This is a genomic window from Bordetella sp. (assembly GCF_057362025.1).
Map to the genome: position 1 here is coordinate 55,691 of NZ_JBMQQZ010000020.1, position 41,458 is coordinate 97,148.

General features: G+C 65.9%; 35 protein-coding genes (1 of these 35 only partly in view). 26 read left to right on the forward strand and 9 right to left on the reverse strand.

Annotation, left to right across the window (positions count from 1 at the left end; genetic code table 11):
- The 13 genes from ACO1P8_RS06215 to ACO1P8_RS06275 form a co-directional block, all read left to right on the forward strand.
- Window positions 1-868: the 3' portion of a tripartite tricarboxylate transporter substrate binding protein gene (locus tag ACO1P8_RS06215; protein ID WP_486295042.1), read on the forward strand. Its footprint begins 116 nt before the window's first position; 868 of the gene's 984 nt are visible here — the last part of the coding sequence; its start codon lies off the left edge, out of view; the stop codon is at window positions 866-868.
- A 202-nt stretch (window positions 869-1,070) separates the two neighbouring features.
- A complete protein-coding gene (locus tag ACO1P8_RS06220; protein WP_486295043.1) occupies window positions 1,071-1,787 on the forward strand; it encodes an SDR family oxidoreductase in 717 nt (238 codons plus the stop codon).
- 49 nt (window positions 1,788-1,836) lie between these two features.
- Window positions 1,837-3,207, forward strand: coding sequence for a DNA repair protein RadA (gene radA / locus ACO1P8_RS06225; protein WP_486295044.1), 1,371 nt, complete (start codon window positions 1,837-1,839; stop codon window positions 3,205-3,207).
- A gap of 267 nt (window positions 3,208-3,474) precedes the next feature.
- Window positions 3,475-3,669 (forward strand): hypothetical protein, encoded by a 195-nt coding sequence (locus ACO1P8_RS06230; RefSeq protein ID WP_486295045.1) that lies wholly within the window; start codon window positions 3,475-3,477, stop codon window positions 3,667-3,669.
- Window positions 3,670-3,784: 115 nt separating this feature from the next.
- The gene (locus ACO1P8_RS06235; protein WP_486295046.1) at window positions 3,785-6,337 is read left to right on the forward strand and encodes an ABC transporter permease; all 2,553 of its coding nucleotides are present in this window, start codon (window positions 3,785-3,787) and stop codon (window positions 6,335-6,337) included.
- Complete coding sequence (locus tag ACO1P8_RS06240) at window positions 6,334-6,762, forward strand: group II truncated hemoglobin (RefSeq protein WP_486295047.1); 429 nt, start codon at window positions 6,334-6,336, stop codon at window positions 6,760-6,762. The genes ACO1P8_RS06235 and ACO1P8_RS06240 overlap by 4 nt, the downstream gene beginning before the upstream one ends.
- A complete protein-coding gene (locus ACO1P8_RS06245) occupies window positions 6,752-7,471 on the forward strand; it encodes a 3-deoxy-D-manno-octulosonic acid kinase (protein WP_486295048.1) in 720 nt (239 codons plus the stop codon). The genes ACO1P8_RS06240 and ACO1P8_RS06245 overlap by 11 nt, the downstream gene beginning before the upstream one ends.
- An 84-nt stretch (window positions 7,472-7,555) precedes the next feature.
- Window positions 7,556-8,659: a polyamine ABC transporter substrate-binding protein gene (locus tag ACO1P8_RS06250; protein ID WP_486295049.1), complete on the forward strand. Its 1,104-nt coding sequence runs from the start codon at window positions 7,556-7,558 to the stop codon at window positions 8,657-8,659.
- Between the two features lie 5 nt (window positions 8,660-8,664).
- On the forward strand, window positions 8,665-9,792 hold the full coding sequence (locus ACO1P8_RS06255; protein WP_486295050.1) for an ABC transporter ATP-binding protein: 1,128 nt from the start codon (window positions 8,665-8,667) through the stop codon (window positions 9,790-9,792).
- Complete coding sequence (locus ACO1P8_RS06260) at window positions 9,789-10,709, forward strand: ABC transporter permease subunit (protein WP_486295051.1); 921 nt, start codon at window positions 9,789-9,791, stop codon at window positions 10,707-10,709. Before ACO1P8_RS06255 ends, ACO1P8_RS06260 begins: the two co-directional genes overlap by 4 nt.
- A complete protein-coding gene (locus tag ACO1P8_RS06265; protein WP_486295052.1) occupies window positions 10,706-11,509 on the forward strand; it encodes an ABC transporter permease subunit in 804 nt (267 codons plus the stop codon). The genes ACO1P8_RS06260 and ACO1P8_RS06265 overlap by 4 nt, the downstream gene beginning before the upstream one ends.
- A gap of 2 nt (window positions 11,510-11,511) precedes the next feature.
- Window positions 11,512-11,868, forward strand: a complete 357-nt coding sequence (locus tag ACO1P8_RS06270) for an arsenate reductase (protein WP_094842793.1) — start codon at window positions 11,512-11,514, stop codon at window positions 11,866-11,868.
- Between the two features lie 13 nt (window positions 11,869-11,881).
- Complete coding sequence (locus ACO1P8_RS06275) at window positions 11,882-12,574, forward strand: DNA-3-methyladenine glycosylase (protein WP_486295053.1); 693 nt, start codon at window positions 11,882-11,884, stop codon at window positions 12,572-12,574.
- 46 nt (window positions 12,575-12,620) lie between these two features.
- Here ACO1P8_RS06275 and ACO1P8_RS06280 read toward each other — a convergent pair whose 3' ends face one another.
- Window positions 12,621-13,379: a YrbL family protein gene (locus ACO1P8_RS06280; protein ID WP_486295054.1), complete on the reverse strand. Its 759-nt coding sequence runs from the start codon at window positions 13,377-13,379 to the stop codon at window positions 12,621-12,623.
- Window positions 13,380-13,551: 172 nt separating this feature from the next.
- Between ACO1P8_RS06280 and ACO1P8_RS06285 the strand changes: the two genes are divergently transcribed.
- The 3 genes from ACO1P8_RS06285 (at window position 13,552) to phoU (ending at window position 16,578) form a co-directional block, all read left to right on the forward strand.
- Window positions 13,552-14,946 (forward strand): DNA recombination protein RmuC, encoded by a 1,395-nt coding sequence (locus ACO1P8_RS06285; protein WP_486295055.1) that lies wholly within the window; start codon window positions 13,552-13,554, stop codon window positions 14,944-14,946.
- Window positions 14,947-15,033: 87 nt separating this feature from the next.
- On the forward strand, window positions 15,034-15,711 hold the full coding sequence (rpiA, locus tag ACO1P8_RS06290; RefSeq protein ID WP_486295056.1) for a ribose-5-phosphate isomerase RpiA: 678 nt from the start codon (window positions 15,034-15,036) through the stop codon (window positions 15,709-15,711).
- Between the two features lie 141 nt (window positions 15,712-15,852).
- Window positions 15,853-16,578, forward strand: a complete 726-nt coding sequence (gene phoU, locus ACO1P8_RS06295) for a phosphate signaling complex protein PhoU (protein ID WP_094842788.1) — start codon at window positions 15,853-15,855, stop codon at window positions 16,576-16,578.
- A gap of 72 nt (window positions 16,579-16,650) precedes the next feature.
- Here phoU and ACO1P8_RS06300 read toward each other — a convergent pair whose 3' ends face one another.
- From ACO1P8_RS06300 to ACO1P8_RS06310, 3 genes are all read right to left on the reverse strand, one after another.
- The gene (locus tag ACO1P8_RS06300; protein ID WP_066638192.1) at window positions 16,651-16,923 is read right to left on the reverse strand and encodes an oxidative damage protection protein; all 273 of its coding nucleotides are present in this window, start codon (window positions 16,921-16,923) and stop codon (window positions 16,651-16,653) included.
- Between the two features lie 66 nt (window positions 16,924-16,989).
- Window positions 16,990-18,345 carry an amino-acid N-acetyltransferase gene (gene argA, locus ACO1P8_RS06305; RefSeq protein ID WP_486295057.1) on the reverse strand — a complete coding sequence of 452 codons (1,356 nt, stop codon included), beginning with the start codon at window positions 18,343-18,345 and terminating at the stop codon, window positions 16,990-16,992.
- An 86-nt stretch (window positions 18,346-18,431) separates the two neighbouring features.
- The gene (locus ACO1P8_RS06310) at window positions 18,432-19,211 is read right to left on the reverse strand and encodes an SDR family oxidoreductase (protein WP_486295058.1); all 780 of its coding nucleotides are present in this window, start codon (window positions 19,209-19,211) and stop codon (window positions 18,432-18,434) included.
- 283 nt (window positions 19,212-19,494) lie between these two features.
- Between ACO1P8_RS06310 and ACO1P8_RS06315 the strand changes: the two genes are divergently transcribed.
- Window positions 19,495-21,282 carry a DUF342 domain-containing protein gene (locus ACO1P8_RS06315; protein ID WP_486295059.1) on the forward strand — a complete coding sequence of 596 codons (1,788 nt, stop codon included), beginning with the start codon at window positions 19,495-19,497 and terminating at the stop codon, window positions 21,280-21,282.
- 49 nt (window positions 21,283-21,331) lie between these two features.
- A complete protein-coding gene (gene hrpA, locus ACO1P8_RS06320) occupies window positions 21,332-25,261 on the forward strand; it encodes an ATP-dependent RNA helicase HrpA (protein ID WP_486295060.1) in 3,930 nt (1,309 codons plus the stop codon).
- A 342-nt stretch (window positions 25,262-25,603) separates the two neighbouring features.
- On the opposite strand, the gene lpxO is transcribed toward hrpA, so the two are convergent.
- On the reverse strand, window positions 25,604-26,503 hold the full coding sequence (gene lpxO / locus ACO1P8_RS06325) for a lipid A hydroxylase LpxO (protein ID WP_486295061.1): 900 nt from the start codon (window positions 26,501-26,503) through the stop codon (window positions 25,604-25,606).
- A gap of 119 nt (window positions 26,504-26,622) precedes the next feature.
- On the opposite strand from lpxO, the gene dnaE reads away from it, so the two are divergent.
- The 6 genes from dnaE to ACO1P8_RS06355 all read left to right on the forward strand — a co-directional run bounded on the left by dnaE (window position 26,623) and on the right by ACO1P8_RS06355 (window position 34,778).
- A complete protein-coding gene (gene dnaE, locus ACO1P8_RS06330; RefSeq protein WP_486295062.1) occupies window positions 26,623-30,120 on the forward strand; it encodes a DNA polymerase III subunit alpha in 3,498 nt (1,165 codons plus the stop codon).
- Window positions 30,117-31,217: a glycosyltransferase family 4 protein gene (locus ACO1P8_RS06335; RefSeq protein WP_486295063.1), complete on the forward strand. Its 1,101-nt coding sequence runs from the start codon at window positions 30,117-30,119 to the stop codon at window positions 31,215-31,217. The genes dnaE and ACO1P8_RS06335 overlap by 4 nt, the downstream gene beginning before the upstream one ends.
- Window positions 31,214-32,062 carry a polysaccharide deacetylase family protein gene (locus ACO1P8_RS06340; RefSeq protein ID WP_486295064.1) on the forward strand — a complete coding sequence of 283 codons (849 nt, stop codon included), beginning with the start codon at window positions 31,214-31,216 and terminating at the stop codon, window positions 32,060-32,062. The genes ACO1P8_RS06335 and ACO1P8_RS06340 overlap by 4 nt, the downstream gene beginning before the upstream one ends.
- Window positions 32,059-32,835: a glycosyltransferase family 2 protein gene (locus ACO1P8_RS06345; RefSeq protein ID WP_486295065.1), complete on the forward strand. Its 777-nt coding sequence runs from the start codon at window positions 32,059-32,061 to the stop codon at window positions 32,833-32,835. Before ACO1P8_RS06340 ends, ACO1P8_RS06345 begins: the two co-directional genes overlap by 4 nt.
- On the forward strand, window positions 32,832-33,944 hold the full coding sequence (locus tag ACO1P8_RS06350; RefSeq protein WP_486295066.1) for a glycosyltransferase family 4 protein: 1,113 nt from the start codon (window positions 32,832-32,834) through the stop codon (window positions 33,942-33,944). Before ACO1P8_RS06345 ends, ACO1P8_RS06350 begins: the two co-directional genes overlap by 4 nt.
- A gap of 105 nt (window positions 33,945-34,049) precedes the next feature.
- Entirely contained in the window at window positions 34,050-34,778 is a 729-nt protein-coding gene (locus tag ACO1P8_RS06355) for a polysaccharide deacetylase family protein (RefSeq protein WP_486295067.1), read from the forward strand.
- Window positions 34,779-34,826: 48 nt separating this feature from the next.
- On the opposite strand, the gene ACO1P8_RS06360 is transcribed toward ACO1P8_RS06355, so the two are convergent.
- From ACO1P8_RS06360 to ACO1P8_RS06370, 3 genes are read right to left on the reverse strand one after another with little or no spacing between them, the layout of a single operon-like run.
- Window positions 34,827-35,123 (reverse strand): YkgJ family cysteine cluster protein, encoded by a 297-nt coding sequence (locus ACO1P8_RS06360; protein WP_486295068.1) that lies wholly within the window; start codon window positions 35,121-35,123, stop codon window positions 34,827-34,829.
- Window positions 35,123-35,887 carry a YdcF family protein gene (locus ACO1P8_RS06365; protein ID WP_486295069.1) on the reverse strand — a complete coding sequence of 255 codons (765 nt, stop codon included), beginning with the start codon at window positions 35,885-35,887 and terminating at the stop codon, window positions 35,123-35,125. Before ACO1P8_RS06365 ends, ACO1P8_RS06360 begins: the two co-directional genes overlap by 1 nt.
- A gap of 14 nt (window positions 35,888-35,901) precedes the next feature.
- Complete coding sequence (locus ACO1P8_RS06370; protein ID WP_486295070.1) at window positions 35,902-36,909, reverse strand: glycosyltransferase family 9 protein; 1,008 nt, start codon at window positions 36,907-36,909, stop codon at window positions 35,902-35,904.
- A gap of 130 nt (window positions 36,910-37,039) precedes the next feature.
- On the opposite strand from ACO1P8_RS06370, the gene msbA reads away from it, so the two are divergent.
- Window positions 37,040-38,818 carry a lipid A export permease/ATP-binding protein MsbA gene (msbA, locus tag ACO1P8_RS06375; RefSeq protein WP_486295071.1) on the forward strand — a complete coding sequence of 593 codons (1,779 nt, stop codon included), beginning with the start codon at window positions 37,040-37,042 and terminating at the stop codon, window positions 38,816-38,818.
- A 32-nt stretch (window positions 38,819-38,850) separates the two neighbouring features.
- Window positions 38,851-39,411 carry a DUF924 family protein gene (locus ACO1P8_RS06380; protein WP_486295072.1) on the forward strand — a complete coding sequence of 187 codons (561 nt, stop codon included), beginning with the start codon at window positions 38,851-38,853 and terminating at the stop codon, window positions 39,409-39,411.
- 201 nt (window positions 39,412-39,612) lie between these two features.
- On the opposite strand, the gene rng is transcribed toward ACO1P8_RS06380, so the two are convergent.
- Window positions 39,613-41,097, reverse strand: coding sequence for a ribonuclease G (rng, locus tag ACO1P8_RS06385; protein ID WP_486295073.1), 1,485 nt, complete (start codon window positions 41,095-41,097; stop codon window positions 39,613-39,615).
- Window positions 41,098-41,458: the final 361 nt, after the last annotated feature.

Genomic DNA, 41,458 nt, shown 5'->3' on the forward strand with positions numbered 1-41,458 from the left:
CGTGGGCTACGCGCCGGGCGGCGGCAACGACGTCGCGGCGCGGCTGCTTGCCAAGGAACTCGCGCCCATCCTGCACGGTTCCATCGTCGTGGAAAACCGGCCGGGTGCCGGGACGAACATCGCGGCCTCGTATGTGGCCCGGTCGGCGCCGGACGGCTATACCCTGTCGCTGTCGTCGACCGCGCTCGCCGTCAACGTTACCTTGTACAAGAAGCTGGACTATGACGCGGTCAAGGATTTCGAGTCGGTCGCCATTTTCGCGGAAGCACCCAACCTGCTGCTGGTCAATCCCAAGCTGCCGGTCAATTCCGTCGCCGATCTGGTCGCCTACGGCAAGAAGCATCCCGGCAAACTGAATTTTTCGTCGGCGGGCAGCGGCAGTACCCAGCATCTTGCAGGGGAGCTCTTCAAGCAGAAGGGGGGCTTCGAGGCCACGCACATTCCCTATAAGGGTTCCGCTCCGGCCTTGACGGCCGTCATCAGTGGCGAGGCCGACTTCACCTTCATCAATATCCCCAGCAGCAAGCAACTGATCGAAAGCGGGCAGCTCAAGGCACTGGCCATTGCAAGCGCGAAGCGTTTTCCCGCGGTGCCCAACATCCCGACCATGGCCGAGCAGGGGATGAACGGCATGAACGTCGCGACCTGGTATTCCATCGTGGCGCCCGCCGGCACGCCGCAGGCCATCGTCGACAAGCTGAACAAGGCGGTCAACCAGGCCATGGAGCAACCGGAGCTGCGCAAGCGGTTCGAGGATCTGGGAATGGCGCCGATGGCGGAATCGCCGGCGTTCTTCAAGAAATTCCTGGCCGACGAAATCGCCCGCTGGCGGGTGATCGTCCAGCAGTCGCACGCGTCGGTGGACTGAGTTCCCGCGCCGGCGCCTACGGCACCCGGCCGGGGCGCCCAATGGGGCGTACGATGCGGCGCCGATCCGGACACCCGGATCGGCGCCGGCCTATCGGCCCCAAATGCCCAAGTCACCTGTCACGAAAAAGGGCAAGACAGCGCGGCCGGGTTGGTGGTCTACTCGGGACTTTGCGGTAAGCAGGACGTTGTCGAGGTAGATCATGAAAGATAAATGCGTGCTCGTTACGGGCGCCACCAAGGGAATAGGCTGGGCGTTGACACGTCGCCTGGCGGACATGGGATGCCACGTGGTCGGCATCGCGCGCAACACCGGCGATGTGGACTTCCCGGGCTATCTCTATGCCTGCGATCTGGCGGATGCCGGCAAGACCGAGGAAACGCTGCGCGAGATCCGCGACAAGTTTCCGGTGGATGCGGTCGTCAACAACGTTGGCCTGGTATTGCCCCAGCCGCTCGGGTCCATCGAACTGGCCGCGCTGTACAACGTGCTGGACCTGAACGTCCGTGTGGCCGTCCAGGTCGCCCAGGCCTTCGTCGAATCGATGAAAGTCCGGCGCGCCGGCCGTATCGTCAATGTGGTCAGTCGCGCCATCCACGGCGGCTACGAACGCACCAGTTATTCCGCCGCCAAGAACGCCCTGGTGGGCTGTACCCGCACATGGGCGCTGGAACTGGCCGAATACGGCATCACCGTGAACGCCGTATCGCCTGGTCCGATCGAAACCGAACTGTTCCGCGCCAGCCGGCCGGTCGGCAGCGACGCCGAAAAGCGCATCATGTCCTCCATCCCCATGAAGCGCATCGGCTCGCCGGCCGATGTCGCCGCGGCCATCGCTTTCCTGCTGTCCGACGACGCCGGCTATATCACCGGCCAGGTGCTGGCGGTGGACGGCGGCGGAAGCGTCGCAGGCCGCTAGGATCCGCCCGAGGCAGGGCGTGGCCCTGCCTTGCCGGTAAACTGCCGGCATGGCCAAATCCCGAACCGTCTACGTCTGCGCCGAATGTGGCGGCACCAGCCCGAAGTGGCAGGGCAAATGCCCCCATTGCTCGGCCTGGAATACCCTGGAAGAAACCCTGGAGACCGCCGCGCCCGCGGCGCCCGCCACGCATCGCTACGCCCCGTTGGCCGCCTCCAGTCCGGTGCGCAGCCTCGCCGAAATCGAGGCACGCGAAGTGCCGCGCCAGCCCACCGGTCTGGACGAATTCGATCGGGTACTCGGTGGCGGCCTGGTGGCCGGAGCCGTCGTGCTTATCGGCGGCGACCCCGGCATCGGCAAGTCCACGCTGCTGCTGCAGGCGCTGGCGTCGCTGTCGGAAAGCACCAGCGTGCTGTACGTGACGGGCGAGGAATCCGCCGAGCAGGTAGCCTTGCGCGCGCGGCGCCTGGGCTTGAGCACCGGGAATGTCAACCTGCTGGCCGAAATCCGCCTGGAAGCCATCCAGGCCGCCGTGACCGAGCAAAAGCCGGCCGTGGCGGTGATCGATTCCATCCAGACGCTGTACAGCGGCGAACTGACCGCCGCGCCGGGGTCGGTATCGCAGGTACGCGAATGCGCCGCGCAACTGACCCGGCTGGCCAAGCAGACGGGCATCGCCATCGTCATGATCGGCCACGTCACCAAGGATGGCGCGCTGGCCGGACCGCGTGTGCTTGAACACATCGTCGACACCGTGCTGTATTTCGAAGGGGATACGCATTCGTCCTTCCGCCTGGTTCGCGCTTTCAAGAACCGCTTCGGCGCCGTCAACGAACTGGGTGTGTTCGCCATGACCGACCGCGGCTTGCGCGGCGTGGCCAATCCCTCGGCCCTGTTCCTCTCGCAGCATGATCGGCAGGTCGCCGGTTCCTGCGTGATGGCGACCCAGGAAGGCACGCGGCCGTTGCTGGTGGAAATCCAGGCGCTGGTCGATGGCGTGCAGGGCGCCAATGCGCGTCGCCTGACCGTCGGCCTGGAAAGCAACCGCCTGGCCATGCTGCTGGCGGTGCTGCATCGGCATGCCGGTGTGGTGACGTCGGACCAGGACGTTTTTGTCAACGCCGTGGGCGGTGTACGCATCACCGAGCCGGCGGCCGATCTGCCGGTGCTGCTGTCCATCATGTCGTCCCTGCGCGACCGTCCACTGCCGCGCGGCCTGGTCGCCTTCGGCGAGGTGGGCCTGGCCGGCGAAATACGACCGGCGCCGCGAGGGCAGGAACGCCTGCGCGAGGCGGCCAAGCTGGGCTTCAGCGTGGCCTTGATACCCAAGGCCAACGCGCCGCGGCAGCCGATCGAAGGGCTGGAGGTATGGGCGGTCGATCGCCTCGAGAACGCTCTGGATAGATTGAAGAACGCCTGATTCCGCGCCGCATGCGGGCCGCAGTGCGCTGGCGTGCCGGTACCGCGCCGAAGGCGCCGGCGACCGGCAGCCGAAGCTGAAAAAAAGTTGAATGAAATGTGGGCTGCATCCGGCTCGACTATTTCCAAATCGCAGATCATGCAAATTTTTTTACGCGGCATGAAACCTTCGTGAACGGGGCCGCTCCAAGGCAGTACGGAATCACGGCGCGTCGCCGTGTCTCCGTGGGATGAGGCCACGTGGCCTTGCTTAATCTGGAGTTTTTAAATGACCACTCGCTCCCGTATTGCTGCGTTTTTGTCCGCGTCCACTCTGTGCCTGGGGCTGACCGCCGCGCCGGCTGTTTTCGCTGCCGAGGCCGGTACGACCGCCAAGCCGGCGAAGTCGACCACCCACAAGCACAAGGCCAAGTCTCACATGAAGGCGAAGAAATCGGCGACTCCCGCCACGCCCGCCAAGTAAGCCGGGACTTGTTCCCTGCAGGCGAAGCTTCCGCGAGGGAGCTTCGTTTTTTTTTGCCCCGGGAAGGCAAGCCCGTTCCGCGGCGGCAAGCCTACTGTCAGGTTACGATACGCCCATGCAAGATACCTCCGCCGCCCGCCTCGGTGCCGCCGTCCCGGCGGCCGCATCCGCCGGCCTGCTTCCCGGTGTCCGCCTGGGGGCGCGCACGCTGCTGCGCGATTGGCGCGCGGGCGAGCTTCGCCTCCTGCTGATCGCGCTGATCGTCGCCGTGGCGGCGGTGACCAGCGTCGGATTCCTCGCCGACCGCGTCGGCCGTGGCCTGGAACGGGACGCCGCGCAGATGCTGGGCGGCGACATCGTGCTGGACGCCGATGAACCGATTCCGCCGGCCTTCGAGCGCCAGGCCGTGGACCAGGGCTTGCAATTGGTCCACACCTTCCAGTTCCCCTCCATGGCATCGGCGGGTCAGGCCGCGCAGCTTGTGTCGCTCAAGGCCGTGGAGTCCGGCTATCCCTTGCGTGGCAGCCTGCGCACGGCGCCGGCGCCCGCGGCCCCGGAAAGCGCCACGCGCGGCATCCCGGAACCGGGCACGGTATGGGTCGATCCGCAGTTGCTGGCCTCGCTGGGCCTGCGGATGGGCGACACGCTCGCGCTGGGCGAGAGCCGGTTTCGCATCGCGCGCGTGGTGACGTACGAACCCGATCGCGGCCTGTCGTTCGTCAACCTGTCGCCTCGGGTATTGATGCGTGCCGACGAACTGCCGCGCACCGGCTTGCTCGCGCCGGGCAGCCGGGTCGATTACGGCTTGCTGGCGGCGGGCGACCCGCAAGCCGTTGCCGCCTATAAGGAATGGCTGAGCCAACGGCTGCAGCGGGGCCAGAAACTGTCCACGGTGCAATCGGGGCGCCCGGAAATCCGCCGCGTACTGGATCGCGCCCAACGCTTCCTCTCCCTGGTCGCGCTGCTCGCTGTGCTGATTTCCGCGGTGGCCGTCGCCCTGGCCGCGACCCGGTTCATGCTGCGCCATCGTGACGGCATCGCCGTCATGCGCTGCCTGGGCGCCACGCAGGGGCTGATCACGCGGATGCTATCCGCCGAGTTCATCCTGGTCGGGCTTGCCGGTTCCGTCCTGGGGGGACTCGCGGGCTACGTCGCGCATCTGGGCCTGATTGCCATGCTCGGGCGGATGGTGGGCACGGACCTGCCGGCACCGTCGTTCGTGCCCGGCGTCCAGGGGCTGGCTACCGGCATGTGGCTGCTGCTCGGTTTCGCCTTGCCGGCGCTGGCGCAATTGCGCCACGTCCCTCCCGCGCGCGTCCTGCGCCGCGACCCTGGGGGCGTGCGCATGGGCAGCGCGTTGGAGTATGCGGTAGGCGCCGCGGGCTTCGCGCTGCTTATCTGGTGGTTTGCCGGCGACGTCCAACTGGGGGCCGTGGTCGCCGGCGGATTCCTCGGCGCCTTCGCGGCGTTTGCACTGGTGACTTGGCTCTGCGTGCAGGCCCTGGGCCGGCTGCGCCGCACGGCCGGCGGCATGCCTGCGTTGCGCTTCGCGCTGGCGGGCGTCGTGCGGCGCCGCGCCGCGACGATTACGCAGGTGTGCGCGCTGGCGATCGGCCTGATGGCGCTGCTGCTGCTGGGCATGACGCGCACCGACCTGATCGCCGGCTGGCAGCGCACGCTGCCGCCGGACGCGCCCAATCGCTTCCTGATCAATATCCAGCCCGACCAGCGCCAGCCCGTCGCGGCCACGCTGACCGATGCCGGCGTCCCCGACGTGGTGCTGTTCCCGATGATCCGCGGCCGCCTCGTGGCGGTGAACGGCCGGGCCGTATCGTCGGCCGACTACACGGACGATCGGGCCCGGCGACTGGTGGACCGCGAGTTCAATCTTTCCTATAGCGACCGCATGCCGTCGTACAACACGCTGGAGGCCGGCCAGTGGATGAAGCCGGACTCCCGCGAGGTGTCGATGGAGGCCGGCATTTCGCGCACGCTGGGCCTGCATATGGGCGACAAGCTTACCTTCGACATCGCGGGCCAGACGGTGGATGTCACGGTGACCAGCCTGCGCGGCGTGGACTGGGATACCATGCGGGCGAACTTCTTCGCCATGCTGTCGCCCTCGGTGCTGGCCGATGCGCCGCAAAGCTGGATCACCTCCTTCCGGCTGCCGCCGGGGCAGTCCGAGCTGCTGCCGCGCCTGGTGCAGCGGTTTCCCAACCTGACGGTATTCGACGTCGATGCCATCCTGCGACAACTGCAGGACGTCCTTGACCAGGTTGCGCAGGCAGTGCAGTTGTTGTTCGGGTTTACCCTGGCCGCCGGCGTCCTGGTCCTGACCGCGGCGCTCGCCTCCACGCGCGACGAACGGGTGCGGGAGGCGGCCGTGCTGCGGGCGCTGGGCGCCACGCGCCGGCAACTGGCGCGCGCGCAGCGTATCGAATTACTGGCCGTAGGCGGGCTGGCAGGCGCACTGGGCGCGGCGGGCGCGGGGGCGGTGGCCTGGGCGCTTTCCCAGCGGGTTTTCGATTTCGACATCACTTTCAGTCTGTGGCCCTGGGTGGCCGGCATTGCCACGGGCATGCTGGGGGCATGGGCGGGCGGCGCATGGGCGCTGCGCGGCGTGTTGCGCACGCCGCCACTGGTCACCCTGAGAGAAGCAATATGACTACCACCACCCGGGTCGAGCCCATCTTCGAACCCCTGGATCACAGCCGTACGATATTCGAACAACTGGGCGGGGAAGAGGCGGTGCGCGCCCTGGTCAACCGCTTCTATGACCTGATGGACATGGAAGAAGACCTGGCGGCCTTGCGGGCGGCGCATGGGCCGAGCCTGGAGTCGGCACGCGAAAAGCTGTTCCTGTTTCTGTGCGGCTATTTCGGCGGGCCGGACTATTACGTACAGCGCCACGGGCATCCGCGTTTGCGGGCACGCCATCTGCCGTTTTCCATCGGCGAAGCCGAACGCGACCAATGGGTCGCGTGCATGGGCCGCGCCATGCAGGATATGAATGTGCCGCAGCCGTTGATGGACCGGCTGCTGCACGCCTTCTACGGCACGGCTGACTGGATGCGCAACCGTGCCGGCTGACATGCGTCGACTTGCCTGGGAAGGCGCTCTGCCGGGAGCGATGTGCTATGACGCGCGCAGCGTGCCGGTGCCCGGCCCCGAACTCTTCGATCCCGCCCACTATGGCGCCGCCGCGGCGCCGGTCCAGGCCGGCGGCCGCCAGGCCGCCTGGTTCGTGGACGGGGGCTTCGGCCATGGCGTACTGCGCCATTACCGGCGCGGCGGCGTGGTCGCTCGCCTCAGCCGCCAGCGCTATATCTGGCTGGGCGAGTCGCGCACCCGTTGTTTCATGGAGTTCCAGCTGCTGGAGTCCCTGTCGTCGCAGGGCCTTCCCGTGCCTGCGCCGCTGGCCGCGGCCTACTGGCGCGTCGCACCGATGTGCTATGAAGCCGCCATCCTGGTGGCGCGCCTGCCCGACGTGCGCCCGCTGGCCCAGGTGCTGGACCAGCCGGTGTGGGACGTGGCTGCCGACGCGATCGCCCGCATGCACCAGGCCGGTGTCTGGCACGCCGACCTCAATGCTTACAACATTCTGGTGGATGCACGCGGCAAGGCCTGGATCATCGATTTCGATCGCGGCAGGCAAGGAGGCGTCTCCGGTCGCGGTAAACAACGGAACATCGAACGCCTGCGCCGTTCCCTGGAAAAAGTGGCGGGCCGGGCAGGACTGGATTTCTACGAAAAACTGGCCCGCGCCTACCGCGACCGCATGGCACGGGCGCCGGCCTGACTGGCGAGGCAAAACCCATTATTATTTTGCCTTTGCGCGCGGGAAGCCTCCCGCGAATTTTTTCTCGGCAAGGGGCTTGGGATCATGGGGATCAACGCGGGTGTGCGCTTTGCGGCCGGGGCTATGGTGGCGCTCGCGGCGCTGTCGGCGGCCAGGGCGCAGGGAAACGTCGTCAATGTCTACAACTGGGCCGAGTACACCGCGCCCGATACGCTGCCGGGTTTCACGCGCGAAACCGGCATCCAGGTGCGCTACGACACCTATGACAACAACGATACGCTGCAGGCCAAGCTGCTGACCGGGAAGTCCGGCTACGACGTCGTCGTTCCCTCCACGCATTACGCGTCGCGCCAGCTGCAGGGCGGGCTGTTCCAGCCGCTGGACAAGTCCAGGATGCCCAATCTCCAATACCTGGATCCCGAGGTCATGGCGCTGGTCGCCCAGGTCGACCCGGGCAACAAGTATTTCGTGCCGTGGGGCTACGGTACCAACGGGCTGGGCTACAACGTCACCAAGGTCCGGCAGATCATGGGCAAGGATGCGCCGCTGGACAGCTGGGACATGCTGTTCAAGCCGGAAAACGCCGCCAAGCTGAAGGAGTGCGGCATTTCCATGCTGGACGAGGCCGCCCAGGTTTTCCCCGCCGTATTGCATTACATCGGCAAGGATCCGAACAGCAGCAACCCGGACGACTACAAGGCTGCCTTCGAAGTCTTGAAGAAAATCCGGCCGTATATCCGCCAGTTCAGTTCCTCGGGCTACATCGACGAAATGGCCTCGGGCGATCTGTGCATGGTGTACGGCTTTTCCGGCGACGTCATGATCGCGCGCGATCGTGCCCAGCAGAACAAGCAGCCCTTCGAAATCAACTACTTCATTCCCCACGGCGGGGCGCCCGCCTGGTTCGACGTGATGGCCGTGCCCAAGGATGCTCCGCATCCGGAAAACGCGATGAAATTCATCAATTACATCGAAACGCCGCAGGTCCATGCCGCGATCACGAACAAGATGTTCTACCCGAACGCCAATAAGGAAGCGCGCAAATACGTCGTCAAGGCGGTCGCGGACAACCCCATGATCTATCCGCCGCCGGATGTGTCCAAGACGCTGTATGTCATCAAGGCGCAGCCCTTCGATATCCTGCGCCTGCAAACGCGCATGTGGGCCGAACTGAAGTCCGGGCGATAAGCATCATGAACGACAGCCGTTACGCGGCCCCGCACGCGGCGGATGCCGACGAGTTCGTTCGCGTCTCCGATCTCGTGAAGATCTTCGGCGATACGGTCGCCGTGCGCTCGGTAAGCCTGTCGGTGCGCCGCAACGAAATCTTCGCCTTGCTCGGCAGCTCCGGCTGCGGAAAATCGACCCTGCTGCGTATGCTGGCCGGTTTCGAGCAAACCACTTCCGGGCAGGTGCTGCTGGACGGGGAGGACATCACCGACGTGCCGCCGTACCGGCGGCCCGTCAACATGATGTTCCAGTCCTATGCCTTGTTCCCGCATATGTCGGTGGAAGCAAATGTCGCTTTCGGGCTCCGGCAGGAAGGCGTGGACCGGGCGGAAATCCATGACCGCGTGTTCGAGGCCCTGAACCTGGTCCAGATGGCAGGATATTCGCGGCGCAAGCCGCATCAGCTGTCCGGAGGGCAGCAACAGCGCGTGGCGCTGGCCCGCAGCCTCGTCAAGCGCCCCAAGCTGCTGCTGCTCGACGAACCCATGTCGGCGCTGGACAAGCAGATCCGCCAGGCCACCCAGATCGAACTGGTGCGCATCCTGGAGCAGGTCGGCGTCACCTGCATCATGGTTACCCATGACCAGGAAGAAGCCATGACCATGGCGCATCGCCTGGCGGTCATGACCGAAGGGCAGATCGTGCAGATCGGCACGCCCCAGGACGTCTACGAATTTCCCAGTTCGCGCTTCGTCGCCGGCTTCATCGGCAGCACCAATCTGTTCCCCGGCATCATCGTCGTCGACGAGCCCGACCACGTCGCCATCGAATCCGACCAGTTATCGCGCCAACTTTACGTCAGTCATGGCGTCAGCGAACCGCTGGGTATGCAGGTCTATGTTTCGATACGGCCGGAACGCATCGTAGTATCCCGAGAGCAGCCGGAAAGCATCTACAACTGGGCGCACGGCGCGGTCGTGCACATGGCCTGGATGGGCAGCTATGCGCTGTATCACATCCGCCTCGATTCCGGCATGACGGTAGAGGCGACCGTGCCGCGCCGCGTCTTCGCCCAGGACGCGGCGCCCGCGGTTCACGAGGAAGTCTACGTGAGCTGGGATGCCGACAGCGCGACGGTGCTGCCGTCATGAACATCGCGCCGCTGCGCCGCCTGCTGCCGTCGTCGCGCACGCTGGCCATCGTGCTGCCGTTCGCCTGGCTGGCGCTGTTCCTGCTGGTGCCTTTCCTGCTGGTGCTGAAGATCAGCCTCGCGGACCTGCGATTCGGCGTGCCGCCCTACACGCCGCTGGTCCAGCTGAAGGACGAAGCGCTGAATCTCAGCCTGCACCTGCGCGGCTATGCGCTGCTGTTCACCGACAGCCTGTACCTGGCCACGTACCTCAGCTCCGTCAAGATCGCTGCCATCAGTACCGTCTGTTGCATCCTGATCGGCTACCCCATGGCGTACTACATCGCGTGCTCGGCGCCGGCCACGCGCAACCTGTTGCTGCTGGGCGTGATCCTGCCGTTCTGGACGTCCCTGCTGTTGCGCGTGTATGCCTGGGTCGGCATCCTGCGCAACGATGGCCTGCTCAACAAGCTGCTGCTGGCGCTGGGCATCATCTCGCAGCCGCTGGAAATCTACCGTACCGCTCTGGCCGTCTATATCGGCATGGTGTATTCGTACCTGCCGTTTTTCATCCTGCCGCTCTACGCCAACCTGGTCAAAATGGACCTGCGCCTGCTGGAGGCCGCCTACGACCTGGGTGCGCGGCCGTGGCAGGCCTTCTGGCAGATTACCGTCCCCCTGTCGCGGCCCGGCGTGATTGCCGGCGCCATGCTGGTTTTCATCCCGGCGGTGGGCGAATACGTCATACCGGAAATGCTGGGCGGCGCCAATACGCTGATGATGGGACGCGTCATGTGGGGCGAATTCTTCAATAATGCGGACTGGCCCATGGCGGCGGCGGTGACCTGCGTCATGGTCCTGCTGCTCCTGGTCCCGCTGGCGCTGTTCCAGTACAACCAGGTCAAGCAGGTCCATCCCGGCAGGGAGGCCCGGCAATGAAAGGGCCTCATCGCGGCATGCGCGCGCTGGCCCTGGGGCTGGGCTTCGCCTTCCTGTACATTCCCATCCTCAGCCTGGTGGTGTTTTCGTTCAACGATTCGCCGCTGGTCACGTCCTGGTCCGGCTTCTCGTTCAAATGGTACGGATCGCTCTTCCAGGACGACGCGCTGCTCAGCGCCGCGTGGCTGTCCTTCCGCGTGGCCGCGATGGCGGCCACCGCGGCTACCATCATCGGCACATGGGCGGGCTATGTGCTGGCCCGCATGGGACGGTTCCGCGGGTTTTCGCTGTACGTCGGCATGCTGAGCGCGCCGCTGGTCATACCGGAAGTCGTCATCGGTATTTCGCTGCTGTTGATGTTCGTCGAAGTGCGCAGCACCATAGGCTGGCCGGAAAACGGCATCTTCACCATCTGGGTCGGGCATACGACCTTCTGCATGGCCTTCGTCGCCGTCATCATCCAGTCGCGGGTGCGCGACTTGGACCGTTCCCTGGAAGAGGCGGCGCTGGACCTGGGCGCCACGCCGCTCAAGGTGTTCTTTTCCATCACGCTGCCGCTGATCGCGCCGGCGCTCGCATCGGCGTGGCTGCTGTCCTTCACGCTGTCGCTGGACGACGTGATCCTGTCGTCTTTCCTCTCCGGGCCCGGCTACACCACCTTGCCGATCGAGGTCTTCTCGCGCGTGCGCCTGGGCCTGAAACCAGAGGTCAATGCGCTGGCGGCACTTTTCATTCTTATCGTCGGCATCTGCGTCGTGGTGGCGAACCGTCTGCAGCGCCGGACGTCGACAGGGAGTTGACCATGAGCCCGACCATTCTCTACGGCCTCAAGCAATGCAGCACTTGCGTCAAGGCGCGCACCTGGCTGGATGAACATGGGGTCAAGCACGAATTCGTCGATTACCGCGACCAGCCCGTGCCCGCCGCGACACTGAAGGAATGGGCGGGGCAGGTCGGCGGTTGGGAAAAGCTGGTGAACCGTACCTCCATGACCTGGCGAGCCTTGCCGGAGGCGCGCAAGGCCGCCTCGACCGACGGCCAATGGCAGGCGCTGATCGCGGAGTATCCGGCGCTGGTGCGGCGTCCGGTCACCGTCACGCCGGATGGCGTGGCGACCGTCGGCTTCTCCGAAAAACGCTACGCCGAACGCTTTGCCTGACACCGGCGGGCATATGCTGCCCGACGCCTTTTTCGATCGCGATGCATGCCAGGTGGCCCGCGAGCTCATCGGCATGGTTCTGCGCCGCCGCCACCAAGGCATGTGGCTGTCCGCGCGCATCATCGAAACCGAGGCCTATTACCTGCACGACAAGGGCAGCCATGCCTCGCTGGGCTATACCCACAAGCGACGGGCACTGTTCATGGACGGCGGCACCATCTACATGTACTACGCGCGTGGCGGCGATTCGCTGAACATCAGCGCGGGCGGGCCGGGCAACGCCGTCCTGATCAAATCCGGACATCCCTGGGTGGATGCGGTATCCGGCGAGGATGCGCTGGCGCGCATGCAGGCATTGAATCCGGATGCCCAGGGGCATACGCGGCCGCCGCAGCACTTGTGTGCAGGACAGACCCTGCTGTGCCGGTCGCTGGACCTGAAGGTACCGGATTGGGATGGCGGACATTTCGACCCATCGACTTTCTTCGTCGAGGATATCGGCGCGCGGCCCGCGCGCCTGGTGCGCGCGGTCAGGCTGGGCATTCCCGACGGCCGCGACGCGCATCTGCCGTATCGCTTCGTCGATCCGGCGTATGCGCCGTTCTGCACCCGCAATCCCTTGCGGCGCGGGCAGGCGGCCGGCCGCGATTACGACTGGGTGACCCGCAATGGCCGGCCTTGCAAGGGTCAGGTCACCGGGACCTGACCCTTTCCGGCTTTTGCTCGGCGCTTCGCGCTCTTTCCCCAGGGGTTCAAACCGTATGGATTGCCTGCTGCGCACGCGCCAAGCTGCGGGCCTGCAATTTGGCGCGCACTTTATGGTACTTGCGCAGGATGCGCCGGCGGTTCAGCATTTTGCTGTAGGCGAACAAGGGTACGGCCTGCTTCGAGCCGAAGCCGTCGATCAGGTACAGGCCGGCATCGCCGTCGGCATTCTGGCCCATGACCACGTTGCGGGCCGATACGTCGTTCAGAACGATATGGTGGTCGGCCAGCGTGTCGAAAAAATAGTCCAGTTCGCGCGTCAGGGCCTCGTCCAGGCCGCGTTCGCGCACGATCTGTTCGATGGTCGGCGCCAGCCCGCCCCGGCCATCCGTGATTTTCTCCACGAGCAGGCCCAACCCCATGTTCGTCTGGGCCAGTCCCAGGATACGGGCCATGGGGACCTTCCAGCGTCCCGCCGCGATATTGTGGGCGGCCGCGTATTCGGCCAGCTCGGCCACATGGTTGCGATAGGGACCTTCGCGCTGACGGTTCTTGCGCCAGCGGCGCAACGGCCGCGTGCGCAGGTGTTCTGCCATCCCAGGCAGATCCACGACCTTGACCAGAAGGGAGGGATCGAAGGGATGCTGGTAGACCAAGCGCTCGGCACCCGAGGCGATAGGCTGCAACCCGCTCAGGTCCAGCAGCCGGAACTGCCTGTGAATCTGCGGATCCGTCGGTGCGGAAGGGGCTCGAAGTGGCGCGACGGCCGCCTGCTCACGCCGCGCCGTCAGTGAAACGATATTCATGCTTCAATCCGGACGGCGAGCGCCTTCTTTTGTTTTTTTCGCAACTGCCACATTTATATGACGAAAATTCAACGATGGCTGTAGTTTGACCCTTTAGCGCCCGGCGGGGAAGGGAAACCCTTGGGTATGTGGCGCACGCCCTACAATGCGCGCTGACCATACGGGAGAGAACGTGTTGCCTCAAAGCGACATTGCGCTATTGCCATGGATCAGCGCCGCCTCGGCCCTGGTCGCGGCCCTGGCGGCGGGTGTGGCCGCCTGGCGGTCAGGGGGCTCCGGTAAAGAGGCGGACCGCCTCGCCACCCTGGTGGCGGAACAGGAACGCATGGCGGCCGCCTTGCGCGCCGAGCTGGCGGAAAGCCAGCGCGGCCTGCGCGGCGAAATGGGCGAATCCATGCGCGGCCTGCGCATCGAGCTCGCCCGGCATCTGGACGAATTGCGCGCCGGCCTGGCGCGCGACGCGCAGGCTACGCGCAGCGAGTCGGCGGACTCCCTGGGGCGTTTCGGTACGGTCTTCGGCGAGCAGGTACAGCGCCTGGTCGACATGAACGATCGCCGCTTGCAAGAGGTGCGCCAGACGGTGGAGCAGCGGCTTTCGGCCCTGCAGGCCGAAAACGCCGGCAAGCTGGACGAAATGCGCCGCACGGTGGACGAAAAGCTGCATGCCACCCTGGAGCAGCGCCTGGGCGAGTCCTTCAAATTGGTATCCGACCGGCTGGAGGCCGTCCACAAGGGGCTGGGGGAAATGCAAACGCTGGCCGCCGGTGTCGGCGACCTCAAGCGCGTCCTGACCAACGTCAAATCGCGCGGCACCTGGGGCGAGGTCCAGTTGGCGCGCCTGCTGGAAGACACAATGACACCGGAGCAGTACGCGCGCAATGTCAAACCGGTGCCCGGCAGCGATGCCATCGTCGAGTTCGCCATCCGCCTGCCCGGCCGCGCGGACGACGGTGCGCCGGTCTGGCTGCCCCTGGACGCCAAATTCCCGAAAGAGGAGTACGAACGCCTGATCGAAGCCGAGCAGGCCGCCGATGGCGATGCCGCGCGCGCGGCGGCGGTGGCGCTGGCGCGTGCCGTGGAATTGCAGGCGCGCGCCATCGCGGATAAATACATCGCGCCGCCGCACACCACGGATTTCGCCATCATGTTTCTGCCGACGGAAGGCCTGTACGCGGAGGTCTTGCGGCGACCGGGCCTGATCGACAAGCTGCACCAGTTGCGCGTCAATGTCAGCGGTCCGGCCAATCTGGCTGCCCTGTTGAACAGCCTGCAAATGGGATTCCGCACCCTGGCCATCGAACGCCGCTCCTCCGAGGTCTGGCAGGTACTGCGCGCGGTCAAGACGGAATTCGGTCGCTTCGGCGGCGCGCTGGCCGGCGTCAAGCGCACGCTGGAGACGGCCAGCACCAAGATCGGCCAGACGGAAACCCGGACACGGGCGATGCTGCGCAGCCTGAAGTCGGTCGAAGCCTTGCCCGACCACGTCGCGGACCCGGCGGGAATCCTGGCGGGCCTGGGCGAAGACGTATCGTCCGCGCAGGAAGACGAGGACGCGCGCTCGGCGTAGCATCGAGCAGGCGGCGGCGATCTGCTAAATTGCAGCGCTTCACGGTATATCCGCGCGTATTTCATCTACTTTTTTCGAGTGTTCCCCATGCTCAGCCAGCAAGAATTGAAGCAGCAGGCCGCCACGGCCGCCCTGGATATCGTCGATCAGGTCGCCGGGCCCGATGTCGTCATCGGCGTCGGCACCGGCTCGACCGCCGACCTGTTCATCGATGGCCTGGCGCGCTTCAAAGGCCGCCTGCGCGGTACGGTCGCCAGTTCGGAACGCAGCGCGGCCCGGCTGGCGGCGCTCGGTATTCCCGTGCTGGATCTGAATGACGTGGAGCGCATGCCGGTATACATCGACGGCGCCGACGAAATCGATCCCAGGCTGCATATGATCAAGGGCGGCGGCGGGGCGCAGACGCGCGAGAAAATCGTGGCCTCGGTGGCCGACCGCTTCATCTGCATCGCGGACGAATCCAAGCTGGTGGAACGCCTGGGGGCGTTTCCCCTGCCGGTGGAGGTCATCCCCATGGCACGCGCCGCCGTGGCACGCAAGCTCCAGGCGCTGGGCGGAAAGCCGGTGCTGCGCGCGGGTTTTGTCACCGACAACGGCAATGTCATCCTGGATGTGGCGGGCTTGAACATCACCGACGCACCCGCCCTGGAAATGCACATCAATAACCTGCCGGGCGTGGTCACCTGCGGCCTGTTCACGCAGCCGGGCGCAGACATTGCCCTGCTGGCGACGCAGCAGGGTATACGCCGCCTGCAGCGCCCCTGACCCGCGCCGGCTGACGGTTCATAATCCTGTCACATGGAAGTCATAACCTAGCCGACCGATGCGGCCCGGGGACTTTCCTGATGGCATTTCTTGGAGGCTCGCATGGCAATGGAACCATCGTCAACCCCGCAGGGAGCCCGGATGACCGAGCACACTAACAAACAATTCGATGCCGACCTGGAAGGCGTCCGTTCGCAGTTTCTGGCGATGGGTGGTGTGGTGGAAGCCATGATCCAGGACGCCATCGATGCCTTGGCCAACGGCGATCTGGATCTGGTCGACAAAGTGCGCGAGCGGGAAAAGGAAGTCAACCGCTACGAAGTCGACATCGACCAGCGCATCAGCTACATCCTGGCGCGCCACCAGCCCACCGCGATCGACCTGCGCATGCTGCTGGCCGTCTCCAAGATGTTGACCGACATGGAGCGCTCGGGCGACGAAGCCGAGAAAATCGCCACCGTCGCGCGCCGCATCCACGACAGCGATCTGCGTTCCACGCCCATCGTGGACCTGCGGCACATGGCCAATAGCGTGCGCGCCATGCTGCGCCAGTCGCTGGACGCCTTCGCCCGCCTGGATCCGATGCAGGCGGCCCAGGTAGTGCGCAGCGACAAGGAAGTCGACAAGGAATGGAAGGCGGCGCTGCGCCAGCTGATTTCCTTCATGATCGAGGATCCGCGCACGATCACGCCTTCGATCGATCTGATCTTCATCGCGCGCGCGATGGAGCGTATCGGCGACCATGCCAAGAACATGTCCGAACGGGTGATCTATATGGTGCGCGGCGCGGACGTGCGCCATACCGGGGCCAAGAACGCCGAACGGCAGGCCCGCGGCGAAGAGGAAAGCGCCGAGACCACGGAATAAACCCGGGCTCGCGCGCTCCGGCGGCGCCGGGCGGTCAGTTCCCTGGCCAGCACCCGGCGCCGTTGCCGCAGGTCAAGCCGAGGGCGGTACGTAGCCCTGGGCTTCGACGCTGCCGTCTTCGAACAGGAAGCGTTCCATCTGCTGCTGCAGATACTTGCGCGCGCGAGCGTCGGCAAGGTTCAGGCGGTTTTCGTTGACCAGGCGCGTCTGCACGCCTTTCCACTCTTCCCACGCTTCCTTGGACACCTGCTGCCAGATGCGCTGGCCGAGTTCGCCAGGATAGGGCGGAAAATCGAGTCCTTCGGCGTCGCGCTTGAGTTTGACGCAATGAACAGTACGGGTCATGGGTATCGCTGCCGGATTAACGTTGGATTGTCGATTTTACCGAAACGCCGCGTGGCGGCGCGTGCATTACAGCCGTTTGATGAAGACCAGGCTGTTGCGCGACCGGTTGTAGTGCTGCTTCTTGTCGTGCGGCAGATCGGCAATGCCTCCTGGCACGAAGCCCCGCTTCATGAACCAGTGCGATGTGCGGGTCGTCAATACGAACAAGCGCTTGGCGCCCAGGGCGCGGGCGCGCGATTCCATATGGCGCAGCAGCAGTTCCCCTTCGCCGGAGCCCTGCCATTCCGGGTGGACGATCAGACAGGCCATTTCGGCCATATGATCTTCCAGGTAAGGGTGCAGCGCCGCGCATCCGTAGATAACGCCGTCGTGCTCCAGGACCGTGAAATTTTCCACGTCCCGCTCGATGACGCTGCGCCCTCTCGGTACCAGCGTTCCGTCGGCTTCCAGCGGTTCGACCAGGCTGAGGATGGCACCCACGTCGTCGACCGTCGCCGGTCGCAGGTCGTCCAGCGTATCTTCGACCACCATGGTGCCGACGCCGTCGTGGGTGAATATCTCCAGCAGGACGCTGCCGTCAAGGTTGAAGGGCACGACGTGCGCCCGCGCCACGCCGCGCTTGACCGCTTGCGAACTGTACTTGACGAATAGCGCCGTGTCCTCGTCCAGGCCGCCTTTGGCCAGCAGGGCATCGGCGTCGACGCGCGCCAGTTCGGTATCGATGGTGCCATCCTCGTTGCGCACGCCTTCGGTCGTCGACAGGAAGATCAGTTTTTCCGCGCGCAGCGCGACAGCCGTGCTGGTCGCCAGATCTTCCATGGCAAGGTTGAAGGCCTCGCCCGTGGGCGAAAAGCCCAGCGGCGACAGCAGGATCACCGACCCCTTTTCCATGGCGAAACGCATTGCGTCGACATCGATCTTGCGCACGTGGCCGGTGTGCCGGTAATCCACGCCGTCGATGACGCCCGTCGGGCGCGCAGTGACGAAGTTGCCGGAGATGACGCGGATCTGCGAATGCGACATCGGCGTGTTCGGCAATCCCTGGCTGAACGCCGCCTCGATATCCAGGCGGATTTCGCCGGCGGCTTCCTTGGCGCATTCCAGCGACGCGGCATCCGTCGGCGATAGCCCGCGATCGAACTGGTGGCTGAAACCCTTCAGGCGCAATTGTTCGTTGACCTGGGGGCGCGAGCCGTGCACCAGCACCAGGCGGATGCCCAGTGCCGAAAGCAGCGACAGGTCCTGTACCAGCGGGTTCAAGGCCCCGGCCTGGATCAGCTCGCCCCCGAATGCGACGACGAAAGTCTTGCCTCGGAAAGCGTGTACGTAAGGCGCGACTTCACGGAACCAGCGCACGAACTGCGCGGCTGCGAATTCGGGAGCTTCCAGTGCTGAAACAGTGTCTTGATCCAGGTCGGGCATGGTGCGTATGGGGACCCTGAAAAACAGGTGAGGGCGGCCAGGCAAGAATGCCTGGGCATGATCGCGAAATTATAGGATGGCGTGGACTACAGCGTGCCGGGATAGGTGCCCCCATCCAGCACCAGGTTCTGTCCCGTCATGAAGCCCGCGCGCGTGCCGCACAGGAAGGCGCACGCATCGCCGAATTCCGACGGATCGCCCAGGCGCCGGGCCGGTACGGTCCTGCGCCGGGCTTCCAGAATGTCCTCGACCGATTTGCCGGTCTTCTGCGCCGTCGCAATCGCGGTGCCGCGCAGGCGGTCGGTGTCGAAAGGGCCGGGCAGCAGATTGTTGATGGTGACGTTGTGTTCGGCGACCTGGCGCGCCAGTCCGGCGACGAAGCCGGTCAGCCCGGCACGAGCGCCGTTGGACAGCCCCAGGTGGTCGATGGGCATCTTTACCGCCGCCGAAGTGATATTCACGATGCGGCCGAAGCGGCGGGCGATCATGGTGTCGATCGTGGCCTTGATCAGCTCGATCGGCGCAATCATGTTGGCGTCCAGGGCCTTGATCCAGTCGTCGCGGGACCATTCGCGGAAGTCGCCGGGCTTGGGACCGCCCGCATTGTTGACCAGGATGTCGGGATCGGGGCAGGCGGCAAGCAAGCGGGCGCGGCCGTCGGCGGTGGTAACGTCGGCCGCCACGGTCGTCACCGTGGCACCCGTTTCACGGCGAATCGCGTCGGCCGCGTCTTCCAGCGCTTCCGCGCCGCGCGCCGACATGACGACCCGCACGCCTTCGCGCGCGAGCGACAAGGCGCAGGCGCGCCCCAATCCCTTGCTGGACGCGCACACCAGCGCGGTACGTCCTTCGATGCCCAAATCCATAATGCGGTCTCCCATTGGAAATGCGTGACGGCCCCCTTCGGGCCGGCCGATCGCGGTGCCGGACGGCATTGGACACCTATCCACCCCGTCCGGGCGAAAAAAAACTTAATTTTCAGAAAAAAAGGGTCGCAACTTGCAGTTTCGATATTAATATTTTGAAATGCGCGCTGCGCCAGAGAATTGTCGACAGGCGGAGCACCCTTCGGGTTCCAAAAACGATTCCAAGCCGACTTGCGGGCAGGCCGTCGCCCGGATGCCGGCAATCTCTCGAGGATACACGGCAGTGACCCAATCCTATTGGTTGATACTGGATCCGGCTACGCGGGAACTGCGTGCCGGCTTCCGCGCTGCCGCGGCGGTGGAGCCTCCCGATTCCGATATGCTGCAGGCGGCGCTGGCCGCCCGCGGCTGGACGGCGGATGCCCTGGACAATGCGGCGGTGGCCGAGTTCCTGGGGCGGTGCCAGGAAGCGGCCGCGCGCATCAGCGCGGAGGCGCTGCGCCAGGCCGGCACGGCAGTGACGGCCGCGACCTCCGCCGCGCAGGAGCTATCGGGTGAATTGGCGGCCATCGAGTCCAACGCGGCGCGGCTGGGCGCCGCCCTGGAGCTGATGGACAGCCCCGATCCGGCAGTTCCCCCGCCGGCCGCGGCCGATGGCGTGGTCGAGGCGGTGATCGGCGAAATCGTCGACGGTGCCTTCGAGCTCGAAATCAGCGAAGACAAGCTGCAGGTCTACTTGACCCTGCATCCGGCCAAGGGCGGACGCGGCGTGCAGCTGGGCGACGTGCGAACCGCGCTGGCAGAACATGGCATCGTCTACGGCGTGGACGAAGAAACCCTATTGCAGGCGGTGGAAGGCGGTGCCGCCGAGTCTGCGTTGATTGCCTCCGGTATTCCGCCCAAGGAAGGTTTGCCCACGCGTTTCGAAAGCCTGCTGGCGCGCCACGTGGCGGACGTGGACGAAAACGCCCTGGTGGATTACCGCTCGATGGGCAGCCTGGTGCTGGTCAAGGCCGGGATGCCGCTGATGCGGCGGATCCCGGGTACCGCCGGAACCGATGGCGTGGACGTCTACGGCAACCCGGCGCCGGCGCCCGCGCCGGAAAACCTGCCCTACGACGACAATCTCGCCGGCGTCACGCGCGATCCCAACGATCCCGAGGTGCTGCTGGCGGCGATCGATGGGGCGCCGTCGATGCTGGCATGCGGCGTGTCGGTGAACCCTGTCGTCGAAGTCGACGCGGTCAACCTGAATTCCGGCAACATCAATTTCGAAGGGACCCTCCAGGTACGCGGCGATGTGACGACCGGCATGTCGGTCAAGGTCAGCGGCGATGTGCTGGTCAGCGGGACGGTCGAGGCGGCGCATATCGACGCCGGCGGCAATGTCGTGGTCAAGGGCGGTATCCTGGGCGCGGCCGAAGGCGCCACCACGGCCGATCCCGCCGCGCGCCTGGCCCAGGTTTCCGCGCGCGGCTCGGTAAAGGCGCGCTTTATCGGCAATGCGACCATCAACGCCGGCAAGGACGTGCAGGTCGAAAGCGAAATCCGCCAGAGCGACGTGAACGCCGGCGATACGGTGACGGTCGGGGCCAAAGGCTCCACGCAGGGCAACATCAACGGCGGCCAGATACGCGCGCTGCGCGGTATCCGGGCCGCCACGCTGGGCACCATGGCCGGCGTCAAGACGATCATCCAGGTCGGCGTGAATCCGCACGCCCAGGCACAAAAGGAAGCGCTGCAACGCACCCGCAAGCGCCTGCAGGAAGAAAAATCCAAGCTGGAGCAACTGCTGATCTTCCTGCGCAAGCATCCCGAGAAGGCCGCCAACGGCATAGGCGAGCGGGCCGTGCAAACCCATGCGAAGCTGATCAGCGATCTGGCCGGCGTGGACGCCCGCGAACGGCGCCTGGCCGCGGAAGACTCCGTGGCCGAGGACGCCACCATCCATGCGTCGCGCAAGATCCATGGGGGGGTCGAACTGCAAGTGGTCAACCGGCGCGAATCGGTCACCGAGGACTTGCCCGGGGGCACCGCCAAACTATCGGACGGCAAGCTGATCATCCGCTAGCACGGCAACGGCGGCGCCCGGCAAGCCGCGAAAAACTATAATCGCGGGAATGACCGTCAAGCCTCAAACCTCCCCGCGGCGCGCCCGGGCCGCGAACCGGGCGGCCGCGTCGTCCGGCCTTGCATCGCCGCCTGTGCCCGCCGCCGCGCCGCGCGCGATCCCTCCCATCCGCTATCCCGAAGAACTGCCGGTCAGCGCCCGCCGCGAGGAAATCGCGCGCGCCATCGAGCATCATCAGGTCGTGATCGTCAGCGGCGAGACGGGTTCCGGCAAGACCACCCAGCTGCCCAAGATCTGCCTGGACCTGGGCCGTGGGCGCACGCGCATGATCGGCCATACCCAGCCCAGGCGCCTGGCCGCCACGTCGGTGGCCAAGCGCATCGCGGACGAACTCGACACTCCCTTGGGAGAGGTCGTCGGCTACCAGGTGCGGTTCAACGATCGCACCGGGCCGAACGCCGCCATCAAGCTGATGACCGACGGCATCCTGCTGGCCGAGACCCAGCGCGATCCGCTGCTCAAGCGCTACGACACGCTGATCATCGACGAAGCCCATGAGCGCAGCCTGAACATCGATTTCCTGCTGGGTTACCTGAAGCGGGTATTGCCGCGCCGGCCGGACTTGAAGGTCATCATCACCTCGGCAACCATCGATGCCGAACGCTTCGCGACGCACTTCGCCGCCGCGCCCGACCGTCGGGCGCCCGTCATCGAAGTATCGGGCCGCCTGTATCCCGTCGAAGTCCGCTACCGGCCGGTGCGCCAGGAGGAAACGGATGCCGAGGCCGCCACGCGGTCGGCGCGCGAGCGCGCCGGCGACGAAGAGCGCGACCTGATCGACGCCATCGTCGACGCCGTCGACGAGTGCGCGCGCCATGGGCCGGGAGATGTCCTGGTGTTCCTGCCCGGCGAACGGGAGATCCGCGAGGCCTCGGAAGCCCTGCGCAAGCACCATCCGGTGGGCACGGAGGTCCTGGCACTGTACGCGCGCCTGTCCCAGGCCGAGCAGGAGCAGATTTTCCGGCCGCGCGGCAGCGGGCGGCGGGTCGTCCTGGCGACCAACGTCGCCGAGACCTCCCTGACCGTCCCGGGCATCCGCTTCGTCGTCGACAGCGGGCTGGCGCGGGTCAAGCGCTACTCGTGGCGCAACAAGGTCGAGCAACTGCGCATCGAGCCCATCAGTCGCGCGTCGGCCAACCAGCGCGCGGGGCGCTGCGGCCGCGTCGGCCCCGGCCTCTGCATCCGGCTGTATGACGAAGCCGACTTCAACGCGCGCGCGCCTTTCACCGACCCGGAAGTGCTGCGTTCCTCGCTGGCCTCGGTGATCCTGCGCATGAAGTCCCTCAAGCTGGACGACATCGAGGACTTTCCTTTCGTTGAAGCGCCGCCCGGCCGCGCGATCGCCGACGGCTACCACCTGCTGCAGGAACTGGGCGCGATCGAGGCCGTGCAACGCGACGAAGGCGCCGCGGGCGCGGACGATACCGCCACGCAATCCGGCCCGGCCTTCGCGCTGACCCGCACCGGCCACGAGCTGGCCCGGTTGCCGCTGGACCCGCGCATCGGCCGCATGATCCTGGCCGCGCGCGAGCAGCAATGCCTGGCCGAAATGCTCATCATCGCGTCGGCCCTGTCCATCCAGGACCCGCGCGACCGTCCCATGCAGGAAAAAGAGGCCGCGGAAAACGCCCACGCCAAATTCGCCGACGACAAATCGGAATTCCTGTCCTTTCTCAAGCTTTGGCGCTGGTATGGCGAACAGGTCCAGCACAAGGCGTCGCAACGCAAGCTGGTCGGCCTGCTGCGGCAGAACTTCCTCTCGCCGCTGCGGCTGCGCGAATGGCACGATGTCCACACGCAATTGGCGTCGGTGGTGGGCGAGCAGGGGTGGCGCCTCAACCAGTCCGAGGCGACCTTCGAGCAGATACACATGGCGCTGCTTAGCGGCCTGCTCGGCAATATCGGCTACAAAAGCGATGAGGGTGGCCATTACCAGGGCGCGCGGGATATCCGCTTCCATATCCATCCCGGCTCGCGCCTGGCCAAGAAAGCCGGACGCTGGATCATTGCGGCCGAACTGGTCGAAACGACACGGCTGTACGCGCGCTGCATCGCCCGCACCGAACCTGCCTGGATCGAACGCGCCGCCGCGCACCTGCTGCGCCGCAATTGGTCCGATCCCCGCTGGGAGAAGAAAGCGGGGCAAGTGGTGGCCAACGAGCGCGCCACCCTTTACGGCCTGACGATCTATACCGGGCGCCGCGTCCACTACGGCCGCATCAACCCGGAGCACGCCCGCGAAATCTTCATCCGCGATGCGCTGGTCCCCGGCGAAATCGACACGCGCCTGCCCTTCGTCGCGCAGAACCGCCGGCTCATCGCGGAGATCGAAAAGCTGGAGCATCGCGCGCGCCGGCCCGACATCCTGGTCGACGACACGCTGATTCAGGCTTTCTACGATCGCCAGATTCCGGCCGGCATGAGCCAGACGTCGACGCTCGAAAAATGGTATTCGGGCCTGGACAAGGCCGCGGCCGACGCGCTGCTGCTCACCCGCGATGCCCTGATGCGCCATGAAGCGGCGGGCATCACCACCGAGGTCTTTCCCAAGAAGGTGGAATGGCAGGGCGTGGTCATGGACCTGGATTACCATTTCGAGCCCGGCTCCCCGCGCGACGGCGTGACCCTGTCCGTCCCTTTGTTCGCGCTCAATCAGATCGACCCGCAGCGCTGCGAGTGGCTGGTTCCCGGCATGCTCAAGGACAAAATCCATCTGCTGCTGAAGTCGCTGCCGCAGAAAATCCGGCGCCACTGCGTGCCCTTGCCGGAATATGCCGCCGGCTTCTATGAACGGTGGTTCGACCGGCTGGGCGATCCTCAGCAGGCTCTGCTCGATGCTGTGGCCGCCGATATGTGGGAACAGGTGAAGGTGCGCCCCGCGCCAGCGGATTTCAAGCTGGAAACGCTGCCGCCGCACCTGTTCATGAATTTCCGCGTCGTCGACGAGCATGGACGCATGCTGGCGGCGGGCCGCAACCTGGCGTCCCTGAAGGCGGAATTCGGCCGCCAGGCACAGGCGGACTTCCAGCAACTGGCCGCCCGCGACACGCAGGTCGCCCAGGCCCTGGCCCAGGATGGGCTGATCGACTGGTCTTTCGGCGAGTTGCCGGAAATCATGGAGATCAAGCGCAAGGGCCAATCCGTCATCGGATATCCCGCGCTGGTCGATCGCGGCACCCATTGCGATCTGGACGTCTTCGACGACCCGGACGAGGCGCGCCGCCATCATCGCGCGGGGCTGCTGCGCCTGTTCCGCCTGGGGCTGCGCGAGCAGATCAAATTCCTGGAGAAGAACCTTCCCGACCTCACCCGCATCAGCATGCTGTTCATGCCGCTGGGCAGCCAGGAGTCCCTGCGCGACCAGATTATCGACTGCGCCGTGGAAAGGGCGTGCCTGGCCGATCCCTGGCCGGTCAACCAGGCGGAGTTCGAATCGCGGCGCCTGGAAGGCAAGGGGCGGTTGGGCCTGCTGGCGCAGGAAGTCGGCAGGCTGGCCGGTGCGGTGCTGACGGAATGGGCCGCGCTGCAGCGCAAGCTGCCCCAGGCGAAAGGGCACGCGGCGGCCTATGCCGATTTGCAGCAGCAGGCCGGCGCCCTGGTGCCGCCGACCTTCCTGCGCGATACGCCCTATGCGCAACTGGCGCATTTCCCCCGTTACTTGAAGGCCGCGGTGGCCCGTATCGACAAGCTGCGAGCGGATCCTGCCCGCGACCAGCGCCTGATGGCCGACATGGCGCCCCTGCTGACGCAGTATCAACGCGCCCGCGCCGCGCTCAAGGGGGCGTCGGACCCGCGCCTGGACGAATTCCGCTGGCTGCTGGAAGAGTTGCGGGTTGCCCTGTTCGCGCAGGAGCTGCGCACGCCGATGCCGGTCTCGGTCAAGCGCCTGCAGAAGTCCTGGGAATCGATGCGGCGCTAAGCCGCGCCTGCGCCGGGGACGCAACCGCTCGCGGCACCATTGCCATGTCGGAGGGGGCGGCCTATCATCCTTTAGGATGGGGGCCGCTTTCAGGCTCCCGTCCTATCCTGTTTCCAGGAGAAAGTCATGAGCGACGCTGTCTTGCAAGCCCATGCATTGCGGTCCGGGAAGCCACCCTCCCGCCGATGGCCCTGGTTCCGCCGCCTGCGCCTCAAGGGCCTGGGCGGGGAATTGCGCGATTTTGTGGCCGAGGTTTTCGCGGCAATGGATCGCGGGCGGGATGTCCGGCCTATCGTTTCCGCCTACGCGCCGCCCCGTTCGTAGCGTGCCACCGGGGCGCCGTCAGATCCAGACGAAGGCGCCCACGACGAGCACCACCAGGGTCCACTTGACGGCCTTGTAGAGCGGCTTGTTCCAGGCCTTGAATCGCTTGCGCGCCTGGTCCAGGCGCCAATGCGCATGCGTCATGCGATTGATCGCGCCTGTCTTGTCGCCATCGTCGTTGGGCGAACTGGCCGCCGACATCACCACTTTGCCAAACCAGGCGTTGAACGCCTCTGCCCAACGCCAGCGCAGCGGCCTTTCGACGTCGCAGAACAGGATGATGCGGTTCTGGCCGGAGTTGTTATGGGCTTCGTGGATGTAGGTTTCATCGAACACGACGCCTTCCCCATCGCGCCAGCTGTAGCGTTCCCCGTCCACGTCGATGTAGCAGCGGTCGTCGTTGGGCGTGGCCAGCCCCAGGTGATACCGCAGCGAGCCGGAGAATGGATCGCGGTGCGGATTCAGCTTGCCCCCGTCCGGCAGTTCGGCAAACATCGCCGCCTTTACCTTCGGGAGGGTCTTGAGCAGCGCCACCGTGCGCGGGCACAGCGCTTCCGCCGAGGGATGGCGGGCGTCGTACCACTTCAGGTAGAAGCGCTTCCAGCCATATTTGAAAAAGGAATTGAAGCCGATATCGTCATGGCGTTCCGCCGCCTTGATGCGACGCATTTCGGCCATCTGCAGCGCTTCGTCGCGGATGATTTCCCAGTTGTCCTGCAGGACCTGCAGTTCCGGGATCTCGCGCGCCGAGACATAGGGCGTAGTGGGCACCCGCGAAGCGAGCACCATGAAGGCGTTTACCGGCGCCAGCAGGACGGAATGGTCCAGGAAGACGCGCGACCAGGCCAGGCGCACCCGGCCGCGATAGTGCCCATACAGAATGGAGGCCAGCCACAGCCCGGGGATCAGCCATTTCATAGCGGGGGAACACGCAAAGTACTCATCAACTGTCTATTCTTGCACAGCCGGCCCGCCGGTGGCACATCGGATGGCGCAGGCGCGGTCCATCGCGCGGTCTGCTGAGTACAATCGCGGACATGTCAGAAGAAGCCGTCGTCGCCCCGTCCCCCTTTGTACATCTGCGTGTCCACTCCGAATTTTCGGTGGTGGACGGCACGGTCCGTATTTCCGATCTCGTCAAGCGCGCCGCCAAGCTGGGCCAGCCAGCCGTGGCCCTGACGGACCTGTCCAACCTGTTCGGCCTGATCAAGTTCTACAAGGCAGCGCGCGGCGCGGGCATCAAGCCGGTCGCCGGCAGCGACGTCTGGCTGACCAACGACGACGATCGCGACAAACCGCATCGCCTGTTGCTGCTGGTGCGGGACCGCCAGGGCTACCTGAACCTTTGCGACCTGCTAAGCCGCGCCTATCTGACCAACCAGCACAAGGGGCGGGCGGAGATCCGGCGCGAATGGGTGCAGCAGGCCGCGGGGCTGATCGTCCTGTCCGGCGGGCGCGCCGGCGATGTCGGCCAGGCCCTGGAAGCCGGCAATGCGGCGCAGGCCCAGATGCTGGCGCGCCAGTGGGCCCAGGCTTTTCCCGATGCCTATTACATCGAGCTTCAGCGCGCCGGTATGGACGGCGACGAAGCCTATGTCCAGGCCGCCCTGCGCCTGGCGGGCGACTGCCACCTGCCGGTGGTCGCCACGCATCCCGTCCAATTTCTGGACAAGCACGAGTTCCAGTCGCACGAGGCGCGGGTCTGCATCGCGGAAGGCGAAATCCTGGCCAATCCCCGCCGCGTCCGGCGTTTCACGCCGGACCAGTACATGCTGGATAGCCAGGAAATGGCGCGGCGCTTCGCCGACGGGCCCTCGGCCCTGGCCAATACGGTGGAAATCGCGCGCCGCTGCAACCTGACGCTGGTGCTGGGCAAGCCCCGGCTGCCGAACTTCCCGACGCCGGAAGGGGTCACCCTGGACGACTACCTGGTCCAGCTGTCCGAGCAGGGCCTGGAAAAGCGGCTGCTGTTCCTGTTTCCGAACGAAGAAGATCGCAACGCCAAGCGCGACGCCTACTTCGAGCGCTTGCGCTGGGAATGCAAGACCATCATCCAGATGGGCTTTCCGGGTTACTTCCTGATCGTGCAGGACTTCATCAACTGGGGCAAGAACAACGGCGTTCCGGTGGGACCGGGCCGGGGGTCGGGCGCCGGCTCGCTGGTGGCATATGCGCTGGGCATTACCGATCTGGATCCCATCCGCTACGACCTGCTGTTCGAACGCTTCCTGAATCCGGAGCGGGTGTCCATGCCCGACTTCGATATCGATTTCTGCCAGGACAATCGCGAACGGGTCATCGACTACGTCAAGGAAAAATACGGCCGTGACGCGGTCAGCCAGATCGCTACCTTCGGTACGCTGGGCGCCAAGGCCGTGGTACGCGACGCCGGCCGCGTTCTGGACATGCCGTATATGTTCTGCGACGGCCTGTCCAAGCTTATTCCCTTCAACCCCGCCGATCCGTGGACGCTTGAACGCACGCTCAAGGACGAGCCGGCTTTCAAAGAGCGCTACGAGCAGGAAGAGGAAGTCCGCGGCCTGGTCGACCTGGCGCAACCGCTCGAAGGCCTGACCCGCAACATCGGCATGCATGCCGGCGGCGTGCTCATCGCCCCCGGCAAGCTCACCGATTTCTGCCCGCTGTACTGCCAGCCGGGCCAGGAAAACAGCGCGGTATCCCAGTTCGACAAGGACGACGTGGAGGCTGCAGGCCTGGTGAAGTTCGACTTCCTGGGCCTGCGCAACCTGACCATCCTGGACTGGGCCGTGCGCTATGTGCGGCAGTTCAACGAGGACAAGCGCGACTTCGACATCATGGCGGTGCCGCTGGACGATCCGGCGGCCTACAAGATATTGACGGACGCCAATACCACCGCGGTGTTCCAGCTGGAATCGCGCGGCATGAAGGAGCTGCTCAAGAAGCTGCGGCCCAATACCTTCGAAGACGTCATCGCCATGCTGGCGCTGTACCGTCCCGGTCCGCTGGAATCCGGCATGGTGGACGATTTCGTCAACCGCAAGCACGGACGCGCGCCCGTCGACTACTTCCATCCGGATCTGGAAGGCACGCTCAAGAGCACTTACGGGGTCATCGTCTACCAGGAACAGGTGATGTTGATCTCGCAGATCATCGGCGGCTATTCGCTGGGCGGCGCCGACCTGCTGCGCCGGGCCATGGGCAAGAAAAAGCCCGAGGAAATGGCCAAGCATCGCGAGCTTTTCCAAAAGGGCGCGGAAGCCAAGGGGCATGATCCCAACCTGGCGGTCAAGCTTTTCGACCTGATGGAGAAGTTCGCGGGTTACGGCTTCAACAAGTCGCACTCGGCGGCCTACGCGCTGATCGCCTACCAGACCGCCTGGCTCAAGGCTTACCATCCGGCCGAATTCCTGGCCGCGACCCTGTCCTCGGACATGGACGACACCGACAAGGTGCAGATTTTCTGGCGCGATGCCACGGAAAACGGCGTGGAAGTACTGCCGCCGGACGTGAACGCATCGGGCTACCGCTTCGAGCCGGTGGCCGACGCGCGTACCGCCAAGGGCTTGCCGCCCCGCACCATGCGCTACGGCCTGGGCGCCGTGAAGGGCACCGGCCAGGGCGCGGTGGAGGACATCGTCCGCGCCCGCCAGGAAGGCGGTCCCTTTCGCGATCTTTTCGATTTCTGCCGCCGAGTCGACAAGCATTCGGTCAACCGCCGCACCGTCGAGGCCCTGATCAAGGCCGGGGCCTTCGATGGGATCGAGCCGAACCGTGCCGCCTTGCTGGCGTCCGTGCCCACCGCCATGGAGGCCGCCGAACAGGCCGCGCGCAGCGCCAATCAGGTCTCTCTGTTTGGCGACGACGCCAGCGATGTCGTGGCCAGCGAATTGGCCAAGGTCGCGCCCTGGAACCTGCATACGCGTCTGACCGAGGAAAAATCCGCGCTGGGCTACTACTTCAGCGGCCATCTTTTCGACGCCTGGCGCGACGAAGTGCGGCGCATTGTCCCCATGACGCTTGCGCGCCTGGAACCGCAGCGCGAACCGCAATGGATGTGCGGCGTGCTGTCGGGCGTGCGCGCCATGATGACGCGGCGCGGCAAGATGGTGTTCGCCGTCCTGGACGACGGAACGGCGCAGGTCGAAATCTCCATCTTCAATGAACTCTATGAAAAACATCGCAATCGCCTGCGTGAGGACCAACTGCTGATCGTCCATGGCAAGGTCAGCAACGATGAGTATTCCGGCGGCATGCGCATCGTCGCCGAATCCTTGTTCGACCTGCAGCTGGCGCGCGAAGCGCGCGCGCGGTCGCTGCGCATCCGCCTGAACGGCAACGCCGACGCCGAACATCTGCGCAAGCTGCTCAATCCCTATCGCGCCGAGCCGGAAAACGGTGTGCCCGGAACGCCCGTGGAAGTGATCTACACGCGCGACAACTTTCTATGCACGGTAAGGCTGGGAGAAGACTGGCGCGTGCGCATGGCCGACGCGCTGCTGGACCGGCTCAATGAATGGACACGCCCGGAAAGCGTGGAGATCTCCTACTCATGACACCCTTACGCATCGTCCATTCCGAGGCTGCGGTCTCCTTTGGCGGGCAAGAGCACCGCATCTTCAAGGAGATGATCGCCATGCGCGAGCGCGGCCATCATATGGAGGCCATCTGCCAGTCGCGCGCCCAACTGGTCAAGCGGCTGACCGATGAAGGCTTCACCGTCCACCAGGTCGACATGGATGGCGTGCCGAACTACTTCAAGGGCATCGCGGCAATCCGGCGCATCCTGCGCGAAGGCCGCTTCGATGTACTGAACACCCACAGCCGGCGCGACACCGTCATTGCGGCGCCGGCGGCGCGCATGGCCGGCACGCCGCTTATCGTGCGCACCCGCCACCTGGCCAGCAAGGTGGGATCGATGTGGTCGTACACCATACTGCCGCATCGCGTCACGACGGTCAGCGACCACGTCCGCGAATACCTGATCACGCGCGGCGTGCCGCGCGAGCACGTGGCCACGCTGTATTCGCCCATCGTCCCGCCGCCGCCCATCGAAAAATCCACCTTGCGCGACGAGCTCGGCCTGGCCGACACCGATATCGTGGTCGGATGCGTCGCCGTCATGCGGCCGGCCAAGGGCCACGTCGCCCTGATCGACGCCATGCGGCCGCTGATGGTCACCCGACCCGATCTGCATCTGGTCTTTGTCGGCAGCGGTTCGCCCACGTTCGAACGCGTGCGGGCCTATATCGACGAGTTGGGGCTGCAGTCGCGCATTCACCTGATGGGCACGCGCCGCGACGTGCCCAACCTGCTGGCGGGCTTTGACCTGTTCGCGCTGGCGACCGAGCAGGAAGCGTCCGGCACGGTCTACGTCGAGGCGCAAGCCAGCGGGCTGCCCGTCGTCGGCACCAATGTCGGCGGCGTTTCCGAGATGTTCCGCGATGGGGTCAGCGGCTTTCTGGTGCCGTCCAAGGACCAGGCCGCGCTGACCGATGCCCTGCGGCGGCTGATCGACGATCCCGCGCTGCGCAGGCAGATGGGCGAAGCCGGCCGGCGCATGATCCGCGAAGAGGGCGTGTTCTCGCCGCAGCGCCTGGCCGAGCGCACTGAACTGATCTATCGCAAATGGCTGGCGGAGCGGCGGCGATGAAGCGCGCGCACAATGTGCCCGTGCTGATGTACCACCACGTCACCCCGGCGGGCGGCATGATTGCCGCCACGCCCGCGCACTTCGAAAGCCAGATCCAGCGGCTGGCGAGGTCCGGCTATACCGCGCTGTCTGCCGACCGCTTCGCCGCCCATCTGGCCGGCGAGCCGGTTCCGGAAAAATCCGTCCTGATTACCTTCGATGACGGCTACCTGGATAACTGGGTCCATGCCCATCCCATTCTGCACCGTTACGGCATGCATGCCGTGATGTTCATCGTGACGGGATGGATAGGCGACGGCCCGGTGCGGCCCACGGCGGGACAGGCGGGTGCGCCCGCGGTACCCGACCACGCCGCCTGCAAGGCTGCCATCGCCGGCCAGCGGGCGGACGAAGTCATGGCGCGCTGGAGCGAGATCGAAGCCATGCGCGCCGCCGGCACCTTCGAGTTCCATAGCCACACGCATACCCACACGCGCTGGGACAAAGTGTGCGGCACGGACGTCGATGGCAAGCGGGATCGTATCGCCGAAGAATTGCAGCGCTCGCGCGCGGTACTGGGCGAACGGTTGGGCGAGCAGAGTCCGCACCTGTGCTGGCCGCAGGGCTATTTCGACGACGATTACCTGGATGCAGGGCGCCGGGCAGGGTTCCGCTATTTCTACACCACGGATGCCCTGGGGCAGAATACAGCGGGGGGCGACCCCGAGCATATCTACCGCTTCGCGGTGCGCGACCAACCCGGGCGATGGCTGGCGCGTCGCCTGTGGCTGGGCGGGCATCCCGTCTGGGGGCCGCGCTATCACGCCTGGAAAGCCTGGAAGCGCCGGCTGAGAGGACGCGCATGAAGCTCTCGGTGATCGTCATTACCAAGAACGAGGCGGCGAACATCGTCGCCTGCCTGGATTCGGTCGCGTTCGCCGACGAGTTCATCGTGGTGGATTCCGGCAGTACCGACAACACCGTAGAACTGGCGCGCGCGATGGGGGCGACCGTGGAACAAACCCACGATTGGCCCGGTTTCGGTCCGCAGAAAAACCGCGCGCTGGCCTTGGCGCAGGGCGAGTGGGTGCTGTCCATCGACGCGGACGAACGGGTCACCCCCGAGCTGGCGCTGGCCATCCGGGAAGCCATTGCCGCGCCCGCCTGCGACGCCTACGAGATTGCGCGCCTGTCCGACTTCTGCGGGCGCTTTATCCGCCACAGCGGGTGGTGGCCGGACTACGTGCTGCGCTTGTTCCGCCGCGGCAGCGCCCGCTTCAGCGATGCCGCGGTGCACGAAAAAGTCGTTCCGGCCAGGCCCGGGCCCACCGGCCGGCTGCGTGGGCACTTCCTTCACTATCCCTATCCCAACCTGTATGCGCTGGTCAGCAAAGTCAATCGCTATTCGTCCGACGCGGCTGCGATGATGCACGCGCGCGGCAAGCGCACCGGCATACTGGGCGCCCTGGGCCACGGTTTCTGGACTTTCGTCCGCATCTACCTGATACGCCGCGGCTTTCTCGATGGCCGTCACGGCCTCGTGCTGGCCGTGACGTCCGCCTCAGGCAGTTTCTTCCGCTATGCCAAGCTGATGTTCCTTTCCGAAAACGCGTCTCGCGATGGCGCGCCCCGTCCTTGAAAATCCTCTACACGAACTTCCATCCGCGCAATGGCGGGGGGCATGTCACCTACATCATGAACCTGGCGCGCGGGCTGCGGCATGCGCATGCCATCACTGTCGCGACGCCCGCCACCAGCAGGCTGTACCGCTACGCGGCCGAGTTGCCCGGCGTGCGGGTGGCCGACTTCCGCTTCCGTTCGCGTATGACCGCCTTGTTCAGCGAGTCGATCGCCTTGCGCAGACTGATACGCCGGGAAGGTTTCGACCTGATCCACGTGAACGGTTCGACGGACCACAGGCTCGCGATGATCGCCACCCTGGGCATGCAGCGTCCTCCCATCATCTTCACCAAGCACAATGACCTGCCACTGCGCACCGTGGGCCACCGCCTGCGCGCGCGCTTCGGCACGGATCGGGTCATCGCGGTCAGCGAATTCGTCGCCGGTCTGCTGCGGCGGTCGCCGTATCGGCGTCTGCCGATCTCTACCGTGCGGCATGGCATCGATACGGACTATTTCGCGCCGCCTTCGGACGCGCTGCGCCCTGGTCTGCGGGAAAAGTATTTCGGCCCCACTGCGCCGGGCAAGATCCTGCTGGGTAGCGCCGGCGGCACGGACTACGACAAGGGCTGGCTGGACCTGCTGGCCGGCCTGGCGATGCTTGCGCCCCACGAACGCCAGTGCTTCCGGGTACTGGTCGCCGGCGACTTGCCCGATGACGCGAAAATGGCCCGGGTGCGCGAGCTCGGCCTGCAGGACCAGGTCGTGTTCCCGGGCCTGCTGGATGACGTGCGTCCCGCCCTGGCGGCGTGCGACGTCGGTTTCGTGCTGTCGTATCGCGAAGCGCTATCTTTCGCCTGCCGCGAAGTCATGTCCCTCGGCCTGCCTGCCCTGATATCCAACGTCGGCGGCCTGCCGGAGAACGTCACGGACGGGTGCGACGGCTGGGTCGTCCCGGTGCGCGACCCCGCGGCGATCGCCGAGGTGCTGCGGAGTATGCTGGCCGATCCCGGCCGCATCGGCGTCATGGGCGCCGCCGCGCGGGAAAAAAGCCAGCGCGAATTCAACCTGGCCCGGTTCGTGGAAGGGACATATGCCGTCTACCAGGCGGCGCTGGACGGCCGCTAGCAGCCTCCCCGCGGGCCGGGTTCGCATGGCCGGCCCGGCCTCGCCGGCTCTCCCGGCATTCGCGCGCCCATCTCGCGGGGCCGGCCCGATCCTATAATCGCGGCCATGGCGATCCCTATCCTCATGTACCACCAGGTCGGCGCGCTGCCGCCGCGCGGCACGCCTTATCGCGGCCTGACCGTCGACGCCGCCGCCTTCCGGCGGCAAATGGCCTGGATGCGCCGCCTGGGCTACCGGGGGTTGTCCATGCGCGATCTAATGCCGTACCTGCGGGGCGAGCGCGCCGGCAAAGTCTTCGGCATCACTTTCGACGATGGCTACCGGAACGTGCACCGCAACGCGATGCCGGTACTGTCCGAACTCGGTTTCACCGCGACCAACTACTTCGTCGCCCGCCAGTTCGACGGCAGCAACGTCTGGGACCATCCGCATGGCGTTCCGCCGTCGGCCTTGATGTCGGCGGCTGAAATGCGTGAGTGGGCGGCCGCCGGCAACGAGGTGGGTTCACATACGCTGGATCACGTTCATTTGCCGCAACTCCATGCCGACGAGGCGCGACGCCAGATCGCCGCCTCGCGCCGCGAACTGGAAGACGCGCTGGGCGGCCCGGTGACGGCGTTCTGCTATCCCTATGGCGAATACAACCCGGCCGTCATGGAAATGGTGCGCGCGGCCGGCTATGACAACGCCACGCTGACCAAGCGTGGGCTGGCCAACGTCCAGGACGACCCGATGGGCCTGCCACGCGTGCTGGTCGCCGGATCGACCGGCATTATCAGTTTCCTGCGCAAGACGCTGACGCCTTACGAAGACCGCAAGCGTCGCCGCTGGTAGCATGCGCCGCGACGCCCCGGTGGGGGGGCGCCTGGCGGCAGCGCCCGGCTAGCCCGGCAAGCCGCCCGCGGGCTGGGGGGCGGTGGCCTGCTCGAGACGCGCCAGCCACGCGATGGCGTGTTCCCGGTCGGCGCCGCACATATCTGCGGCCGGACGCAGCCCGCCGCAAAAGTCCGGCCGTTCCGGCTGCCCGAAGACCGCGCAGCGCATGTCGTCGGTCAACTGCATGCAAGGCACGCCGGCTGGCTTGCCCTGCGGCATGCCCGGCAGGGGGCGCGTGATCGACGGCGCGATGCAGCAGGCGCCGCATCCGGGCCGGCAGGGCAGGGCATCCGCTTCGGGCATCAGATCCACCCCCGCAGCCAGTACAGGAACAGCCCGGTGTATTCCTTGATGATGGAGCGGCTGGCCTCGAAAGTGCGGTCGTCCGGCAACCATGGCGAAATGGACGCCGACGCCGGCAGGTAAATCTGCGGCTGCGATGGCGCCGGGATCGCCGTCACGCCCTGCTTGCGGAAGGCCGCCATGGCGCGGGGCATGTGCAGGGCCGACGTGACCAGCAGCACCGTGCGGATGTCATGCTCCTTTAACTGGCCTTCCGTCAGGATGGCGTTCTCATACGTCGTCCGGCTGTCGTTTTCCAGGATCATGGCGCTGCGCGGGACGCCGGACTGGCGCAGCGCGTGGGCCATGCCCTCCGCTTCGCTGACGTCGCCGCTCAATGCGCCGCCGGAAAGCACGATCTTCGGGGCGCGGCCGGCGTCGTACAGTTGTTCCGCCGTCTGGAAGCGCCGGATGGCCGTTTCGCGGTCGTAGGGCAGGAACCAGTTCTGGCGGTCGTTGGCGATATTGCCGCCCAGCACGACGATGGCGTCCGCCGTCGGCAATTCGGCGGGCGCCCGATAGGGGTATTCGCTTTCAAGGATGCCGCCCAGCCACAGCGTGGTCGCGGGCAGGGACCAGGCATAGGCCCAGGCCGCGCCGGCCAGCGCCAGGACGAGGCCGGTCTTGCGCCAGCGGAACAGGGCCAGTACCAGACCCAGCGCGACGAGCGCCAGGCACAGATAAAGCGGGATGATGAGATACGCGAGAAGACTGACGATAGACATACCTCCACGATTGTTCAGGCCGGCGCGCCGCCTGTCAATTCGTGGGACCCATGTTCAGCCTTATGTCCATTCAACATTGCCTCTGCGTTACGCAGGACTTCCGCCACGTCGGGCCAGCCCTGGTCGGATCCCAGGCAGCACGCGCGGGGCGACCATGGTCCGGTGCGGTCCCGTTGGGTGACGCCGAACAAGGTAATCTGCCGCGCCCCGGCCGCCGCAGCTACATGGGATACGCCGGAATCGTTGCATATCACCAGGGCGGCCCGGGTGGTCAGCGCGGCGAAGGCCCCCAGTCCCATGGCGGGCAGCAACAGCGCGTCGGGCGCATTGGCGCGTGCCGCGTCGACCTCGGCAGGGGGCGGACACATGGCGACACGCCTGCCGCGCGATTGCAGATCGCGGGTCAGCGCGGCGTAGCCCGGCCATACCTTATCGCGGCCACGATGCAGTCCCGTGGCCGTGGGCGCGATCAGGACGAAAGGCTCCCGTGCCAGCCCCGCCTCGGACAGGCAGGACGCGGCTTGCGCCCTGTGGGTGGCGGTCAGCGTCAGCTTCAGCTCCGGGGCCGGCTCCGGCGCGCCGCTAGGCAAGCCCCAACGGCCCAGGGCCTCGCGTGCGAGGTGGTACCAGGATTGCACGGCATGCAACGTCGCGTCGGGCTTGCGTACCGGCCAGCGCAGCAGCGGGCTGCGTCCGTCGTCCCGGTAGCCCGCCACCGGCAGTCCCGCCAGGCGAAAGACCGCGGCGCTGGACAGGGAATCCGGCAACGCCAGCGCCACACCCCCGCGGCCGGCGGCCCGCACGTGCGCCCGCACGGCGCCGCGGTCCTCCCAGAACCGGCCCTGCATGGCGATGAAATCGTCCCCGCCCGCCACGCCGGCGAGCAGGTCCCGCGCCCAGGGGCGGGCACACAGGACCAGCGGCAATCCGGCGGCCTGCAGCAGGCGCAGGGCGGGCAGGCTCATGCAGACATCGCCTACCCAATTGGGGAGTCGCACATACAAACGGGTCACGGATGGCATAAAGGCAGGGTGCCGCGTCGGGGCGGCGCTAGGGTGGGCCAGGGCAGCAGAAGGGGGCTTGCCGCCGGTCGGCCGGTCATGCGGCCAACGGTACAATGCCCCGGACGATTGTATAAAAGCGGGAGATTTCTTGAATTCTGCCACTCGCACCAGGCCAGCCGGGTCGCATCCGGTCAAGGCCGTGCTCTGGAAACGTATTTATTCGCGCGTCGGGTCGCACTGGAAGGCACTCCTGCTGGCGGTCCTGCTGATGGCGGGCGCGGCGGGAACGCAGCCTACCCTGGCCGTCATCATGAAACCCTTGCTGGACGACGGGTTCAGCGGTGCCCGGCCCTACTATGTGTGGGCGATCCCGCTTGCCGTCGTAGGCCTGATTTTCCTGCGCGGCGTATGCAACTTCTTCAGCGACTACCTGCTGGCGTGGGTGGCCAACAACGTCCTCCGCGGCATCCGCCAGGAAATGTTCGATCGCCTGCTCGGCCTGCCGGACGAGCAATTCAAGCGCGGCGACACGGGGCGGCTGCTGAACCGCTTCACCATCGACGCCGGCAATGTCACCGGCTATGCCACGGATGTCATTACCGTGCTGGTGCGGGAAAGCCTGGTCGTGGTCGCGCTGATCTGCGTCCTGCTTTATATGTCCTGGCTGTTGACGCTGATCATCCTGGTCATGCTGCCCGTCTCCGTGCTGATCGCGCGGGTCTTCATCCGGCGCCTGCGCAAGATCAACCGCGAAACCGTCAACATGAACGCCGAACTGACGCGCGTGGTGGGCGAAGGCATCGACGGTCAGCGCGTCATCAAGCTGTTCGACGGCTACGAGTACGAGCGTGGCCGCTTCAGCTATGTCAATTCGCGCCTGCGCCGCTTCGCCATGCGCAGCGCGGTCGCCGACGCCGCCATGACGCCCCTGACGCAGGTCTGCATCGCCTTGTCGGTCGGCGGCATCATCGCCGTCGCTCTCGGGCAGGCCAATGCCGGCACGCTCACGGCCGGCAGCTTCGCCGCCTTCATGGCATCCCTGGCGCAGCTGTTCGACCCCGTCAAGCGCCTGACGAACCTGGCCGGCCGCATGCAGCGCATGCTGGTCTCCGCCGAAAGCGTCTTCATGCTTATCGACGAGGTGCCGGAACGTGAAACGGGCGACCGCACGCTGCCCCAGCCGGTACGCGGCCTGGTCGAGTTCCGTGGCGTGTGCCACCGCTTCCCCGACGCCAACCGGGATACCGTTACCGATGTGACGTTCACGGTGCAGCCGGGCGAAACCGTGGCGCTGGTCGGACGCTCCGGCAGCGGCAAGACGACGCTGGTGAATATGCTTCCGCGGTTCGTCGCTCCCACCGCCGGGCACATATCGGTCGACGGCATCGATATCCGCGACCTGACGCTGGGCAGCCTCAGGTCGAACCTGTCGCTGGTCAGCCAGGACGTCGTGCTTTTCGACGACACCATCGCGGTCAACGTCGGGTACGGCGCGCTGGGCCAGGCCAGCGACCAGCAGGTGCTGGAGGCCCTGGAAGCCGCCAACCTGCAGGATTTCGTCAACGGCCTGCCCAATGGCATCCACACCGCGGTGGGCGAAAACGCCGCGCGGCTGTCGGGCGGCCAGAGGCAGCGGCTGGCCATTGCGCGCGCGCTGATCAAGAACGCGCCTATCCTGATACTCGATGAAGCGACCTCGGCGCTGGACAACGAATCGGAAAGGCAGGTTCAGGCTTCGCTGGAGCGGCTCATGAAAGGCCGCACCACGCTGGTGATCGCTCACCGTCTTTCCACCGTGCAGAACGCCGACCGGATCGTCGTGCTGGATGGCGGCCGGGTCATGGAGCAAGGCCGCCACGAGGACCTGCTGGCCGCGAACGGCCTTTACGCGTCGCTGTACCGCATGCAATTCCGAGAAACCGAATAATCTGCGCTTTTCTATTTCGGGAGTTGGATTTCATGCCTCTCGCGCAACAGGATCTCCCCGCGGACGCGGCCGCCGTTATTCAGTTCTGGCGTGATGCGGGACCACAAAAATGGTTTAGCAAGGATCCGGCATTCGATGCGGAGTTCGCGCATCGCTTCGCCGCGTTCCATTTGGCCGCCGCGCGCCGGGAACTGGATCATTGGGAAGCCACCGCCCACGGCATGCTCGCCTTGCTGATCCTGCTGGATCAATATCCACGCAATGCGTTCCGCGGCAGCGCGCATATGTATGCCACCGATCCACTGGCGCGCCTGTTCGCCAGCCGGGCAATCGACCGGGGCCTGGACAAGCAGGCCGAGCCGGACATGCTGGTCTTCTTCTATCTGCCTTTCGAACATTCGGAGGACCCGGCGGACCAGGCGCGCTCGGTGCAGCTCGCGCAGCGGCTGGATCCCCGCAGCCGGGACTTCGCCATCCTGCACCGGGATATCATCGCGCGCTTCGGGCGATTCCCCCATCGCAACGCGCAACTGGGCCGGGCGACGACGCCCGAGGAACAGGCATTCCTCGACCAGAAGGGATTCGCGGGGTAGGCCGTACGGGCTATCGGCCAGTGTCCTCGTGCACGGGCCAGCGTCGGTCCGGGCTGGCTCTCCGGTCGCGGCGGATCCGGTCATTCCCGCACGCACGGGCGTGTGGGTGTCCGGATCCATCGGGCCGGATGCGCGGCTCCGCCCGTGAGTCTTCGGCCGCGACGGAACCTTTCATGCCCGCTCGCGCAAATGCGCGGGCGTCTAGATCAGGATCAGATCGTACTGCTCCTGGGTGTAGGCGGCTTCGACCTCCAGCGACACGGTTTTGCCGACGAAGTCGCCCAGCATGGCCAAATGCTGGCTTTCCTCTTCGAGGAATAGATCGACCACCTGCTGCGAAGCCAGGATACGGAACTCCTTGGGATTGAACTGGCGCGCCTCGCGCAGGATCTCGCGCAGGATTTCGTAGCAGATCGTGCGCGCCGTGCGCACATGCCCACGGGACTGGCAGGTGGGGCAGGATTCGCACAGCTGGTGTGCCAGCGAATCGCGGGTCCGCTTGCGTGTCATCTCCACCAGTCCCAACTGGGTGAAGCCGTTCACCGTCATGCGCGTGCGGTCGCGCGCCAGGGCTTTGCGCAGCTCCGCCAACACCGTTTCGCGGTGTTCCACATCTTCCATATCGATGAAATCCAGGATCACGATGCCGCCCAGATTGCGCAGGCGCAGCTGGCGCGCGATCGCCTGCGCCGCTTCCAGGTTCGTCTTGAATATCGTGTCGTCGAAATTGCGGCCGCCGACAAAGCCGCCGGTGTTCACGTCCACCGTCGTCAGCGCCTCGGTCTGGTCGATGATGAGATAGCCGCCGGATTTCAGGTCGACACGCCTCGACAGCGCGCGCTGGATCTCCTCGTCCACATTCGCAGTGTCGAACAACGGCCGTTCGCCGCTGTAGTGGTGTATGCGGTCCACCACCGATGGCGTATACAGCCGTGCCCATTCGATCAGATGGGCCGTGGTGGTGCGCGAATCCACGCGAATCATGCCGGTGTGCGGGCCCACCATATCGCGCAGTACGCGCTGCGCCAGCGTGAGGTCCTGGTGCAGCACCGCCGGCGCCGGGTGACTGCGCGCGGCGGCCTGCACGCTGGCCCACAGTTTGCGCAGGTAATCCAGGTCCGCGCGCAATTCCTCGTCTGTGGAGCCCTCCGCCTGGGTGCGGACAATAAATCCCCCTTTTTCCTCGGCGGGCATGAGCGCATGCAGGCGTTCGCGCAGTAGCGTGCGTTCCGACTCGGAGTCGATCTTTTGCGAGATGCCGATGTGAGGGTCGTGCGGCAGGTAGACCAGCATACGGCCGGCCATGCTGATCTGCGTCGACAGCCGCGCTCCTTTCGTGCCGAGCGGGTCCTTGATCACCTGCACCATCAAGGTCTGGCCTTCGAACAGCAGCTTTTCGATGGGCGTGGGGTTCAGCCCCTGGCTGCGCTCGGCGCGGTTCTCGCGCAGGTCGGCGATATGGATGAAAGCGGCCCGTTCCAGGCCGATATCGACGAATGCGCTCTGCATGCCTGGCAGCACGCGCACCACGCGGCCAAGATAGATATTGCCGACGTGCCCGCGCTGGATGCTGCGTTCGACGTGCAGCTCCTGCACGGCGCCTTGCGCGACCACCGCGACGCGGGTCTCGAACGGGGTGACATTAATCAGGATGTCTTCGTAGACGTCGGGAAGGGTGGCTGACATGATGGGACTTTTATCGTTGGGAAGGGGCAGGGCGGCACTGGCGCATCGCGACCGTTCCGCGTGGCGGGCGCGCCTGCACATCAGTCGAAGTCTATCCATAAAGTGGCGTGGCGGCGATTCCCGGCGCCACCGCGGCAAGCCGCGCAACGATGTGCTATAGTCGCGCCCCTTCGCTGTTCGCGAACCGGTCACGACACCGGCGACGCGGAAGCACCACGGTGGCGGTTCCGAACGGACTGCTGGCGCGGGTGATTCCGATGCCGCTTTGGGAGTCGCGGTGGGCGATGAGTGAAGGCGGGAAGGTGAAGCCAGGTTGTCGAGTGTGCGGGGTGTGAAGTCGAAGCGAGCTTGATTTGACAGC

Coding starts and splice junctions, on each gene's coding strand:
- ACO1P8_RS06220 (WP_486295043.1), top strand. CDS start 1,071: ATGAAAGATAAATGCGTGCTCGTTACGGGCGCCACCAAGGGAATAGGC.
- radA (WP_486295044.1), top strand. CDS start 1,837: ATGGCCAAATCCCGAACCGTCTACGTCTGCGCCGAATGTGGCGGCACC.
- ACO1P8_RS06230 (WP_486295045.1), top strand. CDS start 3,475: ATGACCACTCGCTCCCGTATTGCTGCGTTTTTGTCCGCGTCCACTCTG.
- ACO1P8_RS06235 (WP_486295046.1), top strand. CDS start 3,785: ATGCAAGATACCTCCGCCGCCCGCCTCGGTGCCGCCGTCCCGGCGGCC.
- ACO1P8_RS06240 (WP_486295047.1), top strand. CDS start 6,334: ATGACTACCACCACCCGGGTCGAGCCCATCTTCGAACCCCTGGATCAC.
- ACO1P8_RS06250 (WP_486295049.1), top strand. CDS start 7,556: ATGGGGATCAACGCGGGTGTGCGCTTTGCGGCCGGGGCTATGGTGGCG.
- ACO1P8_RS06255 (WP_486295050.1), top strand. CDS start 8,665: ATGAACGACAGCCGTTACGCGGCCCCGCACGCGGCGGATGCCGACGAG.
- ACO1P8_RS06260 (WP_486295051.1), top strand. CDS start 9,789: ATGAACATCGCGCCGCTGCGCCGCCTGCTGCCGTCGTCGCGCACGCTG.
- ACO1P8_RS06265 (WP_486295052.1), top strand. CDS start 10,706: ATGAAAGGGCCTCATCGCGGCATGCGCGCGCTGGCCCTGGGGCTGGGC.
- ACO1P8_RS06270 (WP_094842793.1), top strand. CDS start 11,512: ATGAGCCCGACCATTCTCTACGGCCTCAAGCAATGCAGCACTTGCGTC.
- ACO1P8_RS06275 (WP_486295053.1), top strand. CDS start 11,882: ATGCTGCCCGACGCCTTTTTCGATCGCGATGCATGCCAGGTGGCCCGC.
- ACO1P8_RS06280 (WP_486295054.1), bottom strand. CDS start 13,379: ATGAATATCGTTTCACTGACGGCGCGGCGTGAGCAGGCGGCCGTCGCG.
- rpiA (WP_486295056.1), top strand. CDS start 15,034: ATGCTCAGCCAGCAAGAATTGAAGCAGCAGGCCGCCACGGCCGCCCTG.
- phoU (WP_094842788.1), top strand. CDS start 15,853: ATGACCGAGCACACTAACAAACAATTCGATGCCGACCTGGAAGGCGTC.
- ACO1P8_RS06300 (WP_066638192.1), bottom strand. CDS start 16,923: ATGACCCGTACTGTTCATTGCGTCAAACTCAAGCGCGACGCCGAAGGA.
- argA (WP_486295057.1), bottom strand. CDS start 18,345: ATGCCCGACCTGGATCAAGACACTGTTTCAGCACTGGAAGCTCCCGAA.
- ACO1P8_RS06310 (WP_486295058.1), bottom strand. CDS start 19,211: ATGGATTTGGGCATCGAAGGACGTACCGCGCTGGTGTGCGCGTCCAGC.
- hrpA (WP_486295060.1), top strand. CDS start 21,332: ATGACCGTCAAGCCTCAAACCTCCCCGCGGCGCGCCCGGGCCGCGAAC.
- lpxO (WP_486295061.1), bottom strand. CDS start 26,503: ATGAAATGGCTGATCCCCGGGCTGTGGCTGGCCTCCATTCTGTATGGG.
- dnaE (WP_486295062.1), top strand. CDS start 26,623: ATGTCAGAAGAAGCCGTCGTCGCCCCGTCCCCCTTTGTACATCTGCGT.
- ACO1P8_RS06335 (WP_486295063.1), top strand. CDS start 30,117: ATGACACCCTTACGCATCGTCCATTCCGAGGCTGCGGTCTCCTTTGGC.
- ACO1P8_RS06340 (WP_486295064.1), top strand. CDS start 31,214: ATGAAGCGCGCGCACAATGTGCCCGTGCTGATGTACCACCACGTCACC.
- ACO1P8_RS06345 (WP_486295065.1), top strand. CDS start 32,059: ATGAAGCTCTCGGTGATCGTCATTACCAAGAACGAGGCGGCGAACATC.
- ACO1P8_RS06355 (WP_486295067.1), top strand. CDS start 34,050: ATGGCGATCCCTATCCTCATGTACCACCAGGTCGGCGCGCTGCCGCCG.
- ACO1P8_RS06360 (WP_486295068.1), bottom strand. CDS start 35,123: ATGCCCGAAGCGGATGCCCTGCCCTGCCGGCCCGGATGCGGCGCCTGC.
- ACO1P8_RS06365 (WP_486295069.1), bottom strand. CDS start 35,887: ATGTCTATCGTCAGTCTTCTCGCGTATCTCATCATCCCGCTTTATCTG.
- ACO1P8_RS06370 (WP_486295070.1), bottom strand. CDS start 36,909: ATGCCATCCGTGACCCGTTTGTATGTGCGACTCCCCAATTGGGTAGGC.
- ACO1P8_RS06380 (WP_486295072.1), top strand. CDS start 38,851: ATGCCTCTCGCGCAACAGGATCTCCCCGCGGACGCGGCCGCCGTTATT.
- rng (WP_486295073.1), bottom strand. CDS start 41,097: ATGTCAGCCACCCTTCCCGACGTCTACGAAGACATCCTGATTAATGTC.